Annotated in this window: 45 protein-coding genes and 3 pseudogenes; 31 read left to right on the top strand and 17 right to left on the bottom strand. The window is 42.3% G+C overall.

Features of this window, described 5'->3' with window-relative positions; translation table 11 throughout:
* Positions 1-218: 218 nt before the first annotated feature.
* Positions 219-443 carry a helix-turn-helix domain-containing protein gene (locus CXF60_RS08655; protein WP_058368516.1) on the top strand — a complete coding sequence of 75 codons (225 nt, stop codon included), beginning with the start codon at positions 219-221 and terminating at the stop codon, positions 441-443.
* 156 nt (positions 444-599) lie between these two features.
* Complete coding sequence (locus CXF60_RS08660) at positions 600-875, top strand: hypothetical protein (RefSeq protein ID WP_058368517.1); 276 nt, start codon at positions 600-602, stop codon at positions 873-875.
* 188 nt (positions 876-1,063) lie between these two features.
* Here CXF60_RS08660 and CXF60_RS08665 read toward each other — a convergent pair whose 3' ends face one another.
* Together CXF60_RS08665 and CXF60_RS08670 are read right to left on the bottom strand one after the other, a co-directional pair.
* On the bottom strand, positions 1,064-2,020 hold the full coding sequence (locus CXF60_RS08665; RefSeq protein ID WP_102091618.1) for a hypothetical protein: 957 nt from the start codon (positions 2,018-2,020) through the stop codon (positions 1,064-1,066).
* A 25-nt stretch (positions 2,021-2,045) separates the two neighbouring features.
* Entirely contained in the window at positions 2,046-4,694 is a 2,649-nt protein-coding gene (locus CXF60_RS08670) for a MobA/MobL family protein (RefSeq protein WP_102091619.1), read from the bottom strand.
* A 262-nt stretch (positions 4,695-4,956) separates the two neighbouring features.
* Here CXF60_RS08670 and CXF60_RS08675 point away from each other — a divergent pair, with 262 nt between their 5' ends.
* The 6 genes from CXF60_RS08675 to CXF60_RS08695 all read left to right on the top strand — a co-directional run bounded on the left by CXF60_RS08675 (position 4,957) and on the right by CXF60_RS08695 (position 7,899).
* Positions 4,957-5,298 (top strand): hypothetical protein, encoded by a 342-nt coding sequence (locus CXF60_RS08675; RefSeq protein ID WP_025652650.1) that lies wholly within the window; start codon positions 4,957-4,959, stop codon positions 5,296-5,298.
* Between the two features lie 198 nt (positions 5,299-5,496).
* Positions 5,497-5,667 (top strand): hypothetical protein, encoded by a 171-nt coding sequence (locus CXF60_RS14450; RefSeq protein ID WP_157292455.1) that lies wholly within the window; start codon positions 5,497-5,499, stop codon positions 5,665-5,667.
* A gap of 329 nt (positions 5,668-5,996) precedes the next feature.
* The gene (locus CXF60_RS08680) at positions 5,997-6,950 is read left to right on the top strand and encodes a replication initiation protein (protein ID WP_045448300.1); all 954 of its coding nucleotides are present in this window, start codon (positions 5,997-5,999) and stop codon (positions 6,948-6,950) included.
* An 80-nt stretch (positions 6,951-7,030) separates the two neighbouring features.
* On the top strand, positions 7,031-7,264 hold the full coding sequence (locus CXF60_RS08685; RefSeq protein ID WP_025652648.1) for a type II toxin-antitoxin system RelB/DinJ family antitoxin: 234 nt from the start codon (positions 7,031-7,033) through the stop codon (positions 7,262-7,264).
* 93 nt (positions 7,265-7,357) lie between these two features.
* Positions 7,358-7,648 (top strand): type II toxin-antitoxin system Phd/YefM family antitoxin, encoded by a 291-nt coding sequence (locus CXF60_RS08690; protein WP_025652647.1) that lies wholly within the window; start codon positions 7,358-7,360, stop codon positions 7,646-7,648.
* On the top strand, positions 7,645-7,899 hold the full coding sequence (locus tag CXF60_RS08695) for a Txe/YoeB family addiction module toxin (protein WP_025652646.1): 255 nt from the start codon (positions 7,645-7,647) through the stop codon (positions 7,897-7,899). Before CXF60_RS08690 ends, CXF60_RS08695 begins: the two co-directional genes overlap by 4 nt.
* Positions 7,900-8,159: 260 nt before the next feature.
* Here CXF60_RS08695 and CXF60_RS08700 read toward each other — a convergent pair whose 3' ends face one another.
* Positions 8,160-9,236 carry an RNA-guided endonuclease InsQ/TnpB family protein gene (locus tag CXF60_RS08700; RefSeq protein WP_101211256.1) on the bottom strand — a complete coding sequence of 359 codons (1,077 nt, stop codon included), beginning with the start codon at positions 9,234-9,236 and terminating at the stop codon, positions 8,160-8,162.
* Positions 9,237-9,759: 523 nt separating this feature from the next.
* Between CXF60_RS08700 and CXF60_RS08705 the strand changes: the two genes are divergently transcribed.
* Entirely contained in the window at positions 9,760-10,728 is a 969-nt protein-coding gene (locus CXF60_RS08705; protein WP_025652670.1) for a DNA-binding protein, read from the top strand.
* Positions 10,729-12,096: 1,368 nt separating this feature from the next.
* Here the strand turns inward: CXF60_RS08705 and CXF60_RS08715 are convergent.
* The 5 genes from CXF60_RS08715 to CXF60_RS08735 form a co-directional block, all read right to left on the bottom strand.
* Positions 12,097-12,819 carry a CHAP domain-containing protein gene (locus CXF60_RS08715; protein WP_102091620.1) on the bottom strand — a complete coding sequence of 241 codons (723 nt, stop codon included), beginning with the start codon at positions 12,817-12,819 and terminating at the stop codon, positions 12,097-12,099.
* A gap of 580 nt (positions 12,820-13,399) precedes the next feature.
* Positions 13,400-14,614: an IS256 family transposase gene (locus CXF60_RS08720; RefSeq protein ID WP_102091621.1), complete on the bottom strand. Its 1,215-nt coding sequence runs from the start codon at positions 14,612-14,614 to the stop codon at positions 13,400-13,402.
* 327 nt (positions 14,615-14,941) lie between these two features.
* The gene (gene lgt / locus CXF60_RS08725) at positions 14,942-15,826 is read right to left on the bottom strand and encodes a prolipoprotein diacylglyceryl transferase (RefSeq protein WP_011959981.1); all 885 of its coding nucleotides are present in this window, start codon (positions 15,824-15,826) and stop codon (positions 14,942-14,944) included.
* A gap of 183 nt (positions 15,827-16,009) precedes the next feature.
* Entirely contained in the window at positions 16,010-17,482 is a 1,473-nt protein-coding gene (locus CXF60_RS08730; RefSeq protein WP_102091622.1) for an ATP-binding protein, read from the bottom strand.
* A complete protein-coding gene (locus tag CXF60_RS08735; protein ID WP_102091623.1) occupies positions 17,472-18,218 on the bottom strand; it encodes a heavy metal response regulator transcription factor in 747 nt (248 codons plus the stop codon). Before CXF60_RS08735 ends, CXF60_RS08730 begins: the two co-directional genes overlap by 11 nt.
* A 227-nt stretch (positions 18,219-18,445) precedes the next feature.
* Between CXF60_RS08735 and CXF60_RS08740 the strand changes: the two genes are divergently transcribed.
* The 20 genes from CXF60_RS08740 (at position 18,446) to ccmI (ending at position 37,644) form a co-directional block, all read left to right on the top strand.
* Positions 18,446-18,772 carry a hypothetical protein gene (locus CXF60_RS08740; RefSeq protein ID WP_102091624.1) on the top strand — a complete coding sequence of 109 codons (327 nt, stop codon included), beginning with the start codon at positions 18,446-18,448 and terminating at the stop codon, positions 18,770-18,772.
* Between the two features lie 139 nt (positions 18,773-18,911).
* Positions 18,912-19,172 (top strand): hypothetical protein, encoded by a 261-nt coding sequence (locus tag CXF60_RS08745; RefSeq protein WP_102078701.1) that lies wholly within the window; start codon positions 18,912-18,914, stop codon positions 19,170-19,172.
* Between the two features lie 61 nt (positions 19,173-19,233).
* Positions 19,234-19,824: a c-type cytochrome gene (locus CXF60_RS08750; protein ID WP_068037353.1), complete on the top strand. Its 591-nt coding sequence runs from the start codon at positions 19,234-19,236 to the stop codon at positions 19,822-19,824.
* Between the two features lie 169 nt (positions 19,825-19,993).
* Positions 19,994-20,632: a DUF411 domain-containing protein gene (locus CXF60_RS08755; RefSeq protein WP_102091625.1), complete on the top strand. Its 639-nt coding sequence runs from the start codon at positions 19,994-19,996 to the stop codon at positions 20,630-20,632.
* A 67-nt stretch (positions 20,633-20,699) separates the two neighbouring features.
* Positions 20,700-22,397, top strand: a complete 1,698-nt coding sequence (locus CXF60_RS08760) for a copper resistance system multicopper oxidase (RefSeq protein WP_102091626.1) — start codon at positions 20,700-20,702, stop codon at positions 22,395-22,397.
* Positions 22,398-22,422: 25 nt separating this feature from the next.
* Positions 22,423-23,568 carry a copper resistance protein B gene (locus CXF60_RS08765; protein ID WP_102091627.1) on the top strand — a complete coding sequence of 382 codons (1,146 nt, stop codon included), beginning with the start codon at positions 22,423-22,425 and terminating at the stop codon, positions 23,566-23,568.
* A 95-nt stretch (positions 23,569-23,663) separates the two neighbouring features.
* On the top strand, positions 23,664-24,140 hold the full coding sequence (locus CXF60_RS08770; protein ID WP_068037340.1) for a DUF305 domain-containing protein: 477 nt from the start codon (positions 23,664-23,666) through the stop codon (positions 24,138-24,140).
* A gap of 145 nt (positions 24,141-24,285) precedes the next feature.
* The gene (locus CXF60_RS08775) at positions 24,286-25,629 is read left to right on the top strand and encodes an APC family permease (protein WP_220455939.1); all 1,344 of its coding nucleotides are present in this window, start codon (positions 24,286-24,288) and stop codon (positions 25,627-25,629) included.
* A gap of 129 nt (positions 25,630-25,758) precedes the next feature.
* Positions 25,759-26,412, top strand: a complete 654-nt coding sequence (locus tag CXF60_RS08780) for a methyltransferase family protein (protein ID WP_068037334.1) — start codon at positions 25,759-25,761, stop codon at positions 26,410-26,412.
* Between the two features lie 112 nt (positions 26,413-26,524).
* Positions 26,525-26,803 (top strand): DUF5676 family membrane protein, encoded by a 279-nt coding sequence (locus CXF60_RS14685; protein ID WP_025645689.1) that lies wholly within the window; start codon positions 26,525-26,527, stop codon positions 26,801-26,803.
* A gap of 98 nt (positions 26,804-26,901) precedes the next feature.
* Positions 26,902-27,057: a hypothetical protein gene (locus CXF60_RS14455; protein ID WP_156770962.1), complete on the top strand. Its 156-nt coding sequence runs from the start codon at positions 26,902-26,904 to the stop codon at positions 27,055-27,057.
* Positions 27,058-27,195: 138 nt separating this feature from the next.
* A complete protein-coding gene (locus tag CXF60_RS08790) occupies positions 27,196-29,805 on the top strand; it encodes a copper-transporting P-type ATPase (protein WP_102091628.1) in 2,610 nt (869 codons plus the stop codon).
* Positions 29,806-29,885: 80 nt separating this feature from the next.
* Positions 29,886-30,170, top strand: a complete 285-nt coding sequence (gene tatA / locus CXF60_RS08795) for a Sec-independent protein translocase subunit TatA (RefSeq protein WP_011959992.1) — start codon at positions 29,886-29,888, stop codon at positions 30,168-30,170.
* 55 nt (positions 30,171-30,225) lie between these two features.
* Positions 30,226-30,612 carry a Sec-independent protein translocase protein TatB gene (gene tatB / locus CXF60_RS08800; RefSeq protein ID WP_036599454.1) on the top strand — a complete coding sequence of 129 codons (387 nt, stop codon included), beginning with the start codon at positions 30,226-30,228 and terminating at the stop codon, positions 30,610-30,612.
* A complete protein-coding gene (gene tatC / locus CXF60_RS08805; protein WP_068037325.1) occupies positions 30,609-31,478 on the top strand; it encodes a twin-arginine translocase subunit TatC in 870 nt (289 codons plus the stop codon). The genes tatB and tatC overlap by 4 nt, the downstream gene beginning before the upstream one ends.
* Before the next feature lie 97 nt (positions 31,479-31,575).
* Positions 31,576-32,865 carry an ATP-grasp domain-containing protein gene (locus CXF60_RS08810; RefSeq protein WP_036599449.1) on the top strand — a complete coding sequence of 430 codons (1,290 nt, stop codon included), beginning with the start codon at positions 31,576-31,578 and terminating at the stop codon, positions 32,863-32,865.
* 244 nt (positions 32,866-33,109) lie between these two features.
* Positions 33,110-35,164 carry a heme lyase CcmF/NrfE family subunit gene (locus tag CXF60_RS08815; RefSeq protein WP_058025868.1) on the top strand — a complete coding sequence of 685 codons (2,055 nt, stop codon included), beginning with the start codon at positions 33,110-33,112 and terminating at the stop codon, positions 35,162-35,164.
* Positions 35,157-35,807: a DsbE family thiol:disulfide interchange protein gene (locus tag CXF60_RS08820; protein WP_102091629.1), complete on the top strand. Its 651-nt coding sequence runs from the start codon at positions 35,157-35,159 to the stop codon at positions 35,805-35,807. Before CXF60_RS08815 ends, CXF60_RS08820 begins: the two co-directional genes overlap by 8 nt.
* A complete protein-coding gene (locus CXF60_RS08825) occupies positions 35,804-36,367 on the top strand; it encodes a cytochrome c-type biogenesis protein (protein ID WP_102091630.1) in 564 nt (187 codons plus the stop codon). Before CXF60_RS08820 ends, CXF60_RS08825 begins: the two co-directional genes overlap by 4 nt.
* Entirely contained in the window at positions 36,364-37,644 is a 1,281-nt protein-coding gene (gene ccmI / locus CXF60_RS08830; RefSeq protein ID WP_102091631.1) for a c-type cytochrome biogenesis protein CcmI, read from the top strand. The genes CXF60_RS08825 and ccmI overlap by 4 nt, the downstream gene beginning before the upstream one ends.
* 465 nt (positions 37,645-38,109) lie before the next feature.
* Here ccmI and CXF60_RS08840 read toward each other — a convergent pair whose 3' ends face one another.
* From CXF60_RS08840 to CXF60_RS08880, 9 genes and pseudogenes are all read right to left on the bottom strand, one after another.
* Positions 38,110-38,874 carry a sulfite exporter TauE/SafE family protein gene (locus tag CXF60_RS08840; RefSeq protein ID WP_227522957.1) on the bottom strand — a complete coding sequence of 255 codons (765 nt, stop codon included), beginning with the start codon at positions 38,872-38,874 and terminating at the stop codon, positions 38,110-38,112.
* Positions 38,875-39,133: 259 nt separating this feature from the next.
* Positions 39,134-40,015, bottom strand: a pseudogene (locus CXF60_RS08850) (IS982 family transposase).
* Positions 40,016-40,501: 486 nt separating this feature from the next.
* Positions 40,502-42,085 carry a Fic family protein gene (locus CXF60_RS08855; protein WP_180958121.1) on the bottom strand — a complete coding sequence of 528 codons (1,584 nt, stop codon included), beginning with the start codon at positions 42,083-42,085 and terminating at the stop codon, positions 40,502-40,504.
* A 306-nt stretch (positions 42,086-42,391) separates the two neighbouring features.
* The gene (locus tag CXF60_RS08860; RefSeq protein WP_011959997.1) at positions 42,392-42,985 is read right to left on the bottom strand and encodes a recombinase family protein; all 594 of its coding nucleotides are present in this window, start codon (positions 42,983-42,985) and stop codon (positions 42,392-42,394) included.
* A 328-nt stretch (positions 42,986-43,313) separates the two neighbouring features.
* A complete protein-coding gene (locus CXF60_RS08865; RefSeq protein WP_102091632.1) occupies positions 43,314-44,624 on the bottom strand; it encodes an arsenic transporter in 1,311 nt (436 codons plus the stop codon).
* Between the two features lie 58 nt (positions 44,625-44,682).
* The gene (arsH, locus tag CXF60_RS08870; RefSeq protein WP_228707086.1) at positions 44,683-45,438 is read right to left on the bottom strand and encodes an arsenical resistance protein ArsH; all 756 of its coding nucleotides are present in this window, start codon (positions 45,436-45,438) and stop codon (positions 44,683-44,685) included.
* 51 nt (positions 45,439-45,489) lie between these two features.
* Positions 45,490-45,822, bottom strand: a pseudogene (gene arsC / locus CXF60_RS14600) (arsenate reductase (glutaredoxin)); the annotation flags it as partial.
* Between the two features lie 52 nt (positions 45,823-45,874).
* A complete protein-coding gene (locus tag CXF60_RS08875) occupies positions 45,875-46,234 on the bottom strand; it encodes an ArsR/SmtB family transcription factor (RefSeq protein ID WP_102091634.1) in 360 nt (119 codons plus the stop codon).
* Between the two features lie 491 nt (positions 46,235-46,725).
* Positions 46,726-47,562 carry a cation efflux transmembrane domain-containing protein gene (locus CXF60_RS08880; RefSeq protein WP_102091635.1) on the bottom strand — a complete coding sequence of 279 codons (837 nt, stop codon included), beginning with the start codon at positions 47,560-47,562 and terminating at the stop codon, positions 46,726-46,728.
* A 242-nt stretch (positions 47,563-47,804) separates the two neighbouring features.
* Between CXF60_RS08880 and CXF60_RS08885 the strand changes: the two are divergent.
* Positions 47,805-48,467 (top strand): annotated as a pseudogene (locus CXF60_RS08885) (recombinase family protein).
* 243 nt (positions 48,468-48,710) lie between these two features.
* Positions 48,711-49,163, top strand: coding sequence for an Hg(II)-responsive transcriptional regulator (merR, locus tag CXF60_RS08890; protein ID WP_008110844.1), 453 nt, complete (start codon positions 48,711-48,713; stop codon positions 49,161-49,163).
* Positions 49,164-49,203 lie beyond the last annotated feature (40 nt).

The following is a 49,203-nucleotide window of genomic DNA, read 5'->3' on the forward strand; positions in this document are numbered from 1 at the left end:
ATACTTCATAGTAAAAATAGCATCACCTTTTCTAACTAGCGCATATCCATCATGATAGACGTCCTGTATCAAAGACAGCATAATAAACTGCCTACTACTAGGTAAATTGCCGCTATTGGATATCAATTTGAGCTACTAAAAGGAATACTTTAGCCGCTCATATTCGTTATAATCCGCTCACCAATCAAAAACCACCAATCGTTAATGAGGAAACCACTATGGTGAAGTGTCACTTATCGACCATTATGGGCGAAAGACGCCTTAAAATTGCCGATGTCGCAAGAGATACTGGTATCAATCGTGGCACCATTACTCGCATGTATCATGAAGAAGCCACCCGAGTTGATCTAGATGTCATCGAGTCTTTATGCACGTATCTTAGAATCAATGTTGGTGATTTATATGAAATTATAAATGAGGACAGCAGTGAAACGCCTGAGTGAACACCCTCGCTCATAAGACATTATCACCTTTAGACGCATAAAAAGACCTTTAGAAGGTCATTTTCTCTTGCAATAGATTAAAATATAGGTATAATTTGACCTGTAGTAGGTCATTTTATCCATTATTTACATACAATAATCTATAGGAGAATATCTATGAACACTAATTTATCGCGGCTCAACAGCTGCACATGGTTTAGTGAACAGACTAAAGCTTTAGCCTCTCAGCTGTTATTCAGCTTACAAATACAGCAGGGCGTACAACTGGCATCATTACTTGGTGTTGACGCTATCCTTTATAATGATGAAGCGATTTATGTCTGGGTGCAACGACAGCTAGATGACGGTCTTATGATTGATGATTATACGTTAAGCACCCTTGAAACCGCCTTTATAGAGTTGGTCACAGCTCATACTGACCAAGCAGCCTAGTCACTTTAGCTTATATTTACAGACTTCTTGTTTAACAAGAAACAATAACCCTTAAAGCCAGATAAAGTGTCATTATCTGGCTTTTTAATATAGACAAAGATAACGACAATCAAACAAGCCTTTTTTCAGTCTTATATGTTTTAGAAGACGCACTTTTGGGCAATATAGCTCACTATTACCATACGTCTTTACTCAGTCGGCTCTGCACGCGGCACCCCAGCTATTTTATAATAAACAAAGCCTCTCTCATCTCTCAAAACACTCTTACTGTCTGCTCTAACGCACCAGCTGATTGCATCAGGCTGCTCTTTATTAACATCACAAGCCAAAATAAACTGCGCACTTTGAGCATTATTAAAGGCCTGTTTCCAACCCGTTTCAAGCTCATCGATGCCGCGCTGTAGCTCTGCTTGCTGGTATTTCATCTCTGCAATCTCATCAAAGCTTGGCACATACCAAAATACCAGGGCCACCAAACTTATTATCACAGCCATCGTACCCGCTGCGACAGCGGCTGCAATCCTTTTAATACTCATAGTCTCAATGGACTTATGAATTTTGTCCAAGTCTTTACTAGCTCTAGCCTCGACCTGCTCAATCCGCGTTTTGGTGGTGGTCTCAAAGGTCTCAATATCTTCAATAATCTGCTTATGACCAGCTTGGTACTGATTGGTGAATAGGGCTAGATTGTCAGCGCTTGCGCTAAGTTTATCAGCCACCGCTTGCATGGTACTGATTTGTACCTCTATGCTGTCGTTTTTAGCAGTAACGATCGACTCTACAGCCGTATCAATCTGCTGTTTCATATCGGTGATGATGCCTGCTATTTTGTCATCATAACGACGCGGCATCTCATTGTCAGTAAAAGCAGTCACTGCCGCTTGTAGCTGCTTTAACACGAGTTCTTGATACTGACTCAATGCCTGCGAAGTCGTGCTTGCGCTACTACCTAATTCTTCAATGGCAGAAGACACCTCATTCACCTTGCTATCAATACCGCTAAGCGAACGCTCAAGCCGCCTCGCTACCGCATCATCGGCTCGCTTAATCAGCTCACGCAAGGCCCCAATGACCGGAGTCAATGAAGTCACTAGGTTAACAATTTGATCGTGTATGTCTTGCTCATTGCTATTGTCTTTATTCATGGGGTACTCATTATTATAATGCCGCCTAAAATGGGCGTGGTGAGGAGTAGCGGCGTGTTTGTGCTTGTTCATGCGCTTGGATGGCGTTCTTCGTTTTTTGCAGGTGATCTGTCACAGTTTGTGTGAGCGTTGCCCCATCTATGGTGATAGCAGGAACGTGCTCAAAGCGCTCATTGATTTTCGTTAACACCTCGACCTTATCTTGATTGTCAGGCAAGCGCTCAAGCTGTTGCCATAGCGTCGTTGCTGTCTTCTGCACCTGCGTTGCAATTTTTTTGGCATCGGTGTCTCGTAAACTTTTTTGTAGTGTCGTAAAGCTGTCAGTGTGTTTTAGAGTAGTGAATATAAATGCTTGTGCGGCAACCGCCTCAGCCGCGTTGATCACTTCGATCGGTGCATCAACGGCCTTAAAATCAAGGGTATTAACGCGGTTACGCACCCGTACCACTAAATTGTCAAATCGATCTCGATATGCTTTGGTCTCATTGATTCGCTGACGCTTAAGAGATGCCTGCTGCCGCCTCTGTTTTAAGGTTTCTCGCCGCCTGATCAAAGCCTCCTCTCGTGCGCGCTCAGCCTCTTTCTTAAGCTTTGCTTGCTCATGCGCTTTGTTGAGCTGATATTGCAGCGCCATAGTACGGCTGCGCCAGTCCTCAAGCCGATCTGCATTCAACTGAGTAGTCTTGGTACTTATGATTTCATCGTATAAATCATCATCTTGCACGATCACCGCCTCACTTTGATCCAGTAAGGCGATACGCTGCTCATAAAACGGTGATAAGCGCTGATAAGTCTTTTTACTGGTATTAATTTGCTGCTTTAACTGTTTGATGTCTTCATTATTGGTGGTCTTAAACGCTTTAACATCAGCGGCCAATGCCGTCAAACGAGTATCAGCATCCGCGTTTATCTCTACCGCTTTTAACGTACTGAGCACCTCACGCTCTTTTTGAAGATATTTAAAGCGCTCAACATCCAGATCTGCAAATGCGGCAAACTTATGATAAGTGTCCATGTTATTGGTGACGTCTATATCTTGTAGATCCGAAAACGCTTGATCCCACTGTAAGGATAAGTCGGATTTTTCAATATCAATCTCATCAAGAGCTTTAAAGCCAGTCGCCAGTTTATTCAGCTTTGCGGCAAAGGGTTTTAGCGTGGCCTTCAACCCTTTGTAGTCAGCAATGACTTCATTATTAAGCGGGATCAGCTTTTTTAAAACCGTTTTATTGTTCAGCACCGTTTTATCAATCTGTGACAGCTGCTCTTCAAGACGGCTAACAGCGCGGCCTGTTTGTAGGGTATCATCTTGTCTAAACTCCTCAACCAACGCTAAAGCCGCCTTTAGTGCCTCACTTTGCTCTTTTGTGCTTATCTGCCTAGCAAGCTCAATCATTTTTTGGCGGGGGTCACTAAAATCCTGTCCCACCTCCTCGGTGAACCGCTGGGTACTCTTAATGTTTTTATCAATGGTAATAATCTGTTTAGACTGGTGCGCTAACTCTTCATGCAGCGCATCAATGGTTGAAAATAAGGCGCTGCGTACCATCTTTTTTTGACTCACAAAGTCGGCTGAGATTGCTAAAAGCTCATCAAGTACGTGATCATTGGCCGCATCACTATGCGTCTGACTGTTACTTTTAGGGATAGCGGGTTCAAGTTCAGCGGCAGGATCTACAAAGCGGATATTACTGAGCTCAATTCGCGCAAAGGGTTTACGCTTTTTATAATGTATTGTGACGCCGTTAACCTCTTGTTCATTGCTTTCTAGGTCAATACGTCCCTTGTCGTCGTACTCAATTACTAAACCATTTTTTTCAATGTAAGCATTGATCTCATCAATCGTCTCGTTGTACTCGTGAATCACTGAACGATTGCCTTTGAGAATATCCTTATATAGTGATTTACCCAGTTTCATTTTTGGTAAACGATTGATGCCCAGCTCACGGTAGGATTTCTCACTAATGGTTTTATTCTTAGGCAGTAGCTCATTGGCCATATCCGCCCAAAGGGTGCGTTGATATTTAAGCTCATCGCCGCGTCCGTTTAACCCCTTAGATAACCGCTCCTCCGTTGACCACTGCAACCAATTCTTGCGTGCTGATAAAGCATAACCCTCAACATCCGCTACTATCTCACGGCTTGAGAGTAAAATATGGGCATGAAAGTTACGACTGGTCAGCTCAACCACTTCAACCTCCCCCACATGTTTCTCGTGACTGTGGGGCCGATGAATGGCCACATCGACAAGCACGTTATAGCGATCAGATAAGGTTTGAGCGTAGCGCTCGACCAGAACTATACGCTGATCCGCGGTGATCCCATCAGGAAACATCACATCAATCTCAGTACCCAATTGCGCGTTTTTACGAGTCTCAATGCGTTCAATATCATTCCAGAAACCCTCACGTGTCACTGCTAGATCCCCAGCAATAGTTGGCGTTAACAACGCCGTATGCACCACATTTTTCTCAACAACTTGCGTGTATTTAGTACCATCACTGTCCACTAAATTTAAGATTTTGTCTTTAGCTTTACTGGTGTAATCGTGGACGACTCCTGACTGTTCATCAACCAGTTTTGAGCCAGAATTATAAGCCGACTTTGCCACCACGCTATGATTTTTCGCCTTACTAACAGCGCTAACCGATAGATGAAATCCTTTATTATTCATAGCAAAAAAACCCAATATTGAGAGATGATTTTTTGGGGGTTGTAGGGGGTTCGCCCCCTGCCGAACGACGGAGTTTATGTAAAAAAACAGTACCCCTTGTGGGTCTTTTTTACATAAACTCCTAAGTTCGCTCTTAACAGAGGGTTAAAATACTACTGCGCCCACGAAAAGATGTGGTCTTGTGTATTTTACTACCTTGCATACCTATGTATGTACTGCTAGGATCAACTCTATCATAGTTGGCTAAAAAAAGGATGAGGTAATGTCAGTAATATCAGATGATTTATTCGCAAATAAGATTAAGCAATTACAGGCTCTTAAAAAAGAGATTGATCAGGACAGGCTTGAAGCACATAAAATATTGGGGGAGTGGTTGGCCAACGCATTAGACGATGATGATAATCATGAACTGCAAGCTATTTTTTTAGACGCACACGATAATGAAAAATATGCTCGTTTGAAAAAGCACCGTGAATTTTTGAAAGCAATTGCCAATAAAATACAAAGTAAAGCTGAGGTGGTACCAAGCAGCTTTACACCACCTAAAAACAGTCAGGACAGTGACCACGGTTCATTGCTTGATATTTATTCATCATCACAGTAGCTACTCGAAATCGCCTAATTGAAGGTACAGCTGGATCGTCTACTAATTAGCGAAAGGTTAGGAGACGGTTATCGGCTGTTTTAAGCGTTTTAGAATAGCTTTAGCTACCATCGTATCGGACAGAGCGTAAAACGTATATAAGAGTGGTTTCTAGGCTTTTTAGCAACGGTTTGATAAGTGTTTACAGATGTGTCGATAATGGCTACTGAAAATGAAGACAAACTATCTACAAAAAATGAGACTGATATTGAGAATGTGAAAACAGGGTTGTCCAGAATGACAGACGAAGATATTCAAAATATCTTTGACCATGCTTTTGAAGATCTTCAAAGATCTAAGCTTGATCCGAACCATGCGAACGTGGAATAACATTAAGTAAGTGGACAATTGCATTCTGAGCTACTGATCAGTTTTACAAGTGATTGGTCGATCAAATTATCATCTTAAATCCGTCGGTTTTTTGGTTTTTTCCTTATTATTTAAAATAAAAATATATTTTTTACTTTTAAAAACTTTTAAAGACTTTTAGACAGTCTGTAAGCTTTGCTATTAAAGGGTTACGCACTCTATTATGCTACTTTTATCCCGCATTATGCTACTTTTATCCCGCATTATGCTACTTTTATCCCGTTTAAATGCTACTTTTATCCCGCATTATGCTAGTATCTTAAAGTAACTAGCATAATGAGGTTGTCATAATGAATGATGTCGAGCTATACGAAAAAAAATATCCTGAAAAATGGATTGTTATGCAGAATAAAATTACTCAAGCTTTTAGAGAGATGTCTATTGATGAGAAGCGCATCATTATTCTAGCGAGCCCATTGGTTAGGGTTAATAATGCTACTGAAAAAACACCGATAGAGGTTGCGTCTTCTGAATTTGCTAAGCTTAGCGGAATAGATAGAAACTCGGCTTATAAGCAAATGAAATCAGCTAGCAAAAAATTAATGAAGCGTACATTCATTTATGAGGATAAGGATGGTGATGATACAGAGGTTCAATGGCTAATCAGGTCGAAATATGCAGATGGCTATATATCGATGCATTTTACAGATGAGGTAATATACTTACTTCAGGTTTTTGATAAGCTCAACCCTTACACTAAATATTTAAAAGAAGATATCTTAAACCTCAAATTGACTTACTCGTTAGACCTTTACCATCTAGCAAAAAAGTCTGAGGGGAAGGGTGGTTTTTCTATGACTTTAGATCAATATAGGCAAGAACTTGGCACGCCTAAGTCGTATGAGCGCATCAACAATTTGAAAGAGAATGCAGTTGATGGACCCATAAAAGAAATTAATCAGAAAACCGACATCAAAATCACCTATGAAAACATCAAACGTGGACGCACAGTTACAGGTTTGACATTCACCGTCAAGGCCAAGCCAACTAAGAAAAAAGGACAGGAGGGCCTAAATCAGAATAATGAGGATAGAGATATCCCACCTCTAACCGTTAAGCAAATTGATCGTTTTGCCCCTTTGTTGGCTAACTACTCACCGTTTGGTAGTTACGCACCATCAGGTAAAAGCACTCAAGAAGTTATTAGTTGGTTACACACTCAATTAAGAGATGAGGCTTTTTTAAAGACCCACAAAAAGCACTTACTGGCGATAGGCTATACGTTCCCTAAGCAGAAATCATAATATGAAAAAAGCATGCTTAGTAGTTTTGGCATTACAAATGGTTTATATTGTACGTACATATATAAGCCATTTGTAATGCCATGACGACAACCAATTATAATATCAGGCTCGATCAAGAGCTCAAGGATAGCGCCTTTGCCGTGTTTGAAAGCTATGGATTAACGCCGTCTCAAGCAATCAAATTGTTCTTAACTCAAGTGGCGCAAACCAATACCGTGCCGTTATCCTTTGATTATCAAAAACCCTCTAATCTTAATACGCCGCCACAAACTTCTGCGGGTGATTACGGATTGAGCGGCCAGCGCCATAAATAAATCAGTGTAAAAATAACTGTACAGATATAAGTACAGCTATGGTATATAATATCAGTCATACAAATAAATATGACCAAACACGGAGTAATCGTTATGGATGTTGTGAACTACACTGATTTTAGAAAGGGCCTAGCCAAATATATCGATAAGGTAGATACCGACAAATCGCCGATCGTGATTACTAGACAAAACGCCAAACCTGCGGTACTCATGAGTTTAGAAGAGTTTAATTCATATGAGGAAACGCTTCATCTGCTAAAAAGCCCCACTAATGCCAAGCGCCTCAGACGCTCTATAGCCGATGCTAAGGCGGGTCGTTTAATCGAGCATGACATCAATACGGATGACGCATTATTGACTTGTGATGATGAGGTGGACGCTTGATCTTATCTTGGACACAGGATGCGTGGGAGGACTACGAATACTGGCAAAAAACCAGCAAAGAGAAGGTCAAGCAAATAAGTAAGCTGATTAAAGCCATCAAACGTGACCCATTTGAGGGTATTGGTAAACCTGAACCACTCAAACACGATCTGGCAGGCTATTGGTCGCGTCGCATTGATCAAGAGCATAGACTGGTTTATGAGGTTCAAGATGATGCCATTATCATCGTTCAGTGCCGATATCATTATTAAGTAAACAGTGTTAGTTCACAAAAGTGCTTGATCCTAAGAATCAGGCACTTTTTTATTTTCCATTCTGGCTATGTGTCCTAAAACGAACGAGAAAGCTCTGTAGAGACGTCTAAATATATTGGTTAGTATTTCGACCTAAACATTCGATAACAAACCTTATGTGGTCATACGACGCCATATAATTGCTAATAATGACTATACCTCTGATCACGTTACCACAGATTGACTTCCTCCCCGACCTAAAGGAACGGGGATTCCTACTAAAGACGGCCAAGCCCGACCGCGAGAATGTTTTTTGCTCCATTAACATCTCTGTTATGGGTCGTTTTACAAGAACGACAAAACCATGCTCTTATACCAAGACCTTCTCTACCTTTCGGACTGTCTTGGCGAGAGCCGCAACACGAGCAGGTTTGGGTGGTGTACGCTTCATTGACTTCGATATAGTGGCAACCTGCGTTCGCGCATTTATAATCCAGTTGCCGCTTAATCTCAAACCAACCAGCATCATAGACGGATTTGGCCAGTTTGGATGAAGTGAATGAGTTTGATTTGATTTTACCAACAACGATTAAGCTGTTGGCTTTGACAAGCTTTGATGTGAATTTATGAATCAGATCTTGGCGGGTGTTTTTAATCTTGGCATGAATGACCTTAACCCGTTTTTTGTTTTTGGCACGTTGAGCGATGGCCAGTTTTTCTGCGTATTGATGGGTGACTTTGATTTGTAGCTGATCACCCTCACTACTGACTGCGGCATCTTTACAGCCTAAATCAATACCGACTTGGCCCGTACCACAAACTGTTTTTGGAAATTCTTTGACGGTGATACAGGCGTACCAGTGACCTCGTGCATCTTGTACCAGCTCACAAGTATTGATGGTATAGAGCGAGAGGTTATAGCTATCCCACAAATCAATGATCAGCTTTTTGCCTTTAGCGAGGCTTAGCTGAATAGTAGATTTAAGGCTTTTCTTGCCTGACTGACGGGTTGTTAGGTGCTTAATGGCGGTCTTTTTAAACGGAATCCAGCCCAAGCTTCTTCTCTTGGCTTTTGGGTTATTGGTACGCCAGTTGAGTTTGGCTTTTTTAAACTGTTTACGGGATTTAGCGTGAACCTCACTGATCGCTTGCAAGGTTTGACTGTGCAGATTCAGGTATTCACCCGCCCCTTTAGTATAAGCGGCCAAGTCATAGGCTGAAAAGAATTTGCCCGTGCGCTGTAAATGTTTAAAACTTAGCTCATTGACGTAGTTCCAGACAAAGTTGACTGCCCCAGCTAAGATATTGAGCTGAGTGGCGTGTTTGTCTTTGATGCGTAGTTTGAGCGTTTTCATGGAGTAATTATGATCTCAATGCAGTTGGGTATCAAGGGGTTCGCCATACTGGGCGACAACGACTGACGCCTGATATCCACGCCCTAGAAGGACGTGGTTTTACGGCGTTAGATGATAAAATAGACGAATTACCGCCACTAACTGCTAAGCAGCAAGCAGACTCAGAGCATCTAGCCACGCTTAGCGATGACGACATTGATTTATCGGACATTCCAGAAGTCACCGACTGGTCAGGCGCGATCCGTGGCAGTATCAAATCTCAAGCGTTGTCTACGGAAACCAGTGTCATTAGCCCAAGTATCCTTACCAAATTCAAGGACAGAGCTAAGCAAACAGGCGGTAACTATCAAGACATGATCAACGATGCCCTAGAAGAATACCTAACCGATCACTAGGCATTAAATAACAAGCACATGACCTCAAGATTACTTGGGGTTTTTTTACATTCTATATTGTAGTATGTTGTATATTGTAGTATATTATATACAACATACTACAATATACTATTAAGGGATACAAAATCATGGCACTCACGATACAAGATATTCATGCAGCAGCAGACCAATTACAAGAGCAAGGGGTTAAGCCGACACTGGCAGAGGTGCGTAAGGCGCTAGGCGGTGGATCATTCACGACTATCAGTGATGCTATGCAAAGCTGGAAGCGAGAACAGCAAGAAGAGCAAGAGCTACAGCAAGTAGACTTACCTAGTGGTATCACAGAACGCTTGCACACGCTTGGGGCTGATATGTGGCAGACGGCTATTGATATGGCTAATGATAGATTGTCTAAAGAGCGTGAAGCTTTAGAGGTGGTTAAGATCAAGGCACAAGCAGAGATGGACGAAGCGCAAGAAGCGGTTAAGACCTTGGAGGGGGAACAAGCGGATTTACTACAGCAACTGGACGAGGTGACCGGCACTGCGGAAACAGCAACTAAAAGCGCACAGCAAGCCACAGCTGACCATGACGCTACCAAACAGACGCTATTAGATACTAGGCATGAATTAGAGCTTGAACGCACTAAGGCTAAGACCGCGCAATCACAGCTTGCAGAGGTGAGTAATGCATTAGATAAGCAATCTATAGAGCTGACTAGCAGTCTTGGTGAGGTAGCCACGCTTAAAGCCACAGCTGATAGTGATAAGGCAGAGATTGCACGTTTAAAGATTGAACTTAAAAATACTAAGTCAGAGCTAAAGGCAGTCACCACTGAGCGGAATGATATACAAACGGCTACCGCAGAGATCAAAGGAGAGTTAAAGGCAGTCACCGCTGAACGTGACAAGCTATCAGGACTTAATAATCAGCTGACTCAAACTCAGGCTAAGCTTGAAGCCGAGCATAGCGTATTGAATAAACAATATAGCGAGCTATCAAGCCGTCATTTATCAAAGCAGGAACAAGTGACTCTGTTACAAGATCAACTTAAGAAAGCACAAGATGCTCTAATACTTATTCAAAACAAAGATAATACTTTGGATGCTGACTAAATAAAAGTATTCGAGGTTTCAGTTTAATTAGGATTTCAAGATAAAGAACAGTTATAAGTTTGGGAGGTAGTTTACCCAAGGCATAGATCTCGTTCTATTCACACTAAGCTTATGAATCAACCATGACAATATCGACTCACTGAATAAGTGACTGCTGTATAATAACTATTCTAAATTTTTCTCTGGACTCTTATAGTATATAGCCGAGTGGGCTATATACTACTTAAATTAGCCTAAGTGAATTTATGCTGATTTTGGAGCCTTGAGCAGATTTCAAGGAACACTCACCCTAAAGCGATTATGAGTAGATAAAATACTCACAATCGCTTTAGTGCATTCCTTGGATTTGATGTGATTAGTCATGCCGACTTCATCGCCCATCGCGTCATCAAGACCGTATCACTGTATCAAGCTACGGTTGTTAAGATTACGGCTGATAGCACCGCCTAGACACGCTCTTAACCGCTACTGTGCTGTCATACGCTAGCAAGGGCATAAACCCAATATACCGCTACGATATGCACGAGTAACCACTCATTGCGTTGCTCAATATGTCTAGAACCCCCTGTCGAGAGCTTACCCCTGTGTCAAACGCAGTCGTCGCCGAGGCCTGCCACCCATTTGACGGGTAACGGGTACAAAGAGAGCAGCACAAGGATGTAACGAGCGAACAAGCAGTTTTTAAAATGTATAGTGAATAAGGTTGATATGAAAGCAGTTTTTGGATAAAATGACCCTAAACGGGCATTTAATGCTGTTCAAATAACGCAGTCTGTGTGCTTATTTGTTCGTTACAGGGTGCGTCAACACGCTGTAACCGTTATCTATATTTAAAACTAAATGCCTCTGGGAGTCAACTCCCAGAGGCATTTTTTTGTTTAGTCTTTCGATATGACTCTGGTAAATCTTTAGGTGCTATCATAATCAACTTTCTCAAGTACTTCAAATCGCTTTGAGAGTGTCATAATCTCTCAAAAAACCATCTGAACCGCCTCAGGTTTTCGGAGACTAAACAGTCTTAGAGAGTACGACGAACTCGGGGTGGTTTACCCATACGCTTTGAGCTAAGCCACATCTTCATGAGCGTCGTTTCGTAATTTGTCTTGTAATGCTAGCAATCCAAAAATTTCTCAGTTTTGCGCCAGAAATGTGCAGGTAGTGCACAAGCGGTATCATGTGGCATCTTAAACGCGCTTGCCGATAATTCTTGTAATGAGTAATGATATCAGTAGTGTCTATTTCTGACTGATCAAATCATGAAAGGTTAAATACACCCTGATGTTAAGCACAAAAAAACCCAGCAATGATAGTAAGATCACTACTGGGTTGGAGAAAAGCAATAAATATGTTGTGCTGACTTCTCAGGTCTTATTTATCATTCATAGCAAGGTAGATATTACGATCTGATGCGGATGCGTCATCCACATATTTTGAATCACGCCATGTCGTATAAGCATAGACACCACTGTATGGGCTGATACTGTTCTGACGGAAGTCAGAAATCCAATTTGTACCATCGAAAATTTGAATATGGCCATGTGGACGCTTTGATGAGCGATCATAGACAATAACATCACCTACTTGGGTTGGCATATCATTGCTGATTTTGCTGAAACCTGCTTTCTCAAGTGTGCCACGAGTAGCGTACTGATAGGCTGAAGGATTTGGAGTGAACTCATAACCAGCTGATTGTAGTGCTTTACGTACGTAACGGGCACAGTATCCAGAGCTGCTAGATAGAGCCACTCGTGAAGCGCGAGCAGCAGCGATAGCGGGTGCTGAATTGCTATCAGGGATAGTATTGACTTGCTGCTGTTGTCTTTCAGCATATAAGCGGCTACTTGATAACGAAAGCTGTTTCTCTTTTTGTTGAGCCTGCGCACTTAAGTTGCTAATTGCTTGACTGATTTCATCATTGCTAGAAACATAAGTACCACTTTTGGTGCTATAAATATTTTTTGACGAACTGTAGTTTGATGCCGCAGAAATATTGGTTATATTATTACTTGTTTGAAAGGTCGTTACAGCAGCAGTACTCGTTTGTGCTATGCCCATACCCAGTACTGACAAAATCAATAAGGCCTGTTTCATAAATCTAATACCTACGGTTAATTCAAAATGGTCTGTTGCCCATAACAGAGCAGTCAATTAAATCTCAACAACTCAAGAATATACACATTGTGGTGACTAATAATTATGCTGCAAACCCTTATTCCATAGGCGGCCGGCATTATCAACGATTTCGCTAAAACCTTATAAATTTATTGGAAATCAAACTGTTAGCCAAAACACAAATCGGACTTTAGCATAGGCTGTAAAGCATGTCATCACTAATAAAAATCTGATAAAAGCTCTTTTTAAGCTTATAAAATGATAAAAAATACCTATTTTATAATGTAATTTCGTGTAACATTTATAGAATATAGCTGACCAACCTGACAACAATATCTCCTGTTTGATAAGCAGAAAAAAACGTTTGAGGATTAAATCCTTAATTTAGATTTAATCCTCAAACGTTTTTTTAGTGGGTGAAGTAATTATGCTATATAGGGTTTAACCAATTATTAAAATAATATACTAATTTATAGTGTCAATATGAATTTTAATTCGCTAAGGAACTATGTAATCTTACGTAATTGTGAGCCCATCCCGAATTCTGTGTAACTGCCCTTTAGATTAAATGCTTACTGATACGATCATCAAACATAATCATAAAGCGATTAAGAGCAGACGTCCAGTTACGAATAGGCATCGACCACTTTTTGGATGCCTGCTGGGTGGCTAAGTACACCACTTTAAACGCTGCCTGATCAGACGGGAACACCTTACGCTTATTCACCGCTGTCCGAATCACACTGTTTAGCGACTCAATAGCATTGGTGGTATATATGACTTTTCTAATGTCTTTAGGGTAGCCAAAGAACACCGTTAAGCCCTCCCAGTTATTACGCCAAGACTTAACCACATGCGGATACTTATCACCCCACACCTCATCAAAGTGCTCAAGATTGGCCTCTGCCATCTCAAGGGTATCAGCGCCGTAAATGGCCTTTAGATCAGCCGCTACGGCCTTTTTATCCGTCCACGGCACAAACTTCATTGAATAGCGCACCATGTGTACGATACACAGCTGAACCTGTGCCTTTGGATAGACGGTGTTAATGGCATCAGGGAAGCCCTTTAGACCGTCAACACAAGCGATTAAGATGTCTTGTACGCCGCGGTTTTGTAGTTCAGTGAGAACACCAAGCCAGAATTTAGCGCCCTCGTTCTCTGATAGCCACATGCCAAGCAGCTCTTTTTTACCATCAAGAGCAACGCCTAAGGCCAGATAGATAGCTTTGTTGATGATCTGCTTGTCCTGACGAACTTTGACGACAATGCAGTCTAAGTAGACGATAGGATAAACACTGCTCAGCGGCCGGTTCTGCCAAGCGGTGATGTCCTCTAATATGTTATCGGTGACTCTTGAGACAAGAGAGCTTGAGATGTCGACGTCATAGAGCTCTTTAATGCTCTCTACAATCTCGGTGGTGGTTTGACCCTTGGCGTAAAGGAATATGATTTTATCATCAAGGCCGCTAATACGGGTTTGATGCTTGCGCACGAGTGTAGGTTCAAAGTCACCATGACGGTCTCTTGGGGTGGAGATCTCAAGATCGCCTGTATCACTGCGGACGGTCTTTTTAGTGTGTCCGTTGCGCTTGTTTGGTTTATCTGCTTTCTCATGCTTGGGGTAGCCGAGATGATCTTCCATCTCAGCTTCAAGGGCAGTGTCGATAAAGGACTGCATGAGTTGCTTCTGAAAGTCTTTGATGTCATCGAAGCTTTTCATACTACCAGCCATTTGCTCGGCCAGTTTTTTAATGTCAGATTGAGTAGTCATTGCTTATTCTCCTGTTAGTGGATTATAAGCAGTTACACACTTTTTAGGAAAGGCTCGTAATTGTTGCGATACATCATGTAGTTCCTTGTATTAATTTCTAAGAAATTGGTTATTTTAAAGACAGATAACATCTAAAATAGGTTACATTGACATAAAAAGTTACATATCCAAATTTATTTTTAGCTTTTGAAGTTCCACTATCTGATGAAAAAATTAGGTTTAGGAATAAAAATCCTTGTACTAACATAGGTATTAATTCTGCAAATGGAATGTATCTTGTTAGAACTGCATTTATATTTATTTGTTCATGCACCTCGACACTTATTTCTAATATGCAGACTGCTTACCCCAATCATAAATACCGCGTTTGTAAGCATAAATCAGCATGATTAAGCCGGCGATAATCATCGGCGCGCTTAAGATTTGCCCTTTGGTCATCCAACCTAATAATATGAATCCTTGGTCAGCATCTGGCTGGCGGAAGAATTCAATGATAAAGCGGCTGATGCCATAGCCTAGTAAGAATACAGCGGAGGCGGCCATACGTGGACGTGGTTTTGATGAATACCACCATAAGAATATAAATAGCAGCAGACCTTCGGCAAAGGCTTCATATAGCTGTGATGGATGACGAGGCAATATGTATTGACCATTGACTTCAATCATCAATTCTTGCAATTGTGGATTGCTCTGTAATTGCTCCATATCAAACGCCGCGGCTTGCGGAAAGTAGGTCAGCCAGTTATAGCCACCGTCTGAGACGCGACCCCATAATTCGCCATTGATATAGTTGCCGATACGCCCAAACAGTAAGCCGGTTGGTACACAAGGAACGATAAAATCGAATACTTGAAAGGTAGTCTTTTTATATTTACGGGCAAAGAACCACATACCTAGCATGACGCCGATAAAGCCGCCGTGGAAAGACATACCGCCTTCCCAGACTTTTAATATATAGGCAGGGTTTTGGAGTAATTCACCGAACTGATAAAACAGCACATAGCCAATACGACCGCCTAAGATGACACCAAGCGCGCCATAAAAGACTAAGTCAGAGACCATGTCGGTGGTCCAATTGTCGCGTTTGGTACTGCGATACCAAGCCAAACCGTAAGCGGCAGCAAAGGCTAGCAAATACATTAGCCCATACCAGTGCACTTCCAATGGACCCAAGGAAAGCGCTACGGGATCATACTGAGGATGAATCATCATAAAGGCACCATAATTATTGGTAATAGAATGTATGAAATAGGCTTATATAAGAAATTTTTTGTCCAACAATTGAAAAGTACAACTATCGCAAGTCAGAATCTCATCTTATGGATAGAGAGACCTTCCAAGTAAACTCGCCTTCGATCTAATCTGAGCGGTTCATAGACAGTATGAAGGTATTTACTACCTGGCAATCAACAACTTTACAGCAACCTCAAAAAGACACTCATCTTTGATAGTAATACTAACTTTGCCATTATGAGCATTGGCGATAGCTTGCACAATAGATAAGCCTAAGCCTGTTCCTGAATGCATCGTATTCGTTTTATCATGACGATAGAATCGCTCAAACAGTTTATCGGCTTCAATCTGATTTAATGGTTTGTCTAGACGGTTGGTCATAGTTATTCTTAACCAGAGCTGCTCTGGGGATTGAATATCGTCTTTTGGCGCATTAAGCGAGGTGCTTGAAGTGAGGACAGTAGCGGATATCATAATAGTGCTATTACTAGCCGCATAATGAATCGCATTTGACATCAGGTTGGCAAACAGCCGTTGCAATAAGCCTTTATCACCTAGTACTGTTTTAAAATCACCCGATTTTTCAAAGATTATCTCACGATCCTCAGCAATCATCTCATAATAATCTATAAGCTTTGTGATCAAGCTCTCTATATCGACATGACTGATTTGCGAATCACTCAGCTCTTTTTGAGTTTTTGCCAGTAATAACATATCGTTAATCATGGCGGATAACTGCTTTAACGTATCATGCTGATGATGCAATTGCTCAATGTATTCGTCGCTTTCTCTTGGCTTAGTTAACATGACTTGCGTTTGCGTACTCAGCGTCGCTATTGGCGTACGTAGCTCATGGGCGATATTGTCTGAAAACCGTGATAATGATTCAAAGTTACTTTCAAGCTTGACCATCATAGAATTATAAGACTCCGTTAGTGGACGTAATTCTAACGGCATATCGCCAACCACAATTCTTTCATCTAACCTTTGAAGATTAATGCCTTTCATCTTTTGTACGATAGTAGCTAGGGGAGCAAAACCCCAGTGTACACTTAGTGCTGCTACTGAAACCAATAATAAGGTAATGGCGATAAGTATCAAGCTCAGCTGGCGATTAAACTGGATAAGATATTGATGATGCACATCGCTAGGTAGAGCAATAAATGCCAAAACCTCTTGATGTGTAATGATAATGGCTCGGTAATGCCTATTATTTATCTTGATCATAAACTGCTGATCGCGATAGTCCTGCAATAGTTGTAACAAGCTAAAATCTGCCGGTAGATCATTGATGAAATTACTGGGATCGCTGGATAATAATTTGCCATTTTTATCTGATACTAAGGTTTTTAAATCATAATCCAGCCAAGAAGAATGTAGATGATTGGCATCAATTAGCGCTTGCGATTTTGATACTGTGAATGGTTCTATGTGATCTTCCAAACTAACCATACGTTTACGCAGGTTAAAAGCTGCATGGGTAATAATCTCTGAGTCCATTTGCTCAAAGTGCTCGTTAACAGAGCGCTGAACCCATATATAAATAACAACTTGAGAGATAACAACAAATATTGTCAGTAAAAAAACAGTACGCCATAACAGTGACCAACGCCGATTCTTAGATTTATGTCTCATTTGATGCCAGACTGTCTTTATTAATACTATCGTCGCCCATGCCACTATCCACGTCGACAGCCAGTGGCTCTAACTTGTAGCCCATTCCGCGTACCGTATGAATCAGCTTTATATCAAATCCATCATCAATTTTTATCCGCAAGCGCCTTATAGCCACGTCAATGACATTCGTATCACTTTCAAAGTTTACATCCCATACTTGCGAGGCGATCACAGTGCGCGGCAGTACCTCACCTTGACGTTCTAAGAAAAGTTGTAATAAAGCAAACTCTTTAGCAGTCAATTTTATATTAGTGTTGCCTCTATGAACGGTGCGTTTGGCAATATCCATTTTCAGATCAGCTATGTGTATGACCGAGCTTTTATAATCAGATTGATTGGCACGGCGCAATAGGCTTTTTATTCGGACAATTAGCTCGGCAAAAGCAAAAGGTTTGGTCAGATAATCATCGCCACCAATTTCAATGCCTTTGATCCGATCGATTAAATCATCTTTAGCGGTTAAAAATAAAACAGGCGTATGCTTTCCAGCAGCACGGTAGCGCTGTATCAGCTCAAAGCCGCTGACGTCAGGCAGCATCACATCCATCAAAACCACACTAAAATCTTCAGTCATTAACGCATGATAGCCATCTAAACCTGTCATGTGATGATCCACGATGAAGCCTGCTTCACTTAAGCCTTTTTTTATATACTCGCCTAGTTTCAACTCATCTTCTACCAGTAGTATTTTCATAGTAACCCCTCAACACGATTATGATTATTTGACATCCTAATCAATATAGATGACAAAAACGTTTTGTAACTGACAAAAATGTCATGTACTCGTAATCAGATTGTCAGTCTTCATTTGCTAATCTATATGAATGAAACATAGTTGCTCGTTCCTAATATCTAGCTACTACGAATTATTTTCACAGGTAATCAATTTAAACGCCTAATAACTTACAAAAGAGGTTTTATATGAAAATTCACGGTTCATTCAAAAAAGTAGTATTGCTATCGGTATCTGTACTTATAGGTATTACTACTGCTAATGCGCATACGACCAATCTAAGCACTTCAATTATCGATAGCTGCGATAACGTTACCAAGTTTGCTAAAAACCTAGATCACAATAATGCAAATGTATCGGATGCTGAAATGAAAAGCTATATCGATGCTAGAGTTGCTTGTGAAGTTCAGCATCAAGATCAGCACTTGCAGTCTGAAAAGGATTTCGTGAACAAATATGGTCGCGATCGCGATAGAAGCCCTCAAGTCATACTAAAGGATTCTATTAAGAATTAAAATCTAGAAACGTTAAGATGACAATATTGTAATCTTATTGTCATCTACCAGTCAGAAAGAATAAGGTATCATCTAAACCAATTTAACAGTCTTGACATTAAACAGACTCAGGCGTTAATAAAATAAATAGGAATTAATTATGTCATTATCTAAATCAATCGCTGCCACTGCTGTAGCTCTAATCCTTTCAACCTCAGCTATGGCGCATTCTCCAGAGATGCATGCGAAAAAAGATAGTATGAGTTGTGAAAAGATGGAGAAAAACATGCAAATGATGGAAAAAATGGATCATAGCAAGATGGATATGAAAGATCCTGCTATGAAAGCAATGATGGCTAACATGGGTAAAATGAAGCAAATGTACCAAAAAAACTGCGTTACTAACGACAGTAAATCTTAAAAATTTTAGCTCTGCTAAATAGCAGTCAACACTTAACGAAAATAAAGTTTTAGGAAAACATATGAAATTTTTATTGGGTGCGCTCTTTACCGTATTTGTGGCAATCGTTGGCGTGTTTGCGGTTGTTACTAGTGGTGTTGTCAATGTGGGAGCTGACCAAGAGCATAGCCCAATGATGTTTAGCTTTTTGGAAACCGCTCGCAATCGTTCCATAGCAAATGCCAGTAAAGATATTGTGGTACCAGACTTAGAGAAGGTCGATATCATTTCTGGGGGCGCGGACTATAAGGATATGTGTGCAGGCTGTCACTTGTCTCCGGGAGTGGCACAAACTGACTTTAGTGAGGGCTTATATCCAAAGCCGCCCAACTTTACCAAGGCTGATATTGTCAAACGTTATCAAACAGAAGACGGTGCAAAGCAAGGCTTTTGGGCAATCAAGCACGGTATTATGGCATCTGGAATGCCTACGTGGGGTGCTTCTCATGACGACGCTAGAATGTGGGCAATGGTAGCCTTCATTAGATCGTTACCTGAATTAGATGAAGCTCAGTACACGATGCTAACCACTAGGATAGATGGCGATATGATGGACATGTCATTTGACGGTGATATGAATATGTCGGATGATGAATCTGGAATGCAGCATTAATACTTTCTAGATATGAAAGCCTCCTAACTCACGGTTGTCGCTATTATATTAATAATGCAGTACTGAACAGTGCTGCATTTAATGTTTTTAGTTAAGTACATAAGAATTAAATATAGGGTGTAAGTTTTTAGAATATCGAGCATAATAATAGACGTTTAGGAGTAATTTAATGAGACATTACACACATGTGCTTTCTAATGGACATAGCTGGTTATCCAGTCGTGTCCTTTTATTGGTGGTGACATCGTCACTCTCGTTAACGCTAGCCGCTTGCAGCCAATCTAATACCAGTGGCTCTGATTCTCAACCAGTAAAGGTTGAACAGTCTGCTACCCAGAATGCACAAGTACAAAATGAAAGTTCTGCTCCTACAAATGCTCCCGTTAACAGCTCGTCATCATTACTCAAAAACGTCTCAGCCACAGTTTATAAAGATGCCAACTGCGGCTGCTGCAAAGAATGGGTAGGCTATGCCGAAGGTCATGGTCTAAGCGCAACTGCGCAAGACGTTACAGATTTATCTTTATTTAAAGAGCGTTACGGTGTCCCGCAGCAAATGCGCTCTTGTCATACCGCCGTCACTACTAATGGTTATGTTTTTGAAGGTCACGTTCCTGCTAAACACATGGCTGAATTCTTAGCAAATCCTCCTGCACAAGCTATTGGACTTGCCGTACCGAGTATGCCGGTTGGTAGCCCCGGTATGGAGTATGAAGGTAAATTCATGCCCTATAAAGTCATGCAATTGAACAAGGATGGCAGCACTCAAGTGTATGCGGCTATTGAGTCGCCAGCGCAGCAGATGTAGTTCTATTAATAAGTTATCAGATATATAAGTTCAACTCTCATTTCATGGATTAACTTAGGTCAATATTATGAATAAAAACAGATTTAACCGCAGGCGTTTTTTGACAGGGTCATCCACCTTGCTCGGCGCGTCGATGCTATCCACACTACCGACGATGGCTAATAGTGCTTTAACTAAAAGCCAAAATGTCGTAGTCAATAGTGATAGAGCCGATCACATTGTACCTATACTGACAGGCAAAGAGTTTGATCTTTATGTCAGTGAGAAGATGATAACGGTCAACGGCAAGTCAAGCATGGCAACGCTGATAAATGACTCACTGCCTGCGCCAACGCTTAAGATGCAAGAAGGCGATACGGTCACCATTCGAGTCCATAATCAGCTGAATGAGTCGACCTCTATTCACTGGCATGGCCTCTTAGTGCCGTTTGAGATGGATGGCGTACCGGGTATCAGCTTTGATGGTATTCCTGCGGGTAGCACCTTCACGTACAAATTTAAACTGATACAGTCAGGCACTTATTGGTATCACTCGCATACTGGCTTCCAAGAACAAACCGGTATGCGCGGGGCCATCGTCATTGAGCCGAAAGGGCGCGAACGTCATCCTATCGAGGAAGACCATGTCATTTTGCTCAGTGATTGGACGCATCGCGATCCGCATAATCTGCTAAAACTACTTAAGCAGCGTGCTGACTTTGATAATTATCATCTGCCAGACTTTAAAAAGCTATTGTCCGATATTGCCGAAACGGATCTGAAAACCGCGTTTGATAAGCGCAAAAGTTGGAATCAGATGCGCATGATGCCCACTGATTTTACGGACTTGTCGGGTGAAAACACATTTACCTACCTTATCAATGGCAAAACCACAGCGGCTAACTGGACGCAACTTGTCAAGGCTGGACAGCCTGTCAAACTACGTTTTATTAATGGTTCAGCGCAGACGATATTTGATGTACGCATCCCCGGCCTAAAAATGAAAGTCGTCGCGACGGATGGGATTGATGTCAGTCCCGTCGATATCGATGATTTCCGTATTGGGGTGGCCGAGACTTATGATGTCATCGTGACGCCCACTAAAGACGCGCATACCATATTTGCTCAAAACATAGATCGGTCAGGCTATGTTGCGACAACGCTTGCTACCAAAAAAGGTGCTCGTCCTGCGATACCTGCTATGGACAAAATCGAATGGCTGACGATGGCCGACATGATGGGCGCCATGGGATCGAATGGCTATAACGCTAAACATGCCAAAACAGAATATGACTTTAAGTCCGATATGCGCGTTGATAGTCCGCGTATGAACCTTGATGACCCTGGTATTAATCTACGTAACATTGATAGAAAGGTTTTGAATTATAGTCAGTTGCGCTCTGTCGGCGATGAGATAATGGCAGAGCAGCGCAAACCCACCAGAGAGATTGAAATACATCTGACGGGAAACATGGAGCGCTATATTTGGGCTCTAGACGGGGTTATGTTCAAAGATGCCGCACCGGTCAATATTAAGCCGGGTGAGCGCGTACGTATTACCTTAGTCAATGACACCATGATGAATCATCCCATGCATTTGCATGGTATGTGGAGCGATCTGCGGATGCCTTCAGGTGAGTTTCAAGTACGTAAGCATACGATAATGGTACAGCCTGCACAAAAGATAAGCTTTGATGTCACCGGAGAAGCTGGCAGATGGGCATGGCATTGCCACTTGCTCTATCACATGGAAGCAGGGATGTTTAGAGAAGTTGCCGTTGTTTAATAAACCTTCGAATATGAGCCTTATTATGAAAATATATAAAGTAGGTCTACCGTTTATTGGCATGTCATCTTTGATGCTACTAATGTCACCTTTAGCAAACGCTGCTGAGATGTCGAACATGGATCACAGCAGCATGGACATGTCTGGTATGGATATGTCAGATATGGATCACAGCAGCATGGATATGTCGGGCAATATGTCAGATATGGACCATAGTGGCATGGATATGTCAGGCGATATGTCAGATATGGACCATAGTGGCATGGATATGTCAGGCGATATGTCGGATATGGATCATAGTGGTATGGATATGTCAGGTGACATGTCAGATATGGATCACAGTGGCATGGATATGTCAGGCATGGACCATAGCAAAATGGATATGTCAGGCATGGACCATAGCAAAATGGATATGTCAGGCATGGACCATGGCAGTATGGATATGTCAGGTACGCAAGGTGGTAAAGCTCCAGCTGATGCTCGCAGTCCTGACTATTCAAACGGCGTTCCCTATGGTCGCTTTGGTAAGCCTGTGATGATGGATAGCTTACCGTTATGGGGTGTGTCAGTAGAAACTTTGGGCTATCAGTTTGAGAATGACCAAATCGATTTTGAGTTTGATACGTGGTACGGTACTGATAGTAATCGTGTCACTCTACGCAGTGAAGGTAGTGCTCAAACTAACGATGATAAAGAGATCGATAGCTTAACCTCACTCGCTTATTGGAAGCCGCTCGGTATCTTCTGGAATGGAGAAGCGGGTATTGCTTATAATACTGAAAACGATAAGTCCGCAATCATGGCAGGCATTGTTGGTACGGCGCCGTACTTCGTTGAGACTGACGCAAGAGCTTATCTATATACTGATGGTCAAGTCCAGCTTGATCTTGGGACAGCGTACGAGTGGCGCTTAGATCAGCGTTGGGTGGTCAGACCAGAAGTGCAGTTGACTGCTTTCAGTAAAGATGATACTGACAACGGTATTACTAAAGGTTTTAATGAGCTTGAAACTGAAGTTCGGTTAGCTTATGAAACCCTAAGTCGTCAATTATCACCCTACGTTGGTTTTAGTTATGCATCAGCCTTAGGGGATGCACGAGACTTACGCCGCCAAGAAAACGTAGCCGTTGATTCTAATAGTCTGACTGCTGGTGTGATGTTTTGGTTCTAGTGTTAACCATGTAAGTAACAACAGTTTATAACACTAGCTCTAAAAAAAGGCACCTCTTTATTTAGGTGCCTTTTTACTAAATTAAGGACAAGAATATGAATAACCATATGGATAATAAACAGAAGCAAATGAACCCTTATGTAAAGTTCACAATCATGATTTTAACATCCACAGTGGTGATGTTTATCATGATGTATTTTAACACCTATCAGTGGGATCATATTTACTTTAGTGAAACCCGAGCTTATATGGCGCTGTATATGGGCGCGGTAATGGCAATTATCATGCTCGCCTTTATGACTAATATGTATAAAAAAACCAAGATAAACTTGATGGTTTATGGGGTTAGCGTAGTTTTATTTGCCTTTGGTCTTTGGGGCGTACGCTCTCAGCAAACGGTCGATCAAGTGGATTGGATGCAGGCGATGATACCGCATCACTCGATTGCTATTTTGACCAGTTCGCGTGCTGATATCGAAGATCCACGTGTACGTCAGCTTGCTGATGACATTATCGAAGCACAAAAGCGTGAAATCGGTGAGATGCAAGCACTTATTGATGAGTTGGAATAATATATTATGATACCAATAAGTAAGCTTTTCTTTAAAAACTATTTACTATATCGCGTCTTTTAATTCTAACTATACCTACTCCTTACTTCAAAAATAACCTGTAAAACTGAAGTTCTACGAAGAAATAGATTAAGGTCGAATAAGTATGAAGCAAGATAGAACGACTCGCTATCAGAAGGATAGTTTGACATTATCAGGAACAGTTATGCTAGGTACCGGTGTCATGATCGGTGCTGGTATTTTCGCTCTGACCGGTCAGATGGCTCAGATGACGGGTTCGCTTTTCCCACTTGCTTTTCTAGCCGCCGCAATCGTTGTTTCTTTTAGTGCCTATTCTTATATCAAAATCTCTAACGCTTACCCGTCGGCTGGCGGTGTTGCAATGTACCTGCATCAAGCATACGGAGATCGTTTACCGACTGGATTTAATGCCCTGCTGATGTATTTCTCCATGGTTATAGCGCAGAGCTTTTTGGCCCGGACGTTCGGGTCATACACTATGCAGTTATTCGGTGGCGATGACAGCGGTCGCATGGTATCCATCCTTGGCGCCGCGCTTATTCTTGCTGCGTTCTTTATCAATTTACTTGGTAATCGTTGGATTCAGGGGGTTGCATCGGTTATCGGTATTATAAAAATTGTCGGTATTCTTATATTCGGGTTGGTTGGTATCTGGCTAGCTGATAGCTTTGCAGTTGATTCTTCTACATTAGGTGACACTAATACTGTTGGTGACTTTCTTGGCGCAACGGCGCTAGGCATACTGGCATTTAAAGGCTTTACCACGATTACCAACAGTGGCTCGGAAGTAAAAAATCCTCATCGCAACGTCGGCCGTGCCATTGTAATATCAATCGCAATATGCGTAGTTATTTACACTCTAGTCGGTTTCGCGGTGTCTAGTAATCTATCTCTTGCCGAAATCATCGAAACTAAAGATTACTCCTTGGCTGCCGCCGCACGCCCAGCACTTGGCGACTATGGTCTATGGTTCACAGTTGCAATCGCAATGGTAGCTACCGCTGGCGGCCTCCTTGCTAGCATCTTCGCAGTCTCTCGTATGCTTGCTATGTTGACTGAGATGAAGCTGGTGCCTCATCGTCATTTGGGAATGCCGGGAAGCGTTCAAAAACATACGTTGGTCTATACTGTGGTGTTGGGTTTAGCTTTTACGACGTTATTTGACTTATCACGAATTGCAGCGCTTGGCATTGTTTTCTATCTAATTATGGATATCGCCATTCATTGGGGTGTTTTGCGATACCTTCGTCAGGATATAAAGGCGGTGATGTGGGTGCCTATAGTGGCCATACTTCTTGACCTGTTGGTTCTCGGCGGTTTTGTCTGGATTAAACTAAACTCAGATCCATTCGTACTTGGCGTAGCAGTCGTCACTATTGTAGTGATTGCTGTGGCTGAGCAGGTTTACCTGAAATCTTCAGCGAGGAAAAAAGCTATCGAAAAAGATACGCTTGCAGACCATCATTGACAGTAACATCAAAGAGTTTACAGAAAATTGTTTGGTTAAAAATTGCATAGATTTAAGCGTCTGCTTACTATCTTCAAGAATTGATTTCATGCAATACGATATTCATAAAGACAACAGGGAAAGTAAGCTATGAATGAGTCATTTAATCACGCTGGAACTTGGGGTCTCGCACTAATTGTTATTGTTCTGATTTCTTGGTTCTTTTACCGTTATTTCGCACCAAAGAACTGGCGTGAATGGGCGGGTGCTGGTGTAGTTCAGGCTTTCATTATTGCACTTTACGCAGAAATGTATGGCTTTCCGCTCACTATATATTTATTAGTACGGTTTTTTGGTTTGGACAGCCAATATGTCAGCGCTAGCTTATGGTCGACCCTTGTTGGTTTAGGTGAGACAGGCATGATGATCTCAATGCTACTCGGCTATGCTATTGCATTTTTAGGAGTCGGTCTTTTTGCTCAAGGTTGGCGCCAAGTCCACAAAGCACGAGGGGAAAATCGTTTAGTAACTGATGGACTCTATGCCTACGTACGTCATCCTCAGTACACCGGGTTGTTTATTGCACTGTTCGGTGAGGGTGTGGTGCATTGGCCAACTCTGTTTTCAATCGGTCTGTTTCCAGTGATTGTGCTTGTATACACATGGTTAGCTCGACGTGAGGAACGGCATATGTTTGAAGAGTTTGGTAAAGACTACCTTGCTTACAAACAGCAAGTGCCAATGTTTATTCCTCAATGGGGTCAATGGCGTCAACTTGCCGCCGCCGCACGAGTTAAAAAGTAATATCAATACAGGATAAAGCTTTAATTCATACAAATCCTTAGAGTTAGCATGGTTAGATACGATTGGTTATCTTGAGCTTGAACCACATCATACAATAGTGAGGATTACTAAGATGGTCAAATCAAACTTAACAACAAGTACTTTAAGGATTGCCCCTGTTGGCAATAGTGTATCGTTGTTTCTACTTATTAGTTACCTGTTATGCATAGGCTTTGGTTTACTCGCACCCGAACAGATAGCGATGCACGAAGCTTGGGCACCTCTACTACCTGGCTTTGAGTGGTTAACATGGACAGGTTTTCTAATTGGACTTGTAGAATCATATCTTTACGGTTGGTATTTCGCCATCTTGTTCGTGCCACTATATCGTTGGTTCGCCAAAGTGCGCTAAAGATATTGATATATTAACAGTCAGTAAACCTCTTCGGTTCGAGTAAAAATTAATTGAAGAGTTGGAGTGATCACAGTTTAGACTGAGGAGAAATCATAATGAATGGGTCAATGCATGGCATGATGAACGGCTCAATGATGTATGGCATGGGCTGGGTTATGATGCTTATCTGTTTGTTATTCACCCTACTATTTTTCGCAGTACTAGTACTAACAATCATGGCACTGCTCAAGTATTTGCGTGATAAAAACTAAATTCCAATTGAAAAGTATAGAAATTATTTTTTAGAGGTTTTTAGATTAATGATTAGATGAATAGCAATCGAGGATTGATGATAGTGCTTTAAGAGTTGTACTTATTATAAATATTTATTGTCTTCAAGGAGTGGTTTTATGAAACATATTGCCGATGAAAAATCTATCAAAGGTGGTCAGTACGATAAAGTACCAGAAAATTATAGTGGTACGGTTTATATCTGCCCGATGCATCCTGAGGTTAGAGATACTGAGAAGAGCGATTGTCCGATATGCGGCATGTTTCTCAAACCTGAAGACGAGGTTGCTGAATCCAACAGTAATGAGGGCAGTCATGCGCATTGTCATAAAGCGGATGCTAATAATAGTACTGAGTTAAAGTCTGTCGAAGGCAATAAGTACGACAAGATACCAGAAAATTATAACGGCACGATTTATATTTGTCCTATGCATCCAGAAGTAAGAGATGTTGAAAAAAGTGACTGCCCAATATGTGGCATGTTTCTTAAACCTGAAGACGAAGTTGCTAAAGATGATAGTCACGCTAGCTGTCATGGAAAGGATACTGATAGTAGCGGAGTAAAATCTGTTAAAGGCGGTAAATACGATAAAGTACCTGCTGATTACGATGGCACGGTATATACCTGTCCTATGCATCCTGAAGTGAGAGACGTTAGAAATAGCGGTTGTCCGATATGTGGTATGGCGCTTGAGCCCGAAACGCTTACTATCGGTGAAGAGGACACCTCAGAGCTTGACGACATGACTCGTCGTTTTTGGATATGTACCGTGTTGACTGTACCGCTATTAATATATGTGATGAGCGGTATGTTTGGAGTTGACTTTAGTCAGTATGGTATCTCTTCAAAGATCTTACAATGGGCTGAGTTAGTGCTCGCGACCCCTGTAGTGCTTTGGGGCGCCGCCCCGTTTTTCGTCCGTGGCTGGCAGTCTATAAAAAGCCGCAATCTAAATATGTTTACCTTGATTGCGATAGGCGTAGGCGCTGCTTATATTTTTAGTATTGTCGCGACCTTTTTTCCCGATATTTTCCCAGACAGTTTCAGAGATGCCTCTGGTCAAGTCGGAGTCTACTATGAAGCGGCAGCGGTCATTGTGACCTTGGTGCTACTGGGTCAAGTATTAGAGCTCAAAGCTAGAAGTCAAACTTCAGGTGCGATTAGAGCTTTGCTTGAGCTCGCACCACCAACCGCAAGACGTGTCGATGAAAACGGTGAAGAAGTCGAAGTCTCGCTTGATGAGGTCGTCACTGGCGATAAGCTACGGGTTAAACCAGGTGAGAAACTACCCGTAGATGGTACAGTGATCGATGGTAATAGTAATGTTGATGAATCAATGGTGACGGGTGAGCCAATCCCTGTATCAAAAGTAGCAGGAGATACAGTGACTGGTGGTACGGTAAATGGCACCGGAACGCTATTAGTCGAAGCGGTCAATGTTGGAGCAGATTCAGTATTATCTAAAATTGTACAAATGGTTGCTGAAGCCCAGCGTAGCCGCGCACCTATACAGAAATTGGTAGATCAAGTGGCGGGTTGGTTCGTACCTATTGTTATTGTCACCTCTATCATAACCTTTATTGTCTGGGCGATATTCGGCCCTGAGCCCGCTATGACCTATGCTTTGGTTAACGCGATTGCGGTACTGATTATTGCTTGTCCTTGTGCCCTTGGTCTAGCGACGCCGATGTCCATTATGGTTGGTACCGGCAAAGGCGCGCAAAACGGCGTCCTCATCAAAAATGCTGAAGCGTTAGAGAGTATGGAAAAAGTCGATACCATTGTCGTCGACAAGACCGGAACACTGACCGCTGGTAAGCCCGAGCTTACCGCAATTGATGCGCAGGTAGGTCAAGATGAAGACGAGTTCCTCGCATTGGTAGCCTCAGTAGAAAGCGCTAGCGAGCATCCTTTAGCAGAAGCTATCGTTAGAGCAGCTCAAGAAAGATCACTCATTATTCCTAAAGCTACTGACTTTAATTCGACTACTGGCGAAGGCGTACAAGCCGTGGTCGATGGTAAGAAAGTCGCTATTGGTAACTCTAAGCTTATGGAAAGCCTAAATAGTTTTGATAATGAGCTGTCCACTAAAGCTGATGTCCGTAGAAAAGACGGTGAAACGGTAATGTTTGTGGCTATAGACGGTAAAGCTGCTGGTATTATTTCAGTTGCTGACCCTATTAAACCAAGCACTAAAGAGGCTATTTCACTGCTTCATGACGCAGGTTTAAAAGTTGTGATGCTAACCGGTGACAACGAAAAAACTGCTCAGGCAGTCGCTAATAAATTAGGTATTGATGAAGTTCATGCGGATGTTTCACCAGAGGATAAAAACCGTATCGTCAAAGAAATGCAAGACAGCGGTAAATTGGTCGCTATGGCGGGTGATGGTATCAACGACGCACCAGCGCTAGCGCAAGCTAATGTTGGTATCGCTATGGGAACCGGTACCGATGTGGCGATGGAGAGTGCGGGCATTACCCTGCTAAAAGGTGATTTAATGGGCATTGCCAAAGCTTATAAGCTTAGCCACGCCACCATGCGCAATATCAGACAGAATCTGTTTTTTGCCTTTATCTACAATGCACTTGGTGTTCCTATTGCCGCAGGTGTGCTCTATCCCATATTTGGGCTTCTGCTCAGTCCGATGATAGCAGCGGCAGCGATGAGCTTGTCGTCATTCTCGGTGATTGCTAACGCGCTGCGATTGCGCCGTTTGAAACTATAATTCTGGTACGGTAAAAAGTGTTCTAAAGCACACTGACACATACTGGTCTAAACAAGATCACAAAATATAAGGATACCGTTATGGGCAGCTTTTCTATTACACATTGGCTGATTTTATTGGTCGTAGTGGTGGTCGTATTTGGTACTGCCAAGCTTAAAAATGCAGGTAAAGATTTAGGCGGTGCGGTGAAGGGTTTTAAAGAAGCGGTCAAAGATGAAGAACCCGAGAATGCTCGCAAAAATCATGTGCTTAGCCATGAAAATAGTACGCCAGCTGCAAGTAATGATTTAAATACGCGTGTAGGTAATCAGGCTGATGATATGGAAATCAGCCCTATTTCCACTGATGACCAGCCTAAAGTATGAAGCGCGCCGCTTATAAATAGCGGCACTAAGTAGTCTATTAATATATGTGACTGTTATGTTTGATATTGGGTTTTCCGAATTACTCTTGTTTGGCGTCATTGCTTTAATCGTATTGGGCCCAGAAAAACTGCCGCAAGCCGCACGTACCGCTGGGCAATGGTATGCCAAACTGCGCCGTACAGTATCCACTCTACAATCTGAAATAGAAGCTGAGCTTGATCTAGCTGAAACACGTCAACAAATGCAAAATGAACTTGCGAAAATCCGTCAGACCGAGTCGGATATGAAGCGCGAATTAGCAGAAATGCGTGGCAGTATGCAAAAGTTTGAGCAGTCACAGAACCAAAGCCTAGACGCTTCACATCAGTCAATCACCCCTTATGATAAAGACCATCAACAGAATACTACCTCCTCGTTCATTAAACAGGAGGCGGATCAGTGAGCCTATTTAAACGGCAAAAAAGTCGACAAGAAAAAATAACAGATATAGAGTTTGAGGCGCCAACAGATACAACACAGAATAGTGAGTCTGGAGATACGTTAGGTACGCTTGGCGATATGCCTATTACCGGACATTTAATCGAGCTGCGTACGCACTTAATAAGAATATGCGTGGTCGTCTTAATTATATTCTTAGTATTGGTGGGATTTTCACGCGAGCTTTATAATCTTTTATCAGACCCATTAGTGGCGCAGTTACCCATCAATTCGACCATGATTGCCACTGATATAACGTCAAACTTTATGGCACCCATTCGCTTAACGATATTCGTCGCCGCATTTTTAGCAATGCCTTATATCCTGTATCAAATTTGGTCATTTGTAGCTTCCGGCTTATATAAAAAAGAGAAGAAAATTGCCATTCCTGTACTGCTATCTTCGATATTTCTATTTTATGCTGGTGTTGCTTTTTCCTACTTTGTCGTACTCAAAGGGGTATTGAAATTTTTTATTATGTTCGCTCCGCAGAACGTTATACCAATGACCGATATTGACAGTTATCTGAGCTTTGCCCTCAAGCTATTTATGGTGTTTGGACTGACTTTTGAGATTCCAGTGGTTACCTTATTGCTGATAATGGCCGGAATCGTTTCTACTCAAAGTTTAGAAGATAAGCGTCGTTATATCATAGTCGGCTGTTTTGGGATCGCCGCGGTAGTGACACCGCCTGATGGTGTATCAATGCTGTTGTTGGCGATTCCTATGTGGCTATTATTTGAGCTGGGTTTACTCTTAGCAAAGATATTAATTAAAAATGAACGAAATAATGATTTAGTCTCAGGGAATGAAACATTAGAAAGTAGCTAGCACTACTTAAACACGCCAAGAACCTTTTTTACTTTTTACTTTTTACTTTTTACTAGAGTATGTCAGCGTGAGTACTCTACTTAGCGACGGACTCTAAATGGAACACCCAACTAATAACAACGAAAAAAATGACGGTCTTGCAAATCGACTTAACCAAGAGTGCTACTGCATTACCCTTGATCGTAAAGCGCTTAATACAAGCCTTCAAGATCAATTGGTAGAAACTAGAAACAATCCAATAGGAGCGAACGAGCTTAATAAGCTTTTTTCAGCAACACCCGTGTTCGTTCCCAAAACAGAGATAGAGGCGATGGAGCGAATCGTCAGGGCTATCGAGTCAGCTGCCGAACTGCCATTGTATCAAGAGCAAGTGCTGTCGTGGGCACCAGAAATAGCTGCTTTCGACCCAGGCCCAATAGGGGCCCTCATGGGTTATGACTTTCACTTGGGTAGCGATGGACCTCAGCTCATCGAGGTCAATACTAATGCCGGTGGCGCATTTCTGAATGTGTTGCTCGCTCGCGCACAAAAACGCTGTTGCAACCCCTCAGAGCAAAGCGCTGCAACCAATCAAATGCTAGATAGGTTCGAGGAAGCAGTGTTTGACATGTTCAAGCAGGAGTGGCAGCGACAGTCCGCTGTTGCTATGCCCAATCGGATAGCCATTGTGGACAATGACCCCGAGAGTCAGTTCATGTTCTTAGAGTTTGAGTTAGCCTGTCAACTGCTCCAAGCTAGAGGTATTGATACTGTGATACTTGATCCCTCTGAACTCGAGTATATCGACGGTACGTTAACAGCCCATGGCCAGAAAATCGATATGATTTACAATCGGCTTGTCGACTTTGCATTTGAGGACCCTGACCATGTATTGCTTAAGCAGGCTTATTTAGAGGGTGCTGTGGTAGTGACACCCAATCCCCGCGTACATGCTATGTTGGCCAATAAGCAAAACCTGACATTGCTATCAGACTCCCAAATATTGCGCTCTTGGGGTCTGGATGAGGCTGCAGTGGAGTGCCTCGAAAGGTCTGTACCGAGGACTAAGATTGTATCAAGAGACGATGCAGCAGAGTTGTGGCTTACTCGGCGGCAACTGTTTTTTAAGCCAGTTGCTGGTCATGGAAGCAAAGGCGTTTATCGCGGTAGCAAACTGACTCGACGCGTCTTCGAAAACATTCTGGATGAAGATTATATCGCACAGACCTTTGTCCCTGCAGGAGAGAGATCACTCAAAATTGATGACATCGTAACAACAAGAAAGGTAGATATACGTCTTTATACGTATGGCGGAAAACTGTTACTACCTGCTGCGCGTGTGTATCAAGGTCAGGTGACTAACTTCCGTACGCCAGGCGGTGGATTCGCGCCTGTCTTTCAGGTGTGATCGTCTAGGTCTTATTTAGATGGCATTAGGCTGTTATAAGTCCGGTTAACTAATTCAATATTCTTCTTACCTAACAAAAGATGGTTGTATATTTATGATTGTCTATTACTTTCGGCACGCTTTTCAAAACACTTCGAAAACAATTGGAGCTAGAGATAGCAGTAAATTTCAATAGTTTCCAATAATAAAAATCCAACCGTTACAGTGAGCTTAAATCATATTAGAGTAAACAGGGTTAGACCGTATGTTAATCACAGAATTGGGTTATTTTGCCTTGCTAGCCGCCTTAATCTTGGCGATTTTGCAGGTGGTATTACCAACGATAGGCGTTATGCGTGACCATGTTGCTTGGCAGCGTTTGGCACCGAGTTTGGCATGGGCGCAGTTTGCTGCCATGATTTTTTCATTTGTTGCATTGATGGCAGGCTTTTATTTTAATGACTTTAGTCTCGTCTATGTCACGCAGCATTCTAATACCTTGCTGCCTTGGTATTATAAGTTATCAGCAACGTGGGGCGGACACGAAGGCTCGCTACTGCTATGGATGACGATCATGGCCACGTGGTGCGCGCTGGTCTCCTATTTTAGCCGTGGCTTACCGTTGTCGATGCGCGCGCGGGTACTCGTGATATTGGCCGGTGTGCAGGTCATGATGCTAGCGATGCTGATTTTTACCTCGTCGCCATTTGATCGTACCTTGCCCAATCTGCCCGTAGATGGGGTAGATCTCAACCCACTTTTGCAGGATTTTGGGCTGATCGTTCACCCACCGATGCTGTATATGGGTTATGTGGGCTTAGCGGTGCCATTTGCTTTTTGTATGGCGGCATTGTGGGAAGGGCGTTTGGATGCAGTATGGACACGTTGGTCGCGTCCATGGGCGCTAGCGGCTTGGGGGTTTTTGACCGTTGGTATCGCTCTTGGCTCTTGGTGGGCGTATTATGAGCTTGGCTGGGGCGGCTGGTGGTTTTGGGATCCTGTAGAAAACGCCTCACTGATGCCTTGGCTTGCCGGTTTAGCCTTGCTGCATTCGTTGGCAGTGACTGAGAAGCGCGGTGTCTTTAAAGCATGGACCATTATGCTGGCTATCTTTGCTTTTGCCTTAAGTCTCTTGGGTACTTTCCTTGTACGTTCAGGGGTTATTACCTCAGTGCATTCGTTTGCCGCTGACCCCACTCGTGGTCTGGTAATTTTAGTGATTCTTGGCATCATCGTCGGTGGTGGTTTGCTGATGTTTGCGCTGCGTGGCTGGCGTTTGACGATTGAAAGTCAGTATCAACTGGTTTCGCGTGAGTCATTTTTAGTCATTAACAACGTCATCATTTTGATTGCAACGTTAGTGGTATTGCTTGGTACCCTCTATCCTATCATTGCCGACGCCTTTAGCTTGGGTCAGGTATCGGTAGGTCCTCCGTACTTTAATGCGCTATTTGTGCCTTTAACATGGCTATTGCTGGTTGCCATGGGTATGGGCTCCAATATCCGCTGGAAACAAGATAAGCGTCCATTGTTAGGCGTTGGTATGGTCATTGCGGCGAGCAGTCTAGTATTAGCTGCAGTCATCACTTACTTTGTCAGTCCATCTGCCATGCTTAATATTGGTGTAACACTAGCAGTAAGTTTTTGGGTACTGTTCTGGATGGTGGTTGATTTCAAAGACAAAACCAAAAATGCACCAAGCTTTTTGCAAGGCTTAAATAAGCTGCGTTTAAGCTACTGGGGTCAGCAAACGGCACATATTGGTGTGATTGTAGCGGTCATCGGTGTTGCCTTTACCAGTACCTTGAGTATCGAGCGCGATGTGGCATTGAGTGTTGGCGAAACGGTCCATGTCCAAGGTTACGACTTCACCGTTAAAGGCTTCCGCGAAGTCAAAGGCAGTAACTATGATGCGACCCAAGCTGAGGTCGAAGTGAGTAAAGATAGCCGTGCTGTGACTACGTTATACCCTGAAAAACGCAATTACATTATTAGCATGATGCCAATGACCGAAGCAGCGATTGATGACAGTCTGATGCGTGATGTGTACGTCGCACTTGGTGAACCTATAGCTGAAGGCAGTAATAAATGGGCCGTACGTATTTATGTGAAGCCATTGATTCGTTGGATATGGCTCGGCGCTATTATTATGGCATTGGGTGGTCTGCTGAGTATGCTTGATAGGCGCTATCGTCTCAAAACATCCAAGACCCCTGCACAAATTGCAGCGAGTAAGTCAGGCTTTACGACGGTTACTGATTTAGATGTTAAAAGCACTACTAATAACACGACACTAATAGGGGAGAAGCAAAATGACTAAGTCTAATCATTTTTCCGAGCAACCCCCTGAAACAAAAGGTAATCGAACAATGAAAAAAAGCCAAATTAGAATATGGTTTTTGATCCCGCTGATCATCTTTGCTGCTGTTATGGTTATGCTTTATTTTCGTTTGGGGCAGCCGACTGAAATCGTAACCAATACCGCGCTTGAACGCCCAGTACCAGCGTTTGAGCTGCCATTGTTGTCCGATACCAGTCGGATCATGACCAATGACAACTTACCTGATGAGCCCTTTTTGATGAATATTTGGGGCTCTTGGTGCCCAACTTGCGTTATTGAGCATCCTTTTTTAATGCAATTAGAAGAGCGCGGAGTCAATTTGGTTGGTGTTAATTACAAAGATGACATCGGTGATGCGCTAGGATATTTAAATCGTGGCGGCGACCCATTCTCCATGTCTATTCAGGATTTGTCCGGCCAGTTTGCCTTGGACTTAGGGTTGACGGGTGCGCCTGAGACTTTCACTGTCGATGGTGAAGGCGTTATTCGCCAGCACATTGTTGGTGAGATTAACGAGAGTAACTGGCAAGATCGTATTGAGCCTTGCTTAACGGTACTCAATGATGCCAATGATAATAACGTCAGTCCAGATGCGATTCAGGTTGAAGAGGTGTGCAAATGATAGCCCTTTCAATAAAGGCCGTTACGATAAAAGTAGCGAGCTTAATACTTGCCTGTCTCCTAAGTGTGACCAGCTATGCGGCGATTGACGTCTATGATTTTGATTCTGTCCAACAAGAAGCACAATACCGAGGATTGATCGAAGAGCTACGTTGCCCGAAATGCCAAAACCAAAACTTGGCAGGTTCTGATGCACCGATCGCTCAAGATTTAAAGCAAAAAACCTACGATATGGTAAAAGACGGTCGTAGTGATGGTGAGATTCGCGCTTATATGCAAGAGCGCTACGGCGATTTTATCAGCTACAAGCCGCCTGTACGTCCATCGACATGGATTTTATGGTTTTTTCCGCCATTGCTACTGATCGTATTATTGATAGGGTGGTTTTGGCAAAGCCGTCGCCGCCAGCTGGTAGCGAGCGGTCAGAGTAGAGTGACGGTAGATAATACCGCCTCGGAGCTGACTGCCGCCGAAAAAGCCGAACTTGATCGTCTGCTATCGCGTGCCAATAGCACCGATAATGACGCTCATGACACCACAAGCCCCGAGGACAAAAAATGACCATATTCTCTACTTTTGGCTTATTTATTGCCCTAAGCTTATTTATTGCACTGATACTAGCCCTCATCGTTATCATGCCATGGTTGCGAGCGTCACGCTTACGAGAGAAACCTGTCGATAACCAGTTACTAGATATCAATATCGCCGTTTTTCGTGAGCGTTTGATAGAATTACAGTCCGATAAAGACAATGGCACGATTGATGACGCCCATTATCAAAATCAAAAAACGGAGCTTGAGCGTCAGCTATTGGATGCTCAGCGTGAAGTAACACCTATGGTCGCACCTGGTATCAAGATCCGTTTGATTATCATGGTATGGGTGCCAGTACTTGCAGGATTGGCTTACTTTTTGGTTGGTGACCGTACACCGGTGTTTGACTTGTGGACAGCAGAAGATAAAGTTGCCCAAGTAGCCGATGATTTATTAACCGGTAAGATTGACCAGCCACCAGCTTGGGCGATTGAAGATGGTACGCAATTAATCAGCGCGATGCAGACCAACGTTTATCGTCATGCCGATGATCCTGATCGCTGGATGCGTTTGTCAGAGCTGTTTTTATCGCTTGAAGCTACCGACTCAGCGATTGAAGCTTTGTCACGCGCTTACCGTCTGTCACCAGACAATGAAGAGATTGCGACCACTTATGCGCAGATTAGCTTTTTTGCCAATAAAGGTCAGCTTGATGCCAGTAGCCGCCGTGTATTACAAGATGTCCTTGCCAAAAATCCACAGCATGAAGGTGCGCAGATGCTAATGGCAATGGGTGAGGCACGTGGTAGTAACTTTGCAGAAGCGCAAGGTTGGATTAAGCGTTTACGTGAGAGCATCGCTGCCAAACCAGGTGACCATAGTAAAGCGCTAGCGAGCCTTGATGAGCTAAGTGCTAATGTCATCGAGCAAGAGCAGCAAGCCGCGCAAGGTATCGAAGTTACCGTCTCTATTGATGCGAGTCTATTACCATTGGTTAAAGCCAATGATGTGTTGTTTGTAGCGATACGTGATGTGAAAGGGGGCCCTCCGTTTGCCGCCAAACGTTTACCTATTAGTATCATCAAGCAAGGTAAAGCCAGTATCCGTTTAAGCGATCTTGATGCGATGATGCCAGAACGCACGTTACAATCTGCCCGTAGCGACAAAACTCAGTTAGCAGTCGTTGCTCGTGTTAGCCATAGTGGGACTGCGTCCGCAGAGTCGGGTGATCTATCAGGTAACCCAGTAGTGATTAGCGCTGAACAGACTCAAGTTAATATTGAAATCAATCAACAGATCCCTTAACAAATGATTATTACAGTAAGTTTCATAATACTAGAACCGTATGTAGGACAGCTTTTGAAAGTGGTGCTATCAATAGCTGTATAACCTATTAGTAAAGAAGTAAAAAACGGCTATGGTGTTTTGCTAGTGAAATAATTGGACGGATGACTATAGAAAGTCTTGATTAAACATAACAGACAGCTCATTTTCAGCTTCCCGCAGAAGAGGTATATGGCTTAATAACTCTACTAAAGACTTTTTAACAGTGGGACCATGAGTAAATACGGTGGCAAAGGTTTGCTTGCTGCTCACTATTTAGAATTAGTACCGCACAGGCAACCATGCCTCGAATGAATTCTTAGTTATCTATCCCTATCTGAGTATCCCGCGTTTCAGCTATGGTCCGCGTAGCTTGTTTTTACATCAGTATTGTTAGCTCTAGCAGTGATAATGAATATATTCACTGTCAGATAACTTTGGTTTAATTTAAAACAGAATCATGACGTTTTGGACAATCATCACTACGCCACTAATGACCATTAATAGGATCAGCATCACTCTAAACTGCTTGATATTCATACCTGCTAAAAAGCGCTTACCAATGATGTTGCCAACCACAGCACCAAGCCCTAAAGCAAAGCCATAAATCCAAAGATTGGCAGTCAATACGCCAAAAAAAGTATAACTACCAATCTGAGCCAATCCTACAAAGAATGAATTAGCTGTTTTAGTAGCGATTAAATCTTCTTTTTGTAATCCCGTATTCATATAGAAAGGATTGAGCACAGGACCCAAACCGCCGACGAGTGTGCTAATGAACGCCGTAATAAAACCTAAAGGCACAAACCCCAGTTTAGGCATATTAAAAGATTTTTCTACTTTGCCAAAACGATACTGCAAGACGGTAGATATCAAAAATGCACCCACTAATAACTGAATCCAGCTCCCATCAAGACGGCTAAATAATAATGCAGCTAACCACGCACCAACGATAGCGCTTGGCGCATAATACTTTATTAGCGACCAGTCGATATGATGCCAAAATAAATAAAGACGTGAAGGGCGACTAATGAAATTACCTAAATTAATCACGGGTGGCGCAGCCGAGATCCCTATCAGCGCAGAGGTGACAGGTATAAGTAAAAGTGCACCGCCACCTCCTGATATGGTGGAAATCACAAAAGCAATCATACCCGCCAAAAACAGCCCTGCAAGATGCCAATTAGGAATTGCTTGTAAAATATCGAGCACGGCTAAGCTCCAACATTAACAGAAGGGAACGAGATTGTTTTAGAGCTATATCCTATCTAAAGTCACCATAAAACGTTACCTGAAGAGCAAGATGCCAAGCGTGCCAAAAATGAGCTCATACAGTTTGCTACTGATCATGGTCATAAACTTGCTGCGTTCTACGTAGAGAATGGGTCAGGGGCAAAGCTAGTACATCCAAAGCTGATAGCTATCATAACCCCAGTTCGGGATAAGCCACATTGTAACTCATTGATACTATTTACAATGTTGCTACCTGTCCCTGCTGAGGCATATTTTTGATGGTGGGTTTATAGGGAAACCAGCAATAAGCAATCAAACCTGACAGCAAGTTTGTGATAAACCCCGTGACACTACGATGGCGTGAGTGTTCAATTTGACACAAGTTTTTAAGCTCTCCAAACACCGTTTCAACCAAAGAGCGATGATTGAGTAGTACCTCATCCATAGGCTCAAGTAATTGGGGTTTCATATGACGCCGAAGTTTGGTTATCAACGTGGTATCACTGTGTTTTGTGAGCCACGCGTTTAGGGCTTTACTGATATAGCCTCTATCCCCAAACACCTTGCCAAACACAGGCGTTGCCATATCCTTAACAGGCGCTCTGTCATCCGTATTACCCGCAGTGACTTTAACAGATACAAGCTCGCCCTTATGATTGATAATGGCGTGCAGCTTAAAGCCATAGAACCAGCCCATGCTGCTTTTGCCTCGGGTTGCAAGTCCCTTAAAGACTTTATGACGGTAGATACGCTTGTTATGACAAACTGCTATCTTGGTTGAATCAATATAGCTGATACCCGTACAGTCGCCCATCATGCTTTGCAAGTAGCTGCACAGTGGTATGATACTGCGCGGCACAAGCTCTATAAATCGCGAGTAGCTCGGCAGATTTGGAAACTCCCGTTTCATCATGCCAAGCATGTGATGGTAGTAAAAAGACTTAAACTGTCGATACCGCAGTTGATGAAACAGTACCAAGATGGTCATAATCTCTGCTACACTTATCTGGCATGCTCTTAGCCGTTGACGGCCCGTTGCGATTAAATGAGCGTCAAACTCAGGTTTGAATTGCTAATAAAAGTCGTCAATATGGCAGTATAGTTCGGTTAGGTTGTCCATGTAAGAAGTCCTTGTTGTGAAGTTTGTCTTGGTAAACTTACTTTAGCAACTTTGGACTTCTTTTTTTATCTTTTTTTTGAGCGCTTATCCCGAACTGGGGTTATCATAACTAAAGAAGCGAAGTAATACTCAAATACTCAAATACTCAAATACTCAAATACTCAAATACTCAAATACTCAAATACTCAAATACTCAAATACTCAAATACTCAAATACTCAAATACTCAAATACTCAAATACTCAAAATCATTTTGACTATCTGTATCAAGGCTTGTCAAATTACAATGGTCTGTTATCAGCAGTTCCTTTTATACAGTCTGTTTTAAGTAGTTTATTAGCGTAAATAGGGTCAAGAAAAATATTGATTACGTTTTAGGCTATGGTATTTCAGCCGAATCTCTTATAGCCGAATCATCATCGCAACGATGATATTTATACCAGATTGATTATCAAAGTAGGCTTCCCTGCATATAGCAGGGTCTGTTCTACCTATTCAATTCATCTGTCTCATCTTTAAAGGTCTCTACAACGACAGAGAAAATATCGTCCCAAACCTCATCATTTGTTAAAAATGGATAATCCTTAAGTAACTTATTACTTTTAGCACCCTTATTTTGCAGCATACTGCGAATGATTCTATCGGCATAGCTGTTGGGCATCTCAACAATCTCTTTTATCGCCAGTCGTGCATGGTCATGCTTTCTTAGGTACTGTGACTCGTTATGCATCTCTTTTTCAATAACATGAGCAATCAGTCCTGATAAGTACTGAACGTGAGGCGTTAGATCCATAAAGCGCCATGCAGGTTGAATCAGGTGAGTATTTCCAAAATTTAAGTTTGAGCGAATACCATCAGGGTAGGTAACTGCCTTTTTATCAAAGCTGTAATGATCACGGATTTGCTTCATAAGCGGCACAGAGACACGGTCTAAAATCTTATCATAGGCATGACGGTCTGAGGGATGCTCAGCAATGGCTTGTGATATAGGTAGGATAATCGGCTCATGAATGACCTGGTCTCGTCTGAGGACATCATTAATCAAAAAGCGATGTACGCGGCCATTGCCATCCGCCAGCGGATGAATATATACAAAAGCAAAGGAGGCAACAGCACTACGCATCAGTGCTGACTGTCCCTCAGTCTTTTCCATAAATACCTGTAACCCTGCTAGCTTGTTAGCAATGTCATCAGCTGGTGGAGCAATATAATGCACAATTTCTTTAAAGCCATTCACCTGAGTGTGCGACACAAAAACTGGTGATTGACGGACACCATACTGCTGGATAACCGTTTTGCTACCGAGTATCTCTTGTTGCAGCTCTGCTAGTGATTCAGGATCAAGCGGAATGTCACCGGTGCCGGTACGCCGTGCCATCACATCGGCAAAACGTTCAATGCGTTTTAATTCTTTTCCCTCACCTTCTATGGTAAAGCTGGCTTTACTCTCTCGTAATGTCATCCATACGGAGGCACGCATCAGTAAGTCTTGCCCAAATTCATCGTTAAGTTTGTCAACCATCATGGCAATATCGAGTGCAGCTGCTTGCGTAAAGGCCTCTGTTTTCACCAGTATCGGACAGAAATGACGGGTTCCTGCTAGATTGTCATTGATACGCCAACGAGCATTCTTGATGACATGCGCAGGGCTTGAAGTAACCTGCTTCTTAGCATCTAAAGCGTCCACATAGTTACCGCCTAAATTACTCGGTACTGCTAACTGCTGACCCATGAGCCATTCATACAAGAAAGCCATTCTACGGGCATAGCTGCCTGTGGGCTCAGCGTTTACCCATGCTTGTACATCATCAGCCCCTATCTGCTCAAACAGACGAGTCAGTAACTCTAAACTCAGTACTTCATGACGCATGTGAAATTGTAAGTGCGCAATGATTGTGTCCAGTGGACGCGCGGTTTCCTGATAAGCGTTATGAATGACGTCACCGTCTTTATAGGTTTGTCTGCGCCCACCGATACTACTGCTGACATATAAAGGGGCAGCCAGCTCGATGCTTGCATGACGGATAAGCCATGCTGCGCCAATAGGGTCTGAGGTAGGGGTGTTCATCATGAGTGGCTCAAGCGATTATAGATAAGCCATTTTGCAGAAAAGCGATTATGAATGCAATATAATGATTATAATGAAGCCTCAATGCATTAAATCGATTTTTATATGACGCTGTGATGTCTTTAGATAAAGATCGAGGGGCGTTTTAAGTGGGCATAATTGAACGAAATTGAATGATGAAAATACACCGTTTTTAACACAGATACGTAGTAATAGAGTACCTATTTCTGCAAATAAAGCCTTCTTGCCTCGCGTGTAATGCCTTATATATCAGCTGTTTATGAACAAAAATAAAATAAAATACCTCAGCTATGAGCCTGGCTTTAACACCCGGTAAACAGTAGCTACGCCAACACCAACTGCCTTAGCGATTTCCTCTTTTGTCATATTGCCTTGACTGTCTAATTCTCTAATACGATTGTGTTTCGTTGTATTAGGCTTCTTACCGGAGGGCTTATAGCCACTGTTAGCCAATCCCTGCTTGATACGCTCTCTACGCTTGTCGTTATCAAGCTTTGCCATCGTTGCTAATAAGTCGATCAGCATATGGTTAATCACTGTTAGGATCTCACCTGTCATGCCATTATTAACTGTATGCGTCGTTGGTAGATCAGCCACCACCAATCGCAAGCCTTTGTCTTTGATACGCTGCTTTAGAATTGCAAAATCATCTTGAGATAATCGGCTTAATCTATCCACGCTTTCAACCAGTAGAATATCGCCTTGCTCAGCGTCCTTTAGCAGCTTGGCTAATAATGGTCTATCGAGCTTTGTACCACTGAAATGCTCGACGTACTCAACATGGTTATCATCATAACTTGTACTGAAAGCCACCAAATCAGCCAATGCTCTGGTAGCGTCTTGATCCTTAGTGCTGGCTCTCACATAAATACGAACAGTCATAACCCACCTCTATTATTTAGACTTAATAATTAGTGCTCATTGATAATAACAAGATATTACTATCATTTAATAATATAAAAAAGTCTAATGATAGATAGATTATCATTTAAAGGTTTTATGTTTTGGGTATAGTCTAATGGTAGATTGTCAGGCGCTTTCACTGGTTCGGTACCCTAGTGAGGACTTGAATGCTAAGCTGCGGGCTAATGTTATCAACGCTTTAAATCGCTGAAATATTCACAGTGTACTTCATGGTGTACTTACCATACATATTCTATCTATGTTCGGTGCCCTATACAGGCACCGTACTATAAGAATGACCGCTTACTTAAACACTGGGTAACATAGGCAACCAAAATACTAAAGCTAAAAGCGTTACGAGTAGTACTGGCGGTGTTATGAATAAGCCAATCTTCATATACTGACCCCAGCTGATTTTATAATCCTTTTCCGCCAGTACATGTAGCCATAACAATGTTGCTAAGCTACCAATTGGGGTGAATTTTGGTCCTAAATCATTACCAATAACATTGGCATAAATCATCAACTCACGCGTTGCAGTGGGAACTTGGGCGCTATCAATTGCCAGCGCTCCTATGAGGGTTGACGGCATATTATTCATTACAGATGCTACGATAGCTGATAGAAAGCCTGTGCCGACCGTCGCAATGACGTTACCTTGCTGTCCTAACCAGTTTAGTATTTGCGCGCCATATGCCGTGAGTCCTGCGTTACTTAAGCCATAAACCACTAAATACATACCGATGGAAAACAAGACAATTTGCCAAGGAGCTTTACGTAGAACGTGGGTCACAGAAAATTTGGTATCACGACCGCCTTGCCACCAGCGACCTGCGATTGCCATAAGCACTAGCGCCGCGATACTAGTCACCAATGAAATCACAAGACCTAATGACTCGGTGGCAAAATAAGCGATAAGTAGTAAGGCCAATAATGGAAAGGCCGCTCGAAAAACCAAAGGGTCTTTGATAGCAGATTGCGGTGAGCTTAGACTATCCATTGAATAATGCTTCGGGATATGTCGCGCATAGACAAGCCATAATACCAGTAGCGTTGCGATAACAGATACGATATTCACTGGCACCATGACTGCCGCATAGCGACCAAAACCAATATCAAAATAATTAGCGCTAACGATGTTGACTAGATTAGACGTTACTAATGGCAGACTTGCGGTATCGGCAATAAAGCCAGTAGCTATGATAAAGGCTAAAGCTGATTTGGGTGCAAAATCAAGGCGCAGCAAAATGGCAATGACAATAGGAGTAAGCAATAACGCCGCCCCATCATTAGCAAAAAAGGCGGCAATGAACGCACCTAGAATCACAATCATGGGAAACAGTCGCCGACCATGACCATTACCTAATCTTGCAACATGCAATGCCGCCCAGCCAAAAAATCCAGCCTCATCTAATATCAATGAGATGATGATGAGCGCGACAAAGGTAAAGGTGGCATCCCAGACGATATTCCAGACGATAGCCACATCTGATAATTGCACCACCCCCAAAAGCAGGGCAACTACTGCGCCGCCCATTGCACTCCAACCGATACCCAGTCCTTTTGGCTGCCATATGACTAAGGTCAAGGTGACAATAAAAATCGCTAATGCGAGCATAAAGGTGCCTTAATAAAACAATGGTATTAGAGAAGGTTAACGTTAGATACGCTTGAGTTTAGAGTGATTTTTGATTTACACGCTGTGATACTTCCTCACGACTCTCTACGCGCTCAGAATAACGATCGGTTAGATAAGTGGAGCGACCACGTGTGAGCCACGTAAACTTCACTAATTCCTCACACACATCAACGATACGCTGATATAAAGGCGAATTAAGCATACGATTATTGTCATCAAACTCTAAAAAAGCTTTCGGAACAGACGACTGATTGGGTATGGTAATCATACGCATCCAGCGGCCCAAGATACGCAGCTGATTGACGGTATTAAAGCTCTGACTGCCGCCACTGACTTGCATTACTGCCAGCGTCTTGCCTTGAGTCGGTCGAACGCCACCTAATGACAGTGGAATCCAATCAATCTGCGCTTTCATGATGCTAGTGATACTGCCATGGCGCTCAGGGCTAACCCATAGCATGCCCTCAGACCACGCTGCTAGCTCACGTAACTCTCGTACTTTCGGATGATTAGCATCGGTACTATCAGGTAACGGTAAACCTGTGGGATCAAAGGTACGCACCTCGCAACCATACCAACGCAATACCCGACTTGCCTCTTCACTTGCTAATTTAGAGAACGAGCGTTCACGTAAAGAGCCGTATAGCACCAATATTCTTGGTGGATGACGGGGATCATTTGCACCAATCAGAGCCTCAATATCAATCGGTTGCAGCTCTACTGCATCTATATTTGGTAACTCCGTTAAATCGACAGAGGCGTCTAAACTATTATCTTTAGTAGATTGGACTATTTCACCATCTTCTTTGGTAAAACGACTCACTGGATTGTCTAATAATTCAAATACCCGCTCCGAAGGTCGGCACAGCGCTGCGCCGCTAGAGGTCACCACAATAGGACGATTCATCAAAATAGGATGTGTCATCATGGCATCAATCAGTTCATCATCAGATAACGTAGTATTATCCAAACCAAGCTCATCATAAGGCGTACCTTTCTGACGTAGAAGCTCACGCGGTGAAAGTTTCATCAAGCCTAACAGCTCAATCAAATATTCACGAGTAGGCGGTGTTTTGAGGTATTCAATGACGTTCGGTTGCTCGCCTGAAGCCTTCATGATGGCCAAGGTATTGCGAGACGTACCACAATTAGGGTTGTGAAAAATGATAGGTGTCATAACGACCTTTTTATAGTGTTAGAAGGGTTTGTATTCTTAAAAGAATAGTAGCTTAGCTGTTGGGTTTGTCGGATGGGTTGATATCGCAGGCACTCAAGCTGTCCAAAAGAGAGCCACATAACTCTGGGTGACCTGCACAGCAGTCTTTTAACAAGAATTGAATGACATCTTCGACATGCGTAAGAGACGCACGATAAATAATCTGGCGGCTTTGTCGTTGTGAGCTTACCCATCCTGCCCGGGCAAGCACGGCTAAATGAGCCGACATCGTATTATGTGGCACACCAAGATTGCGAGCGATTTCACCAGCAGGCAGACCATCAGGCTCATGACTAACCAAAAGTCTAAAAGCTTTTAATCGAGTTTCTTGAGAGAGCGCAGCAAAGCTGGTAGTAGCATTTATTATTTCCATAAGTCCAATAATATAGACATATAAAAATAAATCAAGATATTTTATGAGGTGAGACCATCCCAGATTCTGTGTAACTGACGTTTAGATTAAATACTTACACAAAATTTAGGAAGGTCTCTGAAAATTAACCACCTGACACAACTCGTCACCTACTAACAGATCTTGGCGGTCATAAAAGTTGCCCCAACGCTTATAATTATTATCCGTTCTCGACTCAGGGTTATAAGTAATGGCGATGTAGGTTTGAATTTTATTAGTGTCCTAAATTAGTTGACCACCACCAGATTCTTATCAAAGACTTCATCATCTATTATTCGCCAAACGGCAACTTGCTGATGGTCTTTGGTGGTGACTAGATTTAAAGTTTGTTCAATCATTGCTTGAGGTCTCATATCCTTATGATGTTTATTTGCTTCAAACCCAGTTACTTTACACTTAGCGGTTTAATTAAGCTACTTACTTGAGCTATTTGCTTCAGTTATTAGGCTTGGCTACTTACTCAACTTCAATATTCTAAAGGCGCCCTGAATAACTAAAGCAAATACGATGCTACCAATAATCAAATCAGGCGTACTAGAGTGTAACCAATTAACCAAAATCCCTGCAACAATTACCCCTAAATTGATAATCACATCGTTTGAAGTGAAAATCATACTGGCTTGCATATGGGCTTCTTCTCCTTCTTTGCTTTTCGATTTTTGTAGTAAATAGAGGCAAATCAAGTTTGCAATTAGCGCAAGAATCGATATGACTATCATGGTAGAAAAGTCAGGTAACTGCTCATTGCCAAAGAAACGTCTTAGTACTTCTAAAAAACCAAGAATCGCTAGCGTAATTTGAAAATATCCGGCAATTCTAGCAATCCGTTTTTTCTTAATGACCGTTCCACCGACCGCAAATAAGCTAATTCCGTACACGAAGCTATCTGCTAACATATCTAAGCTGTCGGCGACCAACCCCATCGAACGAGAAATCAGTCCCGTGCTCATTTCAATAATAAAGAAAGCAAAGTTAATGACCAGCACTATCCATAGTAGCTTTCTTTGCTCAGCATCTTTTTTGTGACTAGAGTCAGCATCAATTTTAAAATTATTGTTGGGATCAGAGGGGTCAATGGTTTCGGTCGAGAGTAGGGTGTCTCCTAATTTTAGGTCATGAATAGCAGTCTCTATCCCTTCTATATTGTCATGATGAAACACAGTTAATTGACGGTTAGGAATGTCGAACTCAAGATGTTCAATATTCGAGTGGCCCTCTAATTTCATTCGGATTAGGTTTTCCTCCGAAGGGCAGTCCATCTTCGATATTTTAAAAGTTGTTTTATTCATAGTTACATTTATATCCGGGTGGTGGTTCAAAAAGTAGGCTGAAAAAAAACAGGCTGAGAAATTGATAAATAGTGAAATGCAAATGACACTATACATCAAATGCCCAGCCTGTCTAAGTGACAATATAACAGCCTGTCTAAGTGACAATATAAAGAAAAATGGTTTCAAAAGCCATACCCCAAGGGCACTATCAAAACAGGTCTCTTAATCAATTAATAGTCTACTTATAATAGACTGCAATAATGGAACCACTTATAACAGACTATTTTAGGTGTTTATGTTTATCAGAGCATAGAGCGCCCATCAAAGATCAAGATGCCAAGCGTGCCAAAAGTGAGCTCATATAGTTTGCTGCTGATCATGGTCACAAAATTGCCGCCTTCTATGTTGAAAACGAGTCAGACGCAACTTTAATACGTCCACAGTTAATGTAACTGATAAATGATGCCCATGAAGGCGATATAATTTTGGTTGAGCAGATTGACCGCTTAGCACGTTTGAACCAAGCTGATTGGGATACGCTCAAAAGAATGCTATCAGAAAAAAAGCTCTCTATCGTGTCAAAAGAGCTGCCGACCTCATATATGGCGCTTCAATCTGAAAGCAGTACAGAATTTATGAGCAGTGTATTGCAGGCCATTAACTCGATGATGCTGGATATGCTCGCAGCCATTGCTCGAAAAGACTATGAGGATCGCCGTAACCGTCAGATGCAAGGTATTGCTCGTGCTAAAGTAGAAGGTAAGTATGCCGGTCGTGGGAAGGATACCGAAAAGCGCAAGATCATCGCTAGTCTACTCAAATCAGGCCATAGCTATTCTGATATTCAGAAAATGGCCAAGTGCTCAAGGCATTTGATCGCTGATGTGGCCAAGGAAAGACTGAGGATGCTTAGTACTCGTTAAGTGGTTCCACTACAGCAGTCTACTATGAGTAGTCTATTAATTGATTAGTGAGCCTTTTTAGATGGTTCCGCTGGGATATACTCATGTAGAACTGCATGTAATAACACTAATTTGGACTTTGATAATGAAAAAGGATAAACCATACATTGTTGTGGTTTAATATTGTTGTAACAACGGTAACTTTACTTATTTAATAGAAGAAAAAACAAAATCAATTAGCGATGTTTAAACTGGTATTCATTGATGGTCACTTTAATTAGATATAAAGTAAGTAAACAAAAAGTCAGTAAGGTAATTGATAACGTGTCTAAACGAACCATAAGTATGTTGGCTAAAGAACTGAGTGTAAATGTCGAAACAATTCGCTTTTATGAACGCAAAGGCTTAATTAAACAACCACCAAAGCCTATGCAGGGCTATAGACATTACCCGAAAGAAACGGTAAATAGAATACATTTTATCAAGCGTTCTCAAGAATTAGGTTTTACGCTAAATGAGATTGAAGGGTTACTTGCGTTAAACGATAGTCCATGTAGTAAAGTACAAGAATTAGCTAATAAAAAACTGATCGCAGTACAAAAAAAGATGGCTGACTTGTTGTTGTTAGAACACGCTTTGGAAGAACATTTAGGACAATGCCAAAATAATGATGACGATAGCCACTGCCCAATAATTGATTCGTTGCAACCGAAGTAAATGATTCACTTAACTACCATTTCCCACTAAAACAGCGAGA

Origin of the sequence: Psychrobacter sp. 4Bb, from assembly GCF_002836735.1 — a bacterium.
Taxonomy (GTDB): Bacteria; Pseudomonadota; Gammaproteobacteria; order Pseudomonadales; family Moraxellaceae; genus Psychrobacter.

Bases quoted from the DNA above. Each gene is read 5' to 3' on its own strand.
- CXF60_RS08865 (WP_102091632.1), bottom strand. From the start codon at position 44,624: ATGCTCGCATTAGCGATTTTTATTGTCACCTTGACCTTAGTCATATGG.
- CXF60_RS08750 (WP_068037353.1), top strand. From the start codon at position 19,234: ATGAAATTTTTATTGGGTGCGCTCTTTACCGTATTTGTGGCAATCGTT.
- CXF60_RS08700 (WP_101211256.1), bottom strand. From the start codon at position 9,236: ATGAAAACGCTCAAACTACGCATCAAAGACAAACACGCCACTCAGCTC.
- CXF60_RS08735 (WP_102091623.1), bottom strand. From the start codon at position 18,218: ATGAAAATACTACTGGTAGAAGATGAGTTGAAACTAGGCGAGTATATA.
- tatB (WP_036599454.1), top strand. From the start codon at position 30,226: ATGTTTGATATTGGGTTTTCCGAATTACTCTTGTTTGGCGTCATTGCT.
- CXF60_RS14455 (WP_156770962.1), top strand. From the start codon at position 26,902: ATGAATGGGTCAATGCATGGCATGATGAACGGCTCAATGATGTATGGC.
- ccmI (WP_102091631.1), top strand. From the start codon at position 36,364: ATGACCATATTCTCTACTTTTGGCTTATTTATTGCCCTAAGCTTATTT.
- CXF60_RS08765 (WP_102091627.1), top strand. From the start codon at position 22,423: ATGAAAATATATAAAGTAGGTCTACCGTTTATTGGCATGTCATCTTTG.
- CXF60_RS08875 (WP_102091634.1), bottom strand. From the start codon at position 46,234: ATGGAAATAATAAATGCTACTACCAGCTTTGCTGCGCTCTCTCAAGAA.
- CXF60_RS08760 (WP_102091626.1), top strand. From the start codon at position 20,700: ATGAATAAAAACAGATTTAACCGCAGGCGTTTTTTGACAGGGTCATCC.
- CXF60_RS08755 (WP_102091625.1), top strand. From the start codon at position 19,994: ATGAGACATTACACACATGTGCTTTCTAATGGACATAGCTGGTTATCC.
- CXF60_RS08680 (WP_045448300.1), top strand. From the start codon at position 5,997: ATGAATGATGTCGAGCTATACGAAAAAAAATATCCTGAAAAATGGATT.
- CXF60_RS08730 (WP_102091622.1), bottom strand. From the start codon at position 17,482: ATGAGACATAAATCTAAGAATCGGCGTTGGTCACTGTTATGGCGTACT.
- CXF60_RS08745 (WP_102078701.1), top strand. From the start codon at position 18,912: ATGTCATTATCTAAATCAATCGCTGCCACTGCTGTAGCTCTAATCCTT.
- CXF60_RS08810 (WP_036599449.1), top strand. From the start codon at position 31,576: ATGGAACACCCAACTAATAACAACGAAAAAAATGACGGTCTTGCAAAT.
- CXF60_RS14450 (WP_157292455.1), top strand. From the start codon at position 5,497: ATGGCTACTGAAAATGAAGACAAACTATCTACAAAAAATGAGACTGAT.
- tatA (WP_011959992.1), top strand. From the start codon at position 29,886: ATGGGCAGCTTTTCTATTACACATTGGCTGATTTTATTGGTCGTAGTG.
- lgt (WP_011959981.1), bottom strand. From the start codon at position 15,826: ATGATGATTCATCCTCAGTATGATCCCGTAGCGCTTTCCTTGGGTCCA.
- CXF60_RS08780 (WP_068037334.1), top strand. From the start codon at position 25,759: ATGAATGAGTCATTTAATCACGCTGGAACTTGGGGTCTCGCACTAATT.
- CXF60_RS08705 (WP_025652670.1), top strand. From the start codon at position 9,760: ATGGCACTCACGATACAAGATATTCATGCAGCAGCAGACCAATTACAA.
- CXF60_RS08675 (WP_025652650.1), top strand. From the start codon at position 4,957: ATGTCAGTAATATCAGATGATTTATTCGCAAATAAGATTAAGCAATTA.
- CXF60_RS08665 (WP_102091618.1), bottom strand. From the start codon at position 2,020: ATGAATAAAGACAATAGCAATGAGCAAGACATACACGATCAAATTGTT.
- CXF60_RS08790 (WP_102091628.1), top strand. From the start codon at position 27,196: ATGAAACATATTGCCGATGAAAAATCTATCAAAGGTGGTCAGTACGAT.
- CXF60_RS08880 (WP_102091635.1), bottom strand. From the start codon at position 47,562: ATGAATAAAACAACTTTTAAAATATCGAAGATGGACTGCCCTTCGGAG.
- CXF60_RS08775 (WP_220455939.1), top strand. From the start codon at position 24,286: ATGAAGCAAGATAGAACGACTCGCTATCAGAAGGATAGTTTGACATTA.
- CXF60_RS08655 (WP_058368516.1), top strand. From the start codon at position 219: ATGGTGAAGTGTCACTTATCGACCATTATGGGCGAAAGACGCCTTAAA.
- CXF60_RS08825 (WP_102091630.1), top strand. From the start codon at position 35,804: ATGATAGCCCTTTCAATAAAGGCCGTTACGATAAAAGTAGCGAGCTTA.
- CXF60_RS08815 (WP_058025868.1), top strand. From the start codon at position 33,110: ATGTTAATCACAGAATTGGGTTATTTTGCCTTGCTAGCCGCCTTAATC.
- CXF60_RS08660 (WP_058368517.1), top strand. From the start codon at position 600: ATGAACACTAATTTATCGCGGCTCAACAGCTGCACATGGTTTAGTGAA.
- CXF60_RS08720 (WP_102091621.1), bottom strand. From the start codon at position 14,614: ATGACTACTCAATCTGACATTAAAAAACTGGCCGAGCAAATGGCTGGT.
- CXF60_RS08715 (WP_102091620.1), bottom strand. From the start codon at position 12,819: ATGAAACAGGCCTTATTGATTTTGTCAGTACTGGGTATGGGCATAGCA.
- merR (WP_008110844.1), top strand. From the start codon at position 48,711: ATGGTCACTTTAATTAGATATAAAGTAAGTAAACAAAAAGTCAGTAAG.
- CXF60_RS08855 (WP_180958121.1), bottom strand. From the start codon at position 42,085: ATGATGAACACCCCTACCTCAGACCCTATTGGCGCAGCATGGCTTATC.
- CXF60_RS08860 (WP_011959997.1), bottom strand. From the start codon at position 42,985: ATGACTGTTCGTATTTATGTGAGAGCCAGCACTAAGGATCAAGACGCT.
- CXF60_RS08770 (WP_068037340.1), top strand. From the start codon at position 23,664: ATGAATAACCATATGGATAATAAACAGAAGCAAATGAACCCTTATGTA.
- CXF60_RS08740 (WP_102091624.1), top strand. From the start codon at position 18,446: ATGAAAATTCACGGTTCATTCAAAAAAGTAGTATTGCTATCGGTATCT.
- CXF60_RS14685 (WP_025645689.1), top strand. From the start codon at position 26,525: ATGGTCAAATCAAACTTAACAACAAGTACTTTAAGGATTGCCCCTGTT.
- CXF60_RS08670 (WP_102091619.1), bottom strand. From the start codon at position 4,694: ATGAATAATAAAGGATTTCATCTATCGGTTAGCGCTGTTAGTAAGGCG.
- CXF60_RS08690 (WP_025652647.1), top strand. From the start codon at position 7,358: ATGGATGTTGTGAACTACACTGATTTTAGAAAGGGCCTAGCCAAATAT.
- CXF60_RS08820 (WP_102091629.1), top strand. From the start codon at position 35,157: ATGACTAAGTCTAATCATTTTTCCGAGCAACCCCCTGAAACAAAAGGT.
- CXF60_RS08685 (WP_025652648.1), top strand. From the start codon at position 7,031: ATGACGACAACCAATTATAATATCAGGCTCGATCAAGAGCTCAAGGAT.